General features: G+C 70.8%; 49 protein-coding genes (1 of these 49 cut by a window edge). 28 read left to right on the top strand and 21 right to left on the bottom strand.

Features of this window, described 5'->3' with window-relative positions:
• Positions 1 to 992: the beginning of an RHS repeat domain-containing protein gene (locus tag AB5T46_RS18425; RefSeq protein ID WP_370565543.1), read on the bottom strand. It extends 2,431 nt beyond the left edge of the window; 992 of the gene's 3,423 nt are visible here — the first part of the coding sequence; its start codon is at positions 990 to 992; its stop codon lies off the left edge, out of view.
• Between the two features lie 2,092 nt (positions 993 to 3,084).
• Positions 3,085 to 4,095, bottom strand: coding sequence for a LacI family DNA-binding transcriptional regulator (locus tag AB5T46_RS18420; RefSeq protein WP_370565542.1), 1,011 nt, complete (start codon positions 4,093 to 4,095; stop codon positions 3,085 to 3,087).
• A gap of 277 nt (positions 4,096 to 4,372) precedes the next feature.
• Between AB5T46_RS18420 and AB5T46_RS18415 the strand changes: the two genes are divergently transcribed.
• The 3 genes from AB5T46_RS18415 to AB5T46_RS18405 all read left to right on the top strand — a co-directional run bounded on the left by AB5T46_RS18415 (position 4,373) and on the right by AB5T46_RS18405 (position 10,690).
• Positions 4,373 to 6,949 (top strand): glycoside hydrolase family 3 protein, encoded by a 2,577-nt coding sequence (locus tag AB5T46_RS18415; RefSeq protein WP_370565541.1) that lies wholly within the window; start codon positions 4,373 to 4,375, stop codon positions 6,947 to 6,949.
• A gap of 377 nt (positions 6,950 to 7,326) precedes the next feature.
• Positions 7,327 to 8,028 (top strand): glutathione binding-like protein, encoded by a 702-nt coding sequence (locus AB5T46_RS18410; protein ID WP_370565540.1) that lies wholly within the window; start codon positions 7,327 to 7,329, stop codon positions 8,026 to 8,028.
• 352 nt (positions 8,029 to 8,380) lie between these two features.
• The gene (locus AB5T46_RS18405) at positions 8,381 to 10,690 is read left to right on the top strand and encodes a S9 family peptidase (protein ID WP_370565539.1); all 2,310 of its coding nucleotides are present in this window, start codon (positions 8,381 to 8,383) and stop codon (positions 10,688 to 10,690) included.
• A 346-nt stretch (positions 10,691 to 11,036) separates the two neighbouring features.
• On the opposite strand, the gene AB5T46_RS18400 is transcribed toward AB5T46_RS18405, so the two are convergent.
• Positions 11,037 to 11,723, bottom strand: coding sequence for a YdcF family protein (locus AB5T46_RS18400; RefSeq protein ID WP_370565538.1), 687 nt, complete (start codon positions 11,721 to 11,723; stop codon positions 11,037 to 11,039).
• A gap of 92 nt (positions 11,724 to 11,815) precedes the next feature.
• On the opposite strand from AB5T46_RS18400, the gene AB5T46_RS18395 reads away from it, so the two are divergent.
• From AB5T46_RS18395 to AB5T46_RS18380, 4 genes are read left to right on the top strand one after another with little or no spacing between them, the layout of a single operon-like run.
• Entirely contained in the window at positions 11,816 to 13,024 is a 1,209-nt protein-coding gene (locus AB5T46_RS18395; RefSeq protein WP_370565537.1) for a beta-ketoacyl-[acyl-carrier-protein] synthase family protein, read from the top strand.
• Positions 13,021 to 13,812 carry a beta-ketoacyl synthase chain length factor gene (locus tag AB5T46_RS18390; protein WP_370565536.1) on the top strand — a complete coding sequence of 264 codons (792 nt, stop codon included), beginning with the start codon at positions 13,021 to 13,023 and terminating at the stop codon, positions 13,810 to 13,812. Before AB5T46_RS18395 ends, AB5T46_RS18390 begins: the two co-directional genes overlap by 4 nt.
• On the top strand, positions 13,805 to 14,635 hold the full coding sequence (locus AB5T46_RS18385) for a glycosyltransferase family 2 protein (protein WP_370565535.1): 831 nt from the start codon (positions 13,805 to 13,807) through the stop codon (positions 14,633 to 14,635). Before AB5T46_RS18390 ends, AB5T46_RS18385 begins: the two co-directional genes overlap by 8 nt.
• A gap of 1 nt (position 14,636) precedes the next feature.
• Complete coding sequence (locus AB5T46_RS18380; protein WP_370565534.1) at positions 14,637 to 16,274, top strand: NAD(P)/FAD-dependent oxidoreductase; 1,638 nt, start codon at positions 14,637 to 14,639, stop codon at positions 16,272 to 16,274.
• Between the two features lie 293 nt (positions 16,275 to 16,567).
• On the opposite strand, the gene AB5T46_RS18375 is transcribed toward AB5T46_RS18380, so the two are convergent.
• The 12 genes from AB5T46_RS18375 to AB5T46_RS18320 form a co-directional block, all read right to left on the bottom strand.
• On the bottom strand, positions 16,568 to 17,032 hold the full coding sequence (locus AB5T46_RS18375) for a hypothetical protein (RefSeq protein WP_370565533.1): 465 nt from the start codon (positions 17,030 to 17,032) through the stop codon (positions 16,568 to 16,570).
• Between the two features lie 100 nt (positions 17,033 to 17,132).
• Positions 17,133 to 17,438: a hypothetical protein gene (locus tag AB5T46_RS18370; protein WP_370565532.1), complete on the bottom strand. Its 306-nt coding sequence runs from the start codon at positions 17,436 to 17,438 to the stop codon at positions 17,133 to 17,135.
• Positions 17,439 to 17,478: 40 nt separating this feature from the next.
• Positions 17,479 to 18,213, bottom strand: coding sequence for a 3-oxoacyl-ACP reductase FabG (gene fabG, locus AB5T46_RS18365; RefSeq protein WP_370565531.1), 735 nt, complete (start codon positions 18,211 to 18,213; stop codon positions 17,479 to 17,481).
• Positions 18,214 to 18,278: 65 nt separating this feature from the next.
• Positions 18,279 to 19,028, bottom strand: coding sequence for a hypothetical protein (locus AB5T46_RS18360; protein ID WP_370565530.1), 750 nt, complete (start codon positions 19,026 to 19,028; stop codon positions 18,279 to 18,281).
• A 178-nt stretch (positions 19,029 to 19,206) separates the two neighbouring features.
• Positions 19,207 to 19,662 carry a phosphotransferase gene (locus tag AB5T46_RS18355; protein ID WP_370565529.1) on the bottom strand — a complete coding sequence of 152 codons (456 nt, stop codon included), beginning with the start codon at positions 19,660 to 19,662 and terminating at the stop codon, positions 19,207 to 19,209.
• Entirely contained in the window at positions 19,659 to 22,010 is a 2,352-nt protein-coding gene (locus tag AB5T46_RS18350; protein WP_370565528.1) for an MMPL family transporter, read from the bottom strand. Before AB5T46_RS18350 ends, AB5T46_RS18355 begins: the two co-directional genes overlap by 4 nt.
• 99 nt (positions 22,011 to 22,109) lie before the next feature.
• Positions 22,110 to 22,739, bottom strand: coding sequence for a LolA-related protein (locus tag AB5T46_RS18345; protein ID WP_370565526.1), 630 nt, complete (start codon positions 22,737 to 22,739; stop codon positions 22,110 to 22,112).
• Positions 22,678 to 23,697: an LpxL/LpxP family acyltransferase gene (locus tag AB5T46_RS18340; protein WP_370565525.1), complete on the bottom strand. Its 1,020-nt coding sequence runs from the start codon at positions 23,695 to 23,697 to the stop codon at positions 22,678 to 22,680. Before AB5T46_RS18340 ends, AB5T46_RS18345 begins: the two co-directional genes overlap by 62 nt.
• On the bottom strand, positions 23,694 to 23,984 hold the full coding sequence (locus AB5T46_RS18335; protein ID WP_370565524.1) for a hypothetical protein: 291 nt from the start codon (positions 23,982 to 23,984) through the stop codon (positions 23,694 to 23,696). Before AB5T46_RS18335 ends, AB5T46_RS18340 begins: the two co-directional genes overlap by 4 nt.
• A gap of 214 nt (positions 23,985 to 24,198) precedes the next feature.
• Positions 24,199 to 24,942 (bottom strand): lysophospholipid acyltransferase family protein, encoded by a 744-nt coding sequence (locus tag AB5T46_RS18330; protein WP_370565549.1) that lies wholly within the window; start codon positions 24,940 to 24,942, stop codon positions 24,199 to 24,201.
• A gap of 102 nt (positions 24,943 to 25,044) precedes the next feature.
• Positions 25,045 to 25,725 (bottom strand): COG4648 family protein, encoded by a 681-nt coding sequence (locus tag AB5T46_RS18325; RefSeq protein ID WP_370565548.1) that lies wholly within the window; start codon positions 25,723 to 25,725, stop codon positions 25,045 to 25,047.
• Positions 25,726 to 25,866: 141 nt separating this feature from the next.
• Positions 25,867 to 26,136 carry a phosphopantetheine-binding protein gene (locus AB5T46_RS18320; RefSeq protein ID WP_149195298.1) on the bottom strand — a complete coding sequence of 90 codons (270 nt, stop codon included), beginning with the start codon at positions 26,134 to 26,136 and terminating at the stop codon, positions 25,867 to 25,869.
• Positions 26,137 to 26,258: 122 nt separating this feature from the next.
• Here AB5T46_RS18320 and AB5T46_RS18315 point away from each other — a divergent pair, with 122 nt between their 5' ends.
• The 4 genes from AB5T46_RS18315 to hemB all read left to right on the top strand — a co-directional run bounded on the left by AB5T46_RS18315 (position 26,259) and on the right by hemB (position 30,109).
• Positions 26,259 to 27,602 carry an NAD(P)/FAD-dependent oxidoreductase gene (locus AB5T46_RS18315; RefSeq protein ID WP_370565547.1) on the top strand — a complete coding sequence of 448 codons (1,344 nt, stop codon included), beginning with the start codon at positions 26,259 to 26,261 and terminating at the stop codon, positions 27,600 to 27,602.
• Positions 27,599 to 28,597 (top strand): chorismate transformation enzyme, FkbO/Hyg5 family, encoded by a 999-nt coding sequence (locus AB5T46_RS18310; RefSeq protein WP_370565522.1) that lies wholly within the window; start codon positions 27,599 to 27,601, stop codon positions 28,595 to 28,597. Before AB5T46_RS18315 ends, AB5T46_RS18310 begins: the two co-directional genes overlap by 4 nt.
• A 140-nt stretch (positions 28,598 to 28,737) precedes the next feature.
• Positions 28,738 to 28,986, top strand: coding sequence for a hypothetical protein (locus AB5T46_RS18305; RefSeq protein ID WP_370565521.1), 249 nt, complete (start codon positions 28,738 to 28,740; stop codon positions 28,984 to 28,986).
• A gap of 130 nt (positions 28,987 to 29,116) precedes the next feature.
• Positions 29,117 to 30,109: a porphobilinogen synthase gene (gene hemB / locus AB5T46_RS18300; RefSeq protein ID WP_370565520.1), complete on the top strand. Its 993-nt coding sequence runs from the start codon at positions 29,117 to 29,119 to the stop codon at positions 30,107 to 30,109.
• A 66-nt stretch (positions 30,110 to 30,175) separates the two neighbouring features.
• On the opposite strand, the gene AB5T46_RS18295 is transcribed toward hemB, so the two are convergent.
• On the bottom strand, positions 30,176 to 31,078 hold the full coding sequence (locus tag AB5T46_RS18295; RefSeq protein ID WP_370565519.1) for a TolB family protein: 903 nt from the start codon (positions 31,076 to 31,078) through the stop codon (positions 30,176 to 30,178).
• Between the two features lie 61 nt (positions 31,079 to 31,139).
• On the opposite strand from AB5T46_RS18295, the gene aroE reads away from it, so the two are divergent.
• The 3 genes from aroE (at position 31,140) to AB5T46_RS18280 (ending at position 33,002) form a co-directional block, all read left to right on the top strand.
• Complete coding sequence (gene aroE / locus AB5T46_RS18290) at positions 31,140 to 32,000, top strand: shikimate dehydrogenase (RefSeq protein WP_370565518.1); 861 nt, start codon at positions 31,140 to 31,142, stop codon at positions 31,998 to 32,000.
• 63 nt (positions 32,001 to 32,063) lie between these two features.
• A complete protein-coding gene (locus AB5T46_RS18285; RefSeq protein ID WP_370565517.1) occupies positions 32,064 to 32,699 on the top strand; it encodes a hypothetical protein in 636 nt (211 codons plus the stop codon).
• 36 nt (positions 32,700 to 32,735) lie between these two features.
• Positions 32,736 to 33,002: a YkgJ family cysteine cluster protein gene (locus AB5T46_RS18280; protein ID WP_370565516.1), complete on the top strand. Its 267-nt coding sequence runs from the start codon at positions 32,736 to 32,738 to the stop codon at positions 33,000 to 33,002.
• 169 nt (positions 33,003 to 33,171) lie between these two features.
• On the opposite strand, the gene AB5T46_RS18275 is transcribed toward AB5T46_RS18280, so the two are convergent.
• Positions 33,172 to 33,708, bottom strand: a complete 537-nt coding sequence (locus AB5T46_RS18275) for a gamma carbonic anhydrase family protein (RefSeq protein ID WP_370565515.1) — start codon at positions 33,706 to 33,708, stop codon at positions 33,172 to 33,174.
• Positions 33,709 to 33,837: 129 nt separating this feature from the next.
• Here AB5T46_RS18275 and AB5T46_RS18270 point away from each other — a divergent pair, with 129 nt between their 5' ends.
• The 5 genes from AB5T46_RS18270 (at position 33,838) to AB5T46_RS18250 (ending at position 43,179) form a co-directional block, all read left to right on the top strand.
• Complete coding sequence (locus tag AB5T46_RS18270; protein WP_370565514.1) at positions 33,838 to 35,256, top strand: coniferyl aldehyde dehydrogenase; 1,419 nt, start codon at positions 33,838 to 33,840, stop codon at positions 35,254 to 35,256.
• A gap of 274 nt (positions 35,257 to 35,530) precedes the next feature.
• Positions 35,531 to 36,304, top strand: a complete 774-nt coding sequence (gene xth, locus AB5T46_RS18265) for an exodeoxyribonuclease III (RefSeq protein WP_370565513.1) — start codon at positions 35,531 to 35,533, stop codon at positions 36,302 to 36,304.
• Positions 36,305 to 36,404: 100 nt separating this feature from the next.
• Entirely contained in the window at positions 36,405 to 38,798 is a 2,394-nt protein-coding gene (locus AB5T46_RS18260; protein ID WP_370565512.1) for a winged helix-turn-helix domain-containing protein, read from the top strand.
• A gap of 129 nt (positions 38,799 to 38,927) precedes the next feature.
• Positions 38,928 to 41,195: a YadA-like family protein gene (locus AB5T46_RS18255; protein WP_370565511.1), complete on the top strand. Its 2,268-nt coding sequence runs from the start codon at positions 38,928 to 38,930 to the stop codon at positions 41,193 to 41,195.
• A 100-nt stretch (positions 41,196 to 41,295) separates the two neighbouring features.
• Positions 41,296 to 43,179 (top strand): S8 family peptidase, encoded by a 1,884-nt coding sequence (locus AB5T46_RS18250; protein ID WP_370565510.1) that lies wholly within the window; start codon positions 41,296 to 41,298, stop codon positions 43,177 to 43,179.
• 205 nt (positions 43,180 to 43,384) lie between these two features.
• On the opposite strand, the gene AB5T46_RS18245 is transcribed toward AB5T46_RS18250, so the two are convergent.
• Positions 43,385 to 44,770, bottom strand: coding sequence for an FAD-binding oxidoreductase (locus AB5T46_RS18245; RefSeq protein WP_370565509.1), 1,386 nt, complete (start codon positions 44,768 to 44,770; stop codon positions 43,385 to 43,387).
• Between the two features lie 240 nt (positions 44,771 to 45,010).
• Between AB5T46_RS18245 and serA the strand changes: the two genes are divergently transcribed.
• Positions 45,011 to 46,252, top strand: a complete 1,242-nt coding sequence (gene serA / locus AB5T46_RS18240) for a phosphoglycerate dehydrogenase (RefSeq protein ID WP_370565508.1) — start codon at positions 45,011 to 45,013, stop codon at positions 46,250 to 46,252.
• Positions 46,253 to 46,408: 156 nt separating this feature from the next.
• On the opposite strand, the gene AB5T46_RS18235 is transcribed toward serA, so the two are convergent.
• Both AB5T46_RS18235 and AB5T46_RS18230 read right to left on the bottom strand, forming a co-directional pair.
• Positions 46,409 to 46,675 (bottom strand): GlsB/YeaQ/YmgE family stress response membrane protein, encoded by a 267-nt coding sequence (locus tag AB5T46_RS18235; RefSeq protein WP_370565507.1) that lies wholly within the window; start codon positions 46,673 to 46,675, stop codon positions 46,409 to 46,411.
• Positions 46,676 to 46,838: 163 nt separating this feature from the next.
• Positions 46,839 to 48,233 carry an AMP-binding protein gene (locus tag AB5T46_RS18230; protein WP_370565506.1) on the bottom strand — a complete coding sequence of 465 codons (1,395 nt, stop codon included), beginning with the start codon at positions 48,231 to 48,233 and terminating at the stop codon, positions 46,839 to 46,841.
• Positions 48,234 to 48,348: 115 nt separating this feature from the next.
• On the opposite strand from AB5T46_RS18230, the gene AB5T46_RS18225 reads away from it, so the two are divergent.
• The 6 genes from AB5T46_RS18225 to AB5T46_RS18200 all read left to right on the top strand — a co-directional run bounded on the left by AB5T46_RS18225 (position 48,349) and on the right by AB5T46_RS18200 (position 55,009).
• Positions 48,349 to 48,936, top strand: a complete 588-nt coding sequence (locus AB5T46_RS18225) for a 4'-phosphopantetheinyl transferase family protein (RefSeq protein WP_370565505.1) — start codon at positions 48,349 to 48,351, stop codon at positions 48,934 to 48,936.
• Positions 48,937 to 49,201: 265 nt separating this feature from the next.
• Complete coding sequence (rsmG, locus tag AB5T46_RS18220; protein ID WP_370565504.1) at positions 49,202 to 49,843, top strand: 16S rRNA (guanine(527)-N(7))-methyltransferase RsmG; 642 nt, start codon at positions 49,202 to 49,204, stop codon at positions 49,841 to 49,843.
• Between the two features lie 107 nt (positions 49,844 to 49,950).
• The gene (locus tag AB5T46_RS18215) at positions 49,951 to 50,739 is read left to right on the top strand and encodes a ParA family protein (protein ID WP_370565503.1); all 789 of its coding nucleotides are present in this window, start codon (positions 49,951 to 49,953) and stop codon (positions 50,737 to 50,739) included.
• Positions 50,736 to 51,656: a ParB/RepB/Spo0J family partition protein gene (locus AB5T46_RS18210; RefSeq protein ID WP_370565502.1), complete on the top strand. Its 921-nt coding sequence runs from the start codon at positions 50,736 to 50,738 to the stop codon at positions 51,654 to 51,656. The genes AB5T46_RS18215 and AB5T46_RS18210 overlap by 4 nt, the downstream gene beginning before the upstream one ends.
• A 198-nt stretch (positions 51,657 to 51,854) precedes the next feature.
• A complete protein-coding gene (locus AB5T46_RS18205) occupies positions 51,855 to 52,820 on the top strand; it encodes an NAD-dependent epimerase/dehydratase family protein (protein ID WP_370565501.1) in 966 nt (321 codons plus the stop codon).
• Between the two features lie 389 nt (positions 52,821 to 53,209).
• The gene (locus AB5T46_RS18200) at positions 53,210 to 55,009 is read left to right on the top strand and encodes a DUF885 domain-containing protein (RefSeq protein ID WP_370565500.1); all 1,800 of its coding nucleotides are present in this window, start codon (positions 53,210 to 53,212) and stop codon (positions 55,007 to 55,009) included.
• A gap of 156 nt (positions 55,010 to 55,165) precedes the next feature.
• Here AB5T46_RS18200 and AB5T46_RS18195 read toward each other — a convergent pair whose 3' ends face one another.
• A complete protein-coding gene (locus AB5T46_RS18195) occupies positions 55,166 to 55,567 on the bottom strand; it encodes a GFA family protein (protein WP_370565499.1) in 402 nt (133 codons plus the stop codon).
• A gap of 523 nt (positions 55,568 to 56,090) precedes the next feature.
• Between AB5T46_RS18195 and rpmB the strand changes: the two genes are divergently transcribed.
• Together rpmB and rpmG are read left to right on the top strand one after the other, a co-directional pair.
• Positions 56,091 to 56,327 carry a 50S ribosomal protein L28 gene (rpmB, locus tag AB5T46_RS18190; RefSeq protein WP_370565498.1) on the top strand — a complete coding sequence of 79 codons (237 nt, stop codon included), beginning with the start codon at positions 56,091 to 56,093 and terminating at the stop codon, positions 56,325 to 56,327.
• A gap of 13 nt (positions 56,328 to 56,340) precedes the next feature.
• Positions 56,341 to 56,505 (top strand): 50S ribosomal protein L33, encoded by a 165-nt coding sequence (rpmG, locus tag AB5T46_RS18185; protein WP_149195320.1) that lies wholly within the window; start codon positions 56,341 to 56,343, stop codon positions 56,503 to 56,505.
• Positions 56,506 to 56,782 lie beyond the last annotated feature (277 nt).

Raw genomic sequence — 56,782 nt, 5'->3', positions numbered from 1 at the left:
CCCTCATGGTCGTAGGCATAGCGGATGAATCGTTCCGTCGCGGCAATGCTGGCGCTGTTGGCATTGTCGTATTCGCGCACGACCAGCGGCCGCCATAGCGCATCGAAGTACGTCACCTTGCGGCTGTCGCCGTTTGCGATGATTTGCCGCCAATGACCCGCCGGAATCCCATAGACGCCTGTTGCTGACTTCGCGAAACTGATTGTCGTTGGGTTCCATGCCACCGTATCGCTCGTCGGATAGGTGATCCGGCTTAGCCGGCCCATGGGGTCGTAGGCGTAGTTGGTGGCGAAGCCGTTCTCGTCGGTGACGCGGGTGATCCAGCCGGAGGCATTGACCGCTGCTGATTGCGACCTCCCATCCGCATAGGTGATCGCGCGCGGAATGCCGCGGTACCAGCTGCCAAGCGTAGTGGTGTTGTTGCCGCCGTCGACGACCGTCCTGATCGTTCCGCGCTGGCCGCTGGCCAGCGAGGCGGTCGTGTCGTAGGTCAGCGTTTGCTTGAGCTGGGTGAAGCTATAAAACCTGATCGGCAACGCATAGGTGGCGTCATAGTCGGTCTGCGAGGCGACGATGCCGTTGACGGTCATCTTGGCCGGCTGGCCCAGGATCCACTTGGGCAGGTTGTCGTGATAAGCGGTGATTTCCGTCTTGCTGGGATTTCCTGCGACCGTGCTGGATTTGGTAACGCTCAATGGGCGGGCGAAGGCGTCAAAAGCGTTGACAGTTGAAACGAATGTCACTCCATCCCGGACGATTGTGGTAGATCGTAACGGCCGCAGCTTATTGGCAAAGAAATTTTGCTTCTGGTGTATGTTGGAGCCGAATGAATCAGGAAACGGCTGCCCTTGCGCATTGGGAACATAGCTCGACACAACGCGGTTAACGACAACACCCGCCTTCTCAGTTCTTACCTCCAGAACCTGTCCGGCGTTTACTTCATAATCGTTGCCAATAATATACCGTGTGACTATATCGTCCGGGCCTGTCACCAATGTTTGCGAGGTGCTGCCGCAACTCGTTGACTGGCACTCCTCTTTCCAGCTCCAGCTGGGCTGATAGAAGTAGCTCCACTGCCGCACCGGAACACCAGGGCCAGATATCTCTTTCGAATAAAGTGAGACAGCTTGATAGGCCTTGGGGACCCCGGAGATCCAATATTCTGAGCCTTGACTACCCTGGCAACTATTAGGCGTTCTGTTTGTGCCGTGGATAAGAGGCCTGACTCGGAAGCTTCCTACCGCTCCCGATGGATGAGTGATAGTTAAAGATCCAGTTTGTGCCTGCGGCGGCGCCTGAGAGGAAGTTCTTCCAGCAACATCAATCTGGCAGCCCTGTATAACCGGTCTTCCGGGCCAGGATAAGCCAACCAAGTTGTCATAGGCATACGTCCAACGTGAATTATCAGGCAAGACCACAGACTTAAGCCCGGCGGAGTCATACTCATAGGCCCACGTTCTCGGCCCACTGACCGCGCTTATCAGTCTGCCACTGCCATCTGAATGATAGTTCAGATCGATTCTCGCACCATCACTTGAGGTAACGGAAAGCAGTCGGTGCGGGTTACTGTCGTAGTTGTAAGCAACCCAGTTTCCAAACCTGTCCTCGACTTTGGTTGCGTAAATGAAGAACTTACGCCTATAAAGTAGCGTCCCAGTCCAACAACCAGCACCTACGTTGCATAACGTGCCATGTATATTTCTTGCCGCCCGACTTGTCATCCAGTTGAATGTGTATTTTGTCCCATCCGGAAGAACGACAAGGAATCCTTCGCCAGCCCCATTGCTAAGGGGAGTGCATGCTGCACGCCAATTGGATCGGGTGACTTTACTGTATGAGGCGCTCGGGCGAGGACCATCTCCAGAGCCTGGAAACAATAACTCTTCACCTTGCCCAGGAATATTGATGTGAACTCCGCTCCAGTAATCCTCGGGCGGGAAATTGGTCCTGGCCGATGACGAGCCCCCTTCACTCAGGGCGTTAGGGGGACGGAGGCCTTCGCTACAGCGATTTTCGTTACCGCTAGAACCTAACCAACCATTTCGCGAGTACGTCCCCATCATGTAGGGCGTATCTAGCTCCCAATATCTTCCAAATATCGTTGTATAGAAACCTGGGCCACCCTCTGTCGCACTTCCCGCGTTGTCGGTGTTAACAACCAGCTTTCGCCCGAGGGTCATTGGAAGGCCGCTATTCGTGGCGATAGTGATATCAGTAACATGAAAGGTCGTCGAGCCGTCCGATAGCGTTGTTTTATCCCCAAACAAATCTGCACTAAGCGACTCAACCGAGGTCACGCCCTTGGTTGTGTGCGCATACAGATCCTCGACCGACACACCCACTGCATGCGCTGCAGTTGGCGCAACTGCAGTGCATGAAATAAGGAAGAAAAATGCAAAAATCCCCTTCATGTTCTTCATATCTATCCCCTGCTCCTTATATTTAGCGGTAACGATAACATCCGCCTTATCCTTATTCCCGGCTGCCCCTCACACGAAAAACCCCTTTCGAAGCCAATGCGTTCAACGGAATTCACTCGATACGAGTTATTCTTTGCCGCCTACCTCTCCAACTTAGCAGGCGAGCCGCGCCGAAAGATCGAGAGAGGATCATTAACCTATTCTCGAGAGCTCACGGGATTGTTGCGCAACAGTGAGCGCGCAGCGCAGGAATTGGCCGCACAAGACAAGTCAATCGGGTCATTATTAACGCTCTCCCGCTCCATCTTCAGCCCGCTGCGGGCCGAACCCCCCATGTTTCCGGCATCAGATTGACGGCCGGCATCCTCATAGCGCTGTCGCGTGATATATCAGCTTTATCGCGGGACGGCAATAGGGATGTTGTTGGATCGTAGGAAGCGCTGGCCGACCCCACCCTTGAGTAACTGCTCGAAGGCCTTTGATGCGTTTGCAGGCCGAACTTCCCGCCCCTCTGCAGCAACCTAGATGATGATCATGTGCACACGATACGCATGCGACTGGGTGTACGCGGGCTTCGCGCGCATGGCGCGCTCCTACGTGGGGGAGCGTCGGACGAACGACGCACTCGTCGCCGCACCGGGGCGGACCTGAGCGAACGGTGCAATCAACGCGCAGGTGCAGGCCCTGTCGAACGCCGCAGCTGCAGGGCGTAGGGCACGACCACCATCGCACCCGCGGCGCGGTCGCGGATCGCCTTGAGCAGTTCGACGCCGGCCAGGCGTCCCATTTCGCGGGTCGGCTGGCGCACCGTGGTCAGCGCGGGATAGATGTGCCGCGCGATCGGGGTGTCGTCGAAGCCGCAGACCGACACGTCGCCCGGCACCGACAGGCCGCGTTCGCAGATCGCGCAGATCGCGCCGGCGGCCATGTCGTCGTTGGCGGCGAAGATCGCGGTCGGCGGGCGCTCGAGGTCGAGCAGGCGATTGGTCGCTGCGAAGCCGGAGTCGTAGTAGAACTCGCCGTCGGCCACCAGCGCGGGGTCGAAGCGGATGCCGGCGCGCTTCAGGCCCTCGCGGTAGCCTGCCAGCCGCCAGCCGCTGGCGCCGTGCGCGGGATGGCCCTTGATGTGGGCGATGCGCCGGTGTCCCAACTGCACCAGGTGCGCGATCATTTCCGACACCGCGTTCTGCTCGTCGACGGTCACGCCGATGCGCCGGTGCGCCTCCATCGGCGAGATGCTGGCGTACGGCACGTCCAGTTCGTCGAGCCGCCGCAGCAGCGCCGGGTCGTCGGTGATCGGCGGGGTCAGCACCACGCCGTCCAGCCGCGACTGGTCGATCAGCGCCTCGACCTTGGCGACGATGTCGCGCGCGTCGTAGACCAGCGGCGCCAGCATCAGGTTGTAGAGGTGCGCCTGGCAGGCGTCGAGCACGCCCAGCTCGACCTCCATCAGGTAGTTGCTGGACGGGTTGTCGTACAGCATCGCCACCAGGTACGAGCGCCGCCCGGCCAGCGTGCGCGCCGACGGATGCGGGCGGTAGCGCAGTTTCTCGACGATCGCCTCGACCCGCTGCCGGGTCGCGTCGGCGACGTTCGGCTCGTGGTTGAGCACGCGCGAGACGGTCTTCATCGACACGCCGGCGGCGGCGGCCACGTCCTCGATGCGGATTCGCATGTTGCCTGGTCCCTGGTCGGTCCCGACCACCGGCTGCGAGTTTGCCAGATGCACGCGCACGGGCATCTCAGCGCACGCGCGGCGGCGGCGGGAGTGGATTCATGGGGGCGCATCCTCCATGCGGGCATCGCCAACGCCATGATCGACGCGGGCCACCGGCGCTTTTCCGTGGTGCAACAAGCACCGCCGGCTGCTTGCGCTATTCTGCACAGATCTTGACAACGCTGTCATCCATGCCACCGGAACAGCCAGCGAACGACTGCGGAGAACACAATTGATGACGACGATCTGGACCCAGCCCCTGTGCATCGGCGTACTGGCCCTGGCGCTGGCCGGCTGCACGCAATCCGGCAACGACACCGACACGGCCTCCGCACCGCCGTCTCCGGCAGCCGACGGCCAGCCGCTGAGCTCCGAGGTCACCCCGGCGCAATGGCCGGACGTGGCCTGGCCGTTGCCGGAGGATCCGGAACTGGAGAACCGGATCGATGCGCTGCTGGCGACGATGACGGTGGAGGAGAAGGTCGGCCAGATCGTGCAGGGCGACATCGCCAGCATCACTCCCGATGACGTGCGCAAGTACCGGCTCGGCTCGATCCTGGCCGGCGGCAATTCCGATCCGGACGGCCGCTACAACGCCAGCCCGGCCGAATGGCTGGCGCTGGCCGATGCGATGTACGAGGCCTCGATGGACACCAGCGGCGGCGGCAAGGCAATTCCGGTGATCTTCGGCATCGATGCGGTGCACGGGCAGAGCAACATCGTCGGCGCCACGCTGTTCCCGCACAACATTGGCCTGGGCGCCACGCGCAACGCCGAACTGATGCGCGAGATCGGCCGCATCACCGCGATCGAGACCCGCGCCACCGGCATGGAATGGGCGTTCGCGCCGACCGTGGCGGTGCCGCAGGACGATCGCTGGGGCCGCAGCTACGAGGGGTACTCGGAATCGCCGGAGATCGTGGCCGAGTTCTCGCCGGCGGTGGTGGAAGGCCTGCAGGGCCGCGTCGGCGACGACGACTTCCTCGGCGAATCGCGGGTGATGGTCTCGGTCAAGCACTACCTCGGCGACGGCGGCACCACCGGCGGCGTCGACCAGGGCGATACCCAGGTCAGCGAGGCGATCCTGCGCGACGTGCACGGCGCCGGCTATCCGCCGGCGATCGCCGCCGGCGCGCAGGCGGTGATGGCTTCGTACAACAGCTTCAACGGCGTCAAGATGCACGGCCACAAGGGACTGCTGACCGACGTGCTGAAGGGGCGGATGAACTTCGGCGGCTTCGTGGTCGGCGACTGGAACGGCCACGGCCAGGTCGCCGGCTGCAGCAGCACCGACTGCCCGGCCTCGTTCAACGCCGGCGTCGACATGCTGATGGCGCCGGACAGCTGGCGCGGCTATTACGAGAGCGCGCTCAAACACGTCGAGTCGGGCGAGATCCCGATGGCGCGCCTGGACGAGGCGGTGCGGCGCATCCTGCGGGTCAAGTTCCGGCTTGGCCTGTTCGAGGCCGGCAAGCCGTCGGAGCGCGCGCTCGGCGGCAAGTTCGAACTGCTCGGCGCGCCGGAGCACCGCGCGGTCGCGCGCCAGGCGGTGCGCGAATCGCTGGTGCTGCTGAAGAACCAGGGCGGCGTGCTGCCGCTGCACCCGAAACAACGGCTGCTGGTGGCCGGCGACGGCGCCGATGATCTCGGCAAGCAGTCCGGCGGCTGGACGCTCAACTGGCAGGGTACCGGCACCACGCGTGCCGACTTCCCCAATGCCGATTCGATCTGGGACGGGCTGCAGGCGCAGGTCGAGACGGCCGGCGGCAACGCCGAACTGTCCGTCGACGGCAGCTACACGCAGAAGCCGGACGCGGCGGTAGTGGTGTTCGGCGAGGATCCCTATGCCGAGTTCCAGGGCGACATCCCGCACCTGCTGTACAAGCCCGGCAACGACGCCGACCTCGAGCTGATCCGCAAGCTCAAGGCCGACGGCATCCCGGTGGTGGCGGTGTTCCTGAGCGGGCGGCCGCTGTGGATGAACCGCGAGATCAACGCCGCCGATGCCTTCGTCGCCGCCTGGCTGCCGGGTTCGGCGGGCGGCGGCATCGCCGACGTGCTGCTGCGCGGCGCCGACGGCGAGGTGCAGCACGACTTCAAGGGCAAGCTCAGCTTCTCCTGGCCGCGCACCGCCACGCAGTACGTCAACAACGTCGGCCAGGCGGACTACGACCCGCTGTTCGCATTCGGCTTCGGCCTGGGCTACGGCGACGACGGCGACCTGGCGTCGCTGCCGGAGGAATCCGGCGTCGACGGCGCGCAGACCGCCGCCAACGTGTACTTCCTCCGCGGCGAGGCGGCCGACGGCCTGCAGCTGCGCCTGGTGGGCGCCGACGGCGACGCCGTGGAGGCGACGCGCTCGCGCGTGGCCACCGGCGACGGCAGCCTGTCCATGGCCGGCATCGACCGCAGCGCGCAGGAGGACGCGCGCCTGCTGCAATGGTCCGGCGACGCGCGGGTCGAACTGGCCGCGGCGCAGCCGCTGGACCTCAACCGCCAGACCAACGGCGACGTGCTGCTGACGATGCTGCTGCGCGTGGACGAAGTGCCGCAGGGCGAGGTGACCCTGGTCGCCGGCTGCGGCGAGGGCTGCGCCGGCGAACTGCCGGTGCGCGAGTGGCTGGCCTCACTGCCGCGCGGCGAATGGGTCCGCGCCGGCGTGCCGCTGAAGTGCCTGCGCGTGGCCGGCGCCGACATGTCGAGGATCGACATGCCGTTCGCGATCCGTTCGGGCGCGGGGCTGACCCTGGCGCTGTCCGAGATCGCCGCCGGCACCGACCCCGACCACCGGCTCGACTGCGCCACCAACTGACCGGACCCGTAGAGCGGAGCTTGCTCCGCTGCCCTCCCGGCTCCGGAGCCCGCATAGCCGAGCAAGCTCGGCTATGCGGGGGGCCACGCACATGCGAGCCGGCTTCGGGCTCCGTAGAGCGGAGCTTGCTCCGCTGCTCCCGGCTCCGGAGCCCGCACAGCCGAGCAAGCTCGGCTCTACGGGGGGCCACGCACATGCGAGCCGGCTCCGGGCTCCGTAGAGCGGAGCTTGCTCCGCTGCTCCCGGCTCCGGAGCCCGCACAGCCGAGCAAGCTCGGCTCTACGGCTGCTCCCGCGACGCTCCGTTGCATCCGTCGCCACGGCCGGCTCACTTCCTCTGGCTACACTCGCCCACTCCCCCCCAGCGGAGCTGGCACGATGATCGACCTGTACTACTGGCCCACCCCCAACGGCCACAAGATCACCCTCTTTCTCGAGGAGACCGGGCTCGACTACGCCATCAAGCCGGTCAACATCGGCAAGGGCGACCAGTTCGCGCCGGAGTTCCTCGCCATCTCGCCGAACAACAAGATGCCGGCGATCGTCGACCATGCACCCGCCGACGGCGGCGAACCGGTCAGCGTGTTCGAGTCCGGCGCGATCCTGCTGTACCTGGCGGAGAAGACCGGGCGCTTCCTGCCCGGTGATGCGCGCGGCCGCATCGAGACGCTGGAATGGCTGTTCTGGCAGATGGGCGGGCTCGGCCCGATGACCGGGCAGTACGGACATTTCCACGTCTACGCGCCGGAGCAGATCCCCTATGCGATGGAGCGCTACCGCAACGAGGCCACGCGCCTGCTCGGCGTGCTGGACAAGCGGCTGCAGGGCCGTGCCTTCATCGCAGGCGACGACTACACCATCGCCGACATGGCCAGCTATCCCTGGACCGACCCGTACGACAAGGCACCGCTCGACCTGACGCCGTTTCCCGAGGTGCGGCGCTGGCACGAGGCCATCGCCGCGCGTCCCGCCACGCAGCGCGCGTATGCGCTGACACGGCAGGTCAATCCGGATGCGGGCAAGCCGCTGGGCGACGAGGAGCGCGAAAAGTTGTTCGGCAAGGCGCCGGCGCGGGCCTGAGCCGGCGCGGCGGCGTTCCCGCGGGCGCGGCGCAGACCCCGGAATCCACTGTCGTAGGAGCGCGCCATGCGCGCGATGCCGCGCCAGGCAGTCTTCTCTGTTGCGGTGAGACAAGCCCCGTCGCCACGGGCGGTGCCAATCAATAGCCAAGCCCATCACGATGGACCAACCCTTCATCTTCTTTGGCTTGAGGTGCGGGCGATTCACTGACACCGCCCGTGGCGACGGGGCTTGCTTCGTCGTAGCGGAAAGGACTGCCTGGCGCGGCATCGCGCGCATGGCGCGCTCCTACGAGGGGCGGCTGGCTGGAGCGTGCCGGTAGACTTGGCGCTTCCGCCCGCCGGGAGAGACCATGCGTCCCCTGCTCACCACCGCCGTCCTGATGCTCGCCACCACCGCCCTCGCCGACGATCGCAAGCTCACCCTCGAGGCCATCACCGGCGATGCGGCGCTGTCCGGGCCCACCCTGACCAAGCCGAAAATCGCGCCCGACGGCTCGCGCGTGACCTTCCTGCGCGGCAAGGACGAGGACCGCAACCGGCTCGACCTGTGGGAGTACCACGTCGACAGCGGCCAGACCCGCATGCTGGTCGATTCGCAGATGCTGCTGCCGGGCGAGGAAACGCTCAGCGACGAGGAAAAGGCCCGCCGCGAGCGCCAGCGCATCGCCGGCTTTTCCGGGATCGTCGACTACCAATGGGCACCGGACGCGCGGCGGCTGCTGTTCCCGCTCGGCGGCGAGCTGTACCTGTACGACCTGTCGAAGTCCGGCGCCGATGCGGTGCGCAGGCTCACCGACGGCGGCGGTTTCGCCACCGACCCGAAGCTCTCGCCCGAAGGCGGCTACGTCAGCTTCATCCGTGAGCGCGACCTGTGGGTGATCGACCTGGCCAGCGGCGAAGAACTCCGCCTGACGGAGGATGGATCCGACACCATCGGCAACGGTGTCGCCGAGTTCGTCGCCGACGAGGAAATGGGCCGCCATACCGGCTACTGGTGGGCGCCGGACGACTCGGCGATCGCCTACGCCCGCATCGACGAATCGTCGGTGCCGGTGCAGAAGCGCTACGAGGTCTACGCCGACCGCACCGAAGTGGTCGAACAGCGCTACCCCGCCGCCGGCGATCCCAACGTGCGGATCGAGCTGCGGGTGATGCGGCTGGCCGATGCCGGCCCGCCGCCGACGCGCGAGGGCAGCATCGATACCGCCGACGGCCCGCGTACGGTGCGGGTGCAGACGCGCATGGGCCCGGCGGCGCCGTTGCGCGTCGATCTCGGCGACGATCCGGACATCTACCTGGCGCGCGTGGACTGGCGCGATCCGCAGCGGCTGACCTTCCAGCGGCAATCGCGCGACCAGCGCACGCTGGAACTGGTCGAGACCACGTTCGCGACCGGCGCGCAGCGGATCCTGGTCACCGAAACCTCGACGACCTGGGTGCCGCTGCACGACAGCCTGCGCTTCCTCGAGGACGGCCGTTTCCTGTGGAGCTCGGAACGCAGCGGCTTCGAGCACCTGTACCTGGCGTCGGAGGACGGCAGCGAACTGACCGCCCTGACCGTCGGCGACTGGCCGGTCGACGAGCTGCTGGCGGTGGACCAGGACGCGGGCCGCGTGTACTTCAGCGCCGGGCGCGAATCGCCGACCGAAAAACAGATCTACGCAGTGCCGCTGGCCGGCGGCGAGATCGAGCGGCTGTCGCAGGCGCCCGGCCTGCACGACGCCAGCTTCGCCAAGAACGCCAGCGTCTACGTCGACAGCTGGTCGAACACGCGCACGCCGCCGCAGGTCGAGCTGTTCCGCGCCGACGGCAGCCGCGTCGCCGCGCTCGTCGACAACGACCTGGACGATCCGGAACACCCCTACGCACCGTTCCGCGAGGCGCACCTGCCGACCGAGTTCGGCACCCTGACCGCCGCCGACGGCCGCACCCGGTTGCACTACAACCTGATCCGGCCGGCCGGGTTCGATCCGGCGCGGCGCCACCCCGTGGTGGTGTACGTCTACGGCGGCCCGGCGGGGCAGACCGTGATCGATTCCTGGCCCGGACGCGCCGACGCGTTCTTCAACCAGTACCTGGCGCAACAGGGCTACGTGGGGTTCTCGCTCGACAATCGCGGCACGCCGCGCCGCGGCGCCGCCTTCGGCGGCTCGCTGTACGAGAAGCAGGGCACGGTGGAAGTCGAGGACCAGGTGGCGGGCGTCGAATGGCTGCGCGCGCAGCCGTGGATCGACGGCGAACGCATCGGCGTGCACGGCTGGTCCAACGGCGGCTACATGACCCTGATGCTGCTCGGCAAGGCGCCCGACGCCTACGCCTGTGGCGTGGCCGGCGCGCCGGTCACCGACTGGGCGCTGTACGACACCCATTACACCGAGCGCTACATGCACCTGCCGGATGCCAACGTCGACGGCTACCGCGAGGCCAGCGTGTTCACCCATGCCGGCGACATCCGCCCGGACAGCCTGCTGCTGATCCACGGCATGGCCGACGACAACGTGCTGTTCACCAACTCGACCAGGCTGATGAGTACCCTGCAGCAGGCCGGCGTGCCGTTCGAACTGATGACCTATCCCGGCGCCAAGCACGGCCTGCGCGGCAAGGACGCGCTGCACCGCTATCGGTTGAGCGCATCGTTCTTCGACCGCTGCCTACACTGAACATCGCGCGCCGGCTCCCGCCTGCGTAGAGCGGAGCTTGCTCCGCTGCTCCCGGCTCCGGAGCCCGCATAGCCGAGCAAGCTCGGCTCTACGGATTGCGGCTCCAGGCCCGCACAACCGAACCGAACCCGGACCCGTAGAGCGGAGCTCGCTCCGCTGCTCCCGGCTCCGGAGCCCGCATGGCCGAGCAAGCTCGGCTTCCGGCGCCCGCACCGGCGGGCAAGGGCCGCCTGCGGATTCGCGACGATCGCCAAGGCCTGCCCGCCACCCGACCTGCGGCCGATTGCCGGGCCGGCGCCTACCCCGGTTCATTCCCGCGCAGCGCTGATCGGCTGCGGGCGCGCGCTCAGCCGAGCCGCGCCAGCATCCTGCGGTGCCGGATCAGCCGCGCCCAGCGCATGCCGATGTCGGCCCAGCACACGTAGACGGCCTCGCCCGCGACGCGCCACAACGCGAGCGGGCGCCAGCGCCAGTGCGGCTCGGCTGCGCACAGCTCCGGCTCGAAGCCGAGCTGGCGCGCCAGCAGCGCGCAGCGCGCGAGGTGGTAGCGGCTGCTGAGCAGGGTGACGGTGCCGAGGGCGATGTCGGCGCGCAGCAGCTCGCGCGCGTTGCGCAGGTTCTGCAGGGTGTCGCGCGAACTCGATTCCAGCTGCAGCGGGACGTCGGCGGCGAGGCCGCGCGCGAACAACGCCGCCTGCGCGAGCTCGGCCTCGCTGATCGCGCCGGGCGGTCCACCGCCCAGCAGCACCAGGTGGCGCGGCGGGCGCTGCTGCCACAAGGCGACGGCGCGGGCCAGGCGCGCCTCGAAGTCGGCGTCAATGCGGCCGCGGGGCGCATGCTTGCCGAACAGCAGCACGCACTCGCCGCGCGCCGGCAGGCACGATGCGTTGCGCGCGATCCGCAGCACGTGGACGAAATAGACCACGTACACCAGGCCCAGGCTGAGCGTGCACGCCGCGGCCGCCACCGTCAGCGCATGCAGGGCGTCGCGGTCGATGAACAGGCGGATGCAGTGGGCGAGGCGGCTGGCCATCGGCGGCGGGGCTCGGCGTCGGGCGGTTCACAGTCTAGCCCGCCGCCGCTCGTATACTGCCGGCCAGTCAGGAACGGAGCGCCGCCCAGTCGATGTCGTTGTCCCCGATTCCGGCGCTGGCGATCCGCGCCTACACCGCCACCACGGCGCTCGGCCACGGCCGCGCCGCACAGGCGACGGCGATGGCGGAACGTCGTGGCGGGCTGCGCCGCAACGACTTCGGCCCGGATCCGCTCGACACCTGGATCGGCCGCGTCGACGGGCTCGAGGACGCGCCGCTGCCGCCGGAATTTGCCGACTGGGAATGCCGCAACAACCGGCTCGCCTGGCTCGCATTGCAGCAGGACGGGTTGCCCGACGCCGTCGCCGCCGTGCGCGAGCGCCACGGCCCCGACCGGGTCGCCGTGGTGCTGGGCACGTCCACCTCCAGCATCGGCGCCACCGAGGAAGCCTACGCGCGCCTCGAGGACGACGGAGAGACCGCCGGCAACCGCCGCTTTCCCGCCGACCTCACCCGCCCGGTCGTGCACCAGCCGCACTCGCTGGGCGATTTCGTCCGCCACGCCACCGGCCTGCGCGGGCCCTGCGTCACCGTCGCCACCGCCTGCTCGTCCAGCGCCAAGGTGTTCGCGCAGGCGGCGCGGCTGATCCGTGCCGGCATCGTCGACGCCGCCCTGGTCGGCGGCGTCGACACGCTGTGCGGCAGCGTGCTGTTCGGCTTCAACGCGCTGGGGCTGGTGTCGGCGCAGCCGGCGCGGCCTTTCGACCTGGCCCGCGACGGCCTGTCGCTGGGCGAGGCCGGCGGCTTCGCCGTGCTCGAGCGCGGCGACGATGCCCCGCTGCTGTTGCGCGGCTACGGCGAATCCAGCGACGCGCACCACATGTCGGCGCCACACCCGCAGGGACTCGGCGCGCGGATGGCGATGCAGGATGCGTTGCAGCGCGCCGGGATCGCCGCCGGCGCGGTCGGTTATCTCAACCTGCACGGCACCGCCACCCCGGCCAACGACGCGATCGAGGCGCAGGCGGTGGCCGCGGTGTTCGACGACGCTCTGCACGCCGGCTCGACCAAGGGCTGGACCGGGCACACGCTGGGCGCCGCGGGGATCATCGAGTCGGTATTCGCGTTGCTCGCGCTGGAGGACGGGCTGCTGCCCGGCACGCTCAACAGCCGCGACCGCGATCCGGCCTGCGGTGCGCAGATCCGCTTCGACAACGCGCGCAACCGGATCCGCTACGCGATGAACAACTCCTTCGGCTTCGGCGGCAACAACTGTTCGCTGCTGTTCGGTGCCGCATGAGGGCCTGCAGCGCACGCATCGCCGGCGTCGGCTTCTGGAGCGACGGCCTGCCCGACTGGCCGGCCGCGCGCGATTTCGCCGCCGGCGGCGCGCTGTCGGACGACGCCGCGCGCAAGCCGTCGCCGCGGCTGCTGCCGCCGAACGAACGCCGCCGGGCGCCGGAATCGGTCGCGGTCGCGCTGCAGGTCGCACTCGCCGCCTGCGAGGCGGCCGGGCGCGACCCGAAGGCGCTGCCGTCGGTGTTCGCCTCGGGCCACGGCGATTTCGCCATCACCGACTACATGTGCGAAACCCTGGCCAGCGAGCCGCGCGCGATCTCGCCGACCCGCTTCCACAACTCGGTGCACAACGCCGCCGCCGGCTACTGGACCATCGGCACCGGCTGCATGATGACCACCACCGCGATCAGCGCCGGCCGCGCGACTTTCGCCGAAGGCCTGCTGGAAGCGCTGGTGCAGCTCGACGACGGCGCCGACGCGGTGCTGCTGGTCGCCTACGACACCACCGCGGTCGGGCCGCTGGCGGCGATGAGCGGCAGCCGCGGCCTGCTCGGCGGCGCCCTGGTGCTGGCGTCCAATGATGATCGCGGCGACACCGGCCCGCGGCTGCGCGCGACGCTCGTCGACGCCACGGCCCCGGCGGGCGCCGGCCCGCTGGCATCGCTGCGCCGCGACAACGCAATGGCGCCGATGCTGCCCCTGTTCGACGCACTGGCCGCGCGCGACCACCTGGTCCTGCTCGATGCCGGTCCCGGACGCGCGCTGCGCGTGGAGATCGATCATGCCTGAGAATTCCGTCCGCCTGCATCGCGGCAACGTCGCCGTGGTCATTCCCGCGCTCAACGAATCGCTGCGCATCCGCGAAGTGGTCGAGGGCGCGCTGGCACAGTGCGATCGCGTGATCGTGGTCGACGACGGTTCCGACGACGGCACGTCCGAGTGCATCGCCGGCCTGCCGGTCACCCTGCTGCGGCATCCACGGCGGCTGGGCAAGGGCGCCAGCCTGCGCGACGGTTTCCGCGAGGCGCTGCGCCAGGGCGCGCGCGCGGTGCTGACCATGGACGGCGACGGCCAACATTCGGCCGAGGACATCCCGCGGCTGCTCGACAGCGCGAACCGCCACCCCGGCTGCGTGATCATCGGCGCGCGCCTGCGCAAGCGCCGCTGCCAGCCCTGGCACCGGCGCCTGGGCAACGAGTTCGGCGACTGGGGCATCGCCTGGGGCTGCGGTTTCCGCATCGTCGATTCGCAGAGCGGGCAGCGGCTGTATCCGGACGCCGTGTGCGCGCTCGAGAACGTGCCCGGCGAAGGCTTCGTGTTCGAGGCGCAGATGCTGATCTCGGCCGCGCGCTGCGCCGGTGCCGGCATCGTCTCGCTGCCGGTGGAGTCGCGCTACGCCACGCCCGGCGAACCGGCGCAGTTCCGCAAGAGCCATTTCCGCCTGTGGCGCGACCTGTACAACATCACCTCGCATGTCGTGCTACAAATCTGGCGCCAGGGCGACATGCTCCACGCCTATCGCCGCGCGCGCGCCACGCCGCCGGTGATCGACGATCCCGACGGCGAGTTCGCAGGCGCTTCCCTTCCGCAGGATTCGCACCAGGCAGGTTGATATGGACGGCGCCGCTCCCGGCAACGACATCGACGTTCTGATCATCGGCGGTGGACTTGCGGGGCTGACACTCGCCCTCCAGCTGCGCCAGCGCGACCCGGCGCTGCGGGTCGCGGTACTCGAGCGCAAGGCGCATCCGGTGCCCGAAGCCGCGCACAAGGTCGGCGAGTCGACGGTCGAGATCGGCGCGCACTATCTCGCCGACGTGCTCGGCCTGCGCGGGCACCTGGAAACCAGGCAGATCCGCAAGTTCGGCTTCCGCTTCTTCTTCTCGGACGGGCGCCAGGACATCGACCGCTGCACCGAGGTCGGCGTCAGCCGGCTGCTGCCGACGCCGTCCTGGCAGATCGACCGCGGCCGTTTCGAGAACTTCCTCGGCGTGCAGGCGCGCGCGCTCGGCGTACGCTTCCACGACGGCGCCGTCGTGCGCGAAATCGGCATGGCCGTCAGTGGCAGCGATGCGCCGCACGCGGTGACCTTCACGCAGCCCGGCGGCGAGCGCACGCTGCGCGCGCGCTGGCTGGTCGACGCCAGCGGCCGCGCCGGCCTGCTCAAGCGCAAGCTCGGCCTGGCGCAGGCCAACGACCACGACGTCAACGCCGCCTGGTGGCGGGTCGACGGTTGCGTCGATCCCAACCTCTGGTCGGAAGACCCGGCGTGGATCCAGCGCTGCACGCCGCCGGACCGCTGGCGCTCGACCAACCACATGTGCGGGCCGGGCTACTGGTTCTGGCTGATTCCGCTGGCTTCCGGCGCGCATTCGCTGGGAATCGTCTGCGACGCGAAGATGCATCCGCTGGAGACGATGAATACCCACGCCAAGGCGATGGACTGGCTGCGCGCGCACCAGCCGCGGGTCGCCGCCGCGCTCTCCGGCGGCGAACACGCGCTGCGGGATTTCCTGTTCCTGCGCCATTTCTCCTACGGCTGCAGGCAGGTGTTCTCCGCCGACCGCTGGGCGCTGACCGGCGAGGCCGGGCTGTTCCTGGATCCGTTCTATTCGCCCGGCACCGACTTCATCGCCATCGCCAACACCTACATCTGCGACCTGATCGAGAAGGACCGCGCCGGGCAGTCGTTCGCACCGTACGCCGACCTGTACCAGCAGCTGTACTTCTCGTTCTACGAGAACACGCTCACGCTGTACCAGGGCCAGTACCCGCTGTTCGGCGACTCGCAGGTGATGCCGGTCAAGGTGATCTGGGACTACACGTTCTACTGGGCGCTGCTGGGGCCGCTGTTCTTCGGCCGGCGCATGACCGACGTCGCCATGTTCGGGCGCCTGCGCCCGGACTTCGCCGAAGCCGGCATGCTCAACCGCGCCATGCAGGCGTTGCTGCGCGAGTGGGGCGAGCGCAACGACGGCCGCGCGCCGCCGCCGGGACGGCTGCTCGACCAGTACGGGATCGACTGGTTCCACGAGATGAACCGCGCGCTCAACGACGTGCTCGACGACGACGCCTTCGCCCGCCGCATCGGCGACAACCTGGCGCGGATGCGCTGGCTGGCCACCGAGATCCTGGCGCAGGCGCGGCGCGTGCACGCCGGCATCGACGCCCACGGCCTCGACGGCCTGCTAGGACAGCCGGACCCGCCGCCGCCCTCGCTGGCGCCGCCCTGGTACGCCGACGCGGCATGAGGCTCCACGGATCGACGCGGACCGGCGCATTGACCGTAGGAGCGCGCCATGCGCGCGATGCCGCGCCAGGCAGCCTTCTCCGTTGCGGCGAGACAAGCACCGTCGCCACGGGCGGTGCCAATCAATAGCCGGGCCCTTCACGACGGACCAACACCGCACCCGTTGGCTCCAGGTGCGGGCTATTCACTGACACCGCCCGTGGCGACGGCCCATGCTTCACTGCGGCGGAAAGGATTGCCTGGCGCGGCATCGCGCGCATGGCGCGCTCCTACGAGGCAAGGGGCTGATGCCGCTTATTCCTCCGGCGGCGGCGGCGCGGTTTGCGGCGGCGGGTTCGGCACGTAGATGGCGATGCCGCTGGCGTGCTTCTGCCGCGGACTGATGTTCACGCCGACGCCGGCGCCGCTGAAGCTGCTGCCGCCGACGCGGCCGCCGCCTGCGCCGACGCTCACGCCGCCGCCGCCGTAGCCGTCGGCGCTGCCCTGGAACAGCACGCCGTTGGCGCCGAGGCTGGCGGCCTCCTCGCGCAGCTTGCGCAGGACCGAATCGGTCTTGTTCTGCTCGCCGTAGGTGAACGCGCCGCTGGCGGTCTCGAGGATCGCGATCTCCTCGTAGCCGCCCGGCGGCGGACCGTGGTAGATGCGCACCTGGGCCGGATCGATCGGCGGCCGCGGGGTGCCGGTGAGGACGTGGGACGTGGCGCAGCCGGCCGCCGCCAGCGCGACCAGCAGCAGGAAGAAAACGCGGAAAGCTCGCATGTCTGGGGTCCTCACGACTGGGACCCGGGCATCATCGCCCAGGTCATCTGAATCCTGCGTGCATGTCGGCCGGCCGGCGTTGCGCCCGGTCGATCATGCCCTATTCCCCGTCCACCTCCGGCGCCTGGCTGATGGAGCCGCCCACCGCCTGCGCATGGTTCTGCCGGAGGTATTCGCTGATCATCGTCGATACCCGGATCAGCATGGTCTTGTCGGTGGCGCCGAACGACCAGGCCGCGCCCATCGCGACCGGCAGCGCGTCGAAACGCTGAAAGCTGTTGAGCGGGAGCGACGGCGGCGGATTCTCCGCGTCGGGCTCGTACATGGGCGCATCGCCCGCGAAGACGGCGGTCGGCAGACAAGCCAGGGCGAAGGCGAGCGCCGCCGCGGAGCGGATCGAAAGCATGGTATTCCCCCTAGTGATGACGGCGGCTCGCGGCCCGCGGCTACCCCATGCCGCCGTTGATGCCGATCACCTGGCCGTTAATGTACCCGGCCGCATCCGAACAAAGAAAGCCCACCAGCGCGGCAACCTCGTCCGGCGTGCCGGCACGCGCCGCCGGCACCATCTGCTTCACCTGCTCGGGCGGGAACACCTTCGCGGTCATGGCGCCGGCGATCACCCCGGGCGCGATCACGTTGACGCTGATCCCGCGCGAGGCCATTTCCCGCGCCAGCGACTTCGAGGCGCCGTGCAGCGCCGCCTTGGCCGCGGCGTAGTTGGCCTGGCCGCGGTTGCCGAGCACCGCGGCCACGCTGGAGACGCTGACGATGCGGCCCCAGCGGGTCCGCGCCATCGGCAGCAGCAGCGGCCGGGTGACGTGGAAGAACCCGTGCAGGGACACGTCGATCACCCGCTTCCACTGCGCGTCGGACATGCCGGCCATCGGCGCGTCGTCGTGGACACCGGCGTTGTTGACCAGCACCTGCACCGGGCCACCCTCCAGCAGCGCCTGCAGCGCGGCGGCGGCGGCTTCGCCGTCGGCGACGTCGAAGGCGATCGCCTCGGCGCTGCCGCCGGCCTCGCCGATCGCGGCCACCACCGACTCGGCGCGGTCCCGGTTGGCGTTGGCATGGACGATCACGTGCAGGCCATCGGCGGCAAGGCGGTGGCAGATCGCGCCGCCGATGTCGCCGCTGCCGCCGGTGACCAGCGCGCGCCTGCGAGTCGTCGAAGTCATGCCGCGATGCTAACCCGCCGCGGCGCGGGGCGGGACCGCCGGCCCGGACGTCCACGGCCACGACTTCAGTGCGGCAGTTCCTCGATCATCGTGCTGCCGTCGGCCTCGTAGAACCGCAGCGCCGGATCGCCGTCCGCGCCCTCGACGGCGGCGCCCAGGCGCCGGTTGCCGCGGGCATCGTTGAACTGCAGCAGGCTCTGGTCCTGCGCCTCGTCGGCCGGGAACGACACGTTGCCCACGGTCATGCGCGCCACCCCGGCCGGATGGTCGGCGTTGAACGCGTCGATCCGCCGCTGCCGCTCGTCCTCCGGCAGGCCCTCGATGTCGACCAGCAGGTCCAGGTAGTCCTGGATCGGCCAGTCCGGCGTGTCCCAGGTCTTGATGGTCGCGCCCTTGACGCTGCCGTAGTCGAGCGCGTCGATGGCGAAGAGCTGGTCCTGGTCGTAGCCGTCGAAGCTCAGGTGGCCCCAGCGCGAGATGTTGCCTTCCGCATCCTTGCGGCCGCCGAAGGTCAGGCCGCCGCTCTCGGTGCCCTCGGCGTCGAAGAACAGCGCACCGGCGGTGTCGGACGCCTTGCGGTTGGTGAAGTCGGGGTATTCATGGCCCTTGACGATGATTCCCGGGATGCGCCGGGTGTTGCTGATCACCATGCGCAGGGTGCCGTCGGGTTCCACCACGTTGATGCGCTGGACGGTCACGGTATCGAAGCGCGGGTTGCCGCGGGTACCGGTGAAGCCGGCGAGCAGGGCGGCGATCACGCCGAGCGTCAACACGCCCGAGTAGGCGACGAGGCATTTCTGGCCATCGAGTTTCATGCTGGACTCCTGGATGCGGGAAATTTCCGCACCGGCGACCCGGTGCGTTCGCGGGAGGAGACGGCAATGCAGCGGGACCGGCACGGAACCTCCCGCGCACGACCTTAGGCGGGATGGGCCGGCCGTTCTGTGCAGCAGTCCTCGTGCGGATCGCCGGATGCGCGGATCGCGCCGGCGGTCACGGTCGATCGGAGAACGCGTTCCGCGGCTCCAGCAGCGGGAGCACCACCGCGGCACGTCCCTCGGCGAGCGGCGTTCCACGGTGGAGCAGCCGGAAGGCGTACTGCTGGCTGGCGGCCGTTTCGGCCAGCGCCTCGGCCTCGCATTCGAGCAGGCCGGGCAGGTCGTCGATACGCGCCAGGTGCAGGCGCACGTCGCGCAGGGCCACCAGCAGGCCGGGCGGCGCGGCCCCGCCGCGCGCGCGCAGTCCGCCGTGTACCGCCATGGCCTGCGCGCCGTACTCGCACAGGTGCACGGCATGCAGCCGGCCATCGCTGCGCAGCGGGTGCTCCGGCGCGCGGTGGCTGCCGGTGCGCAGCCGGATGCGCGCCGCATCCCAGTCCAGCACCTCGTCCCAGAGGCACATCGTGCCCTGGTGCGGGACCAGCGCGAGGATTTCGTCGCGGCCGATCATGCCGCGTCTTCTCCCGCGATCCCGGGACGATCTGCCGGGGAGCGCGCCAGCAGCAGCGCCAGCACGAAGTTCGCGACCACGCCGATGCCCACCGTGGTGCCGATGGCGCGCAGCACCGGGATCGACGAGAGCGCCAGCAGGCCGAACACCAGCGCGGTCATCGCCGCGCACACCAGGATCCCGTGCAGGGTGCGCAGGCGCGCTTCGGCAACGCCCCCGGCGCGCTCGAAGAACAGCGCGTAGTCGAGGCCGAGGCCGGCGGCCAGCACCAGCGAGACCAGGTGGAACAGATTGAGTTCGATCCCGAAGCCGCGCAGCAGCGCTACGGTCAGCAGCAGGGTCAGCGCCATCGGCAGCAGCACCCGGCCCACCCGGCGCGGCGAGCGCAACGCCGCCCAGACCGTCAGCGCCAGCAGCACTGCGGCCAGCGCCAGCGCTCCCAGGACCCGGCCGCGCCAGGCCGCCACCAGCGCCTCGGACGTCTCCTTGAAGTCGAGCAGCCGGGCGCCGCTGCCGGCGGCCATGGCCGCCACTGCGTCCGGGTCGCGCAGCCCGCCCAGGGTGACCAGCGCGGTGGCGCCTTCCGCCATGTCCAGCAGCAGGCCCGACACCGGCGCCTCCAGCGGGGTGCCGGCGAGATCACCGAGCCGCAGCGGGGGCGCATGGCGCGCGATCGCGACGTCGGCCACGAACGGCTCGAACGCATCTGGCCGGAACGGGGTGCCGGCCAGCGCCTCGTCGAGTGCGGCGCGCAGGGCATCGGGCGCGGGCAGGCGCGCCTGGCGCGCGCGCTGCGTGGCGGCACTGGGCAGGTAGCGCGCGGCGGAGTCCCAGCCGGCGATGGCGCCGTCGGCCACCAGCGCATCGAGCGCCGGCTGCAGCCGCTCGAGTGCCTGCAGCGCGCCCTCGGCATCCCCCGCCCCCAGCGCCAGCAGGTAGCGCACGTCCGGTGCGCCGAGTTCGCGGCGCAGGCGTCCGTCCTCGGCCAGCGCCGCCTCCGGCACCGGCGTCAGCCGCGAGAGGTCGTTCTGCCAGAAATCCCCGGGGGCCAGCGCGGCGACCGCCGCGCCAGCGAGCGCCAGCGCGGCCAGCAGCGCCGGCGCCGCGCGTGGCCGCGGCAGCGCGTCGATGCGCGTGCCCAGGCGGCGCAGCCACGGCGACGTCGCGACGTCGCGGCGGTCCGGCTCCAGCAGCCGCGGCAGCAGGAAGCGCGTGGACAGCGCAGCTGCCAGCAGGCCGGCGACCGTGAACACCGCCAGCTGGCGCAACCCGTCGACGCCGGAGACGAAGAAGGTCAGGTAGGCGATGCAGGTCGACACCACGCCGGTCAGCAGGGTCGGCCAGATGCCGCGCGCCACCGCCACTGGCGATCGTCCCCCGCGGAGATGGCTGAACAGGTGCACCGGGTAGTCCTGGGCCACGCCGATCAGGGTGAAGCCGAACGCCAGGGTGATGCCGTGCATCCCACCGAACAGCAACGCCACCGCGGCCACCCCGGCCAGCGCCGCGGTCGCCAGCGGCAGCACCCCGAGCAGCAGCAGGCGCCCGCTGCGGTAGGCGAACCAGAACAGCAGCACCAGCCCCAGCGATCCGATCGCGCCGATCCGCACCGCCTCGCCGGCGGTGCGGCTGCCGATCTCGACCGAGAATGCGCCCGGCCCGGTCATCGTCAGGGCGCTGCCGGAATCGCCTGCGGCAACGGCGAACGCCTCGCGGATCGAAGTCACCACCGTCGCCTGCGCGCCCGGGTCGAAGCCGGCCGCGCCGGTGCGCACCAGCAGCAGGGCCTCGCTCCCGGCGCGGTCGAACCAGACCCCGTGCCGGCGCTGCGGCGCCGCCGCGGGTTCCCAGGCCTCGGCCAGCACCAGGGTTTCGAGGGTCGGATCCGCAGGCAGCAGCGGCTCGACCAGCGAGGCCGCGGGCGAGCCGAGGTCCTGCAGCCGCGCCTGCAGCTGCTCGCGCAGGAAGTCCGCATCCAGCACCTGGTCGTCGAGGGTTGGCGAAAGCAGGTAGCGATACGGGCGCAGCCGCTCCGGGATCGCCTCCAGTCCCGCGTCGTCCGCGCCGTTGGCGACCAGGTCGACGTGCCGGTCCTGCCGCAGCGCCGTCGCCAGCGCGCGCGACTGCCGCGCGAGCGCCTCGGGCGCGGCGCCCGACAACGACAGCAGCAGCAGGCGCGAACCGGGGCCGTCGCCGAGCTCGTCGATCAGCAGGCGCTGCTCCGGCGTGCGCGGCTCGGGCATGAAGGCGCGCAGGTCCCCGGACAGCTGCAGCCGCTGTCCCGCCCAGGCGCCGGCCAGCGCCAGCAGCGCCAGCCACGCCAGCGCGAGCGCCAGCCTAGGCCGCATCGCGATTCCGTAGAGCCGAGCTTGCTCGGCTGCTCCCGGCTCCGGAGCCTGCGTAGCCGAGCAAGCTCGGCTCTACGGGGTGGACCCGTACCACCGACATCAGCCGCCGTCGCCGCGACAGCGCGCTTCCAGCGAGGCGGCATCGGTCTGCGCATCGGCGCTGCGTGCGGCTCCGGCCATCAGGGTCCGCTGCAGCTCGCCCTCGCGCGGACGGGTCTCGATGCAGCGCAGTTCGGCGCCACGGCCGTACAGGGTGATGTCGCGGATGGCATCGGCCAGTGCCGGATCGCGCGGCGTCAGGGTCATGCGCCAGCGCTCGCGTACACCCTGCACGTCGATCTCGTACTGCCGTGCCAGCGCCGCATGGTCGCCGGCCAGCAGCGCGCCGAAGCTGGCCTGCAGGCCGGCCAGTTCGGGTGCGCGCGACAGCGCGAAACTCCGCGGTGAGCGCCCGGCACGCTCGATGGTGGCGCGGCCGTCGCGGATGGTGGTGGTCTCGACGTAGGGCGAACGCACCGCGCGTACCAGCGTGCGCTCGTCGGGGCGCAGGTACTCGCCCGCCACCCGCAGCGGCGCCTTCAGCATCGGCGAGGTGCGCACCTCTAGGAACGAGGTGCGCACCGGCGCAGGCCGCGCCAGCTTCTCCAGGATCCAGGCGCTGCCGAACTCATCGCCCGCCGCCTGCGCCATCGCCCAGCACGGGACCAGCGCGCACAGCAGTGCGGCCATGCCTGCGGCCTTGCGTGCCCGGCCCGTCCGTCGCACCGTCCTCGGCATCGCCGATTTCATCGTCGTGCTCCCAGAAGTCGTAGAAGTTGAACCAGTTGTAGGGCGCATCGCGCACATGATGTTCCAGACGCGCGGCGTAACCGCGGATGAGCGCCGGGATCGCCGCCGCGCGTTCGCGGCGCGGCAGGTCGATGCCGTCGCTGAAAGGTTCGAACACCAGGTCGTAGCGATTGCCGCCACGGTACAGGCCGAACGCCAGCACCACCGGGACCTTCAGCACCGCCGCGATCTGCCACGGCGCGGTGGGGAACGCCGCCGGCGCACCCAGGAACGGCACCCGCGCCGACGGCTCGTCGGGCTGGGTGCGATCGACCAGCAGCGCGATCATCGCGCCCTCGTCGGCGGCCTGCTGGATCGCCAGCATGATCGCCGGGCCGGGCTGGCCGGCGTCGATCACGGTGGCGGCGATCTCGGGATTGAGCGCGTCGAGCACCTGCATCAACGCCGCGCTGTGGCCCTTGTCCAGCAGCACGCGGATCTTGTAGTCGGGCCGCCGCCGCGACAGCACCCGCAGCACCTCGAAGCTGCCCAGGTGAGAACCGAACAGCAGCACGCCGCGGTCGCGGTCGAGCTGCGCATGCAGCGCATCGAGGCCGTCGACGCGCACCTCGAAGCGGCGCAGGTCCTCGCTGAGCAGGAACAGGCGGTCGAGGATGGTCTGGGCGAAGGTGCGGATGTGGCGCAGCACCTCGCGCCAGCCGGCGCGGCGCCCGAACACGCGGCTCAGGTAGGCGCGCGAGTCGCGGCGCTCCTCGCGCCGGCGCAGCAGGAAATACAGCGCGATCGGGTGCAGCAGCAGCCGTGCCAGGCCGCGGCCGCCGTAGCAGCCGATCAGCCGGATCAGCGCCAGCGCGACCCGGCCCCCGCCCTCGTGCCGCCGTTTCCACTGCGCACTCATGCCGCCGCGATCTCGCCGCTGGCGATCAGCACGGTGTCGCGCAGCACCCGGAACTTCCAGCGCGGATCGGCGGCCTCGCCGGCACGATCGAGTTCGATCCGCGCCGTCTGCCCCGGCAGCAGCGGCTGCAGGAACTTCACCTGCGGCAGCCGCACCGCGCCGAGTTCGCCGTGCTGCGCCTCGAGCGCCGCCAGCACCCGCTCCAGCACCACCACGCCGGGCACCAGCGGGCGTCCCGGGAAATGGCCGGGCAGGCTGGGATGATCGTGCGGAATGCTGAACTGCATGACGGAGCCGGCGCGCGCGTGAGGCGCAAGAGAATACCGCGCCAGGCAGCCCCTACCGCCACGGTGAGAAAAGGGCCGTCGCCACGGCTGCCGCTAATGAATAGCCGCGCCAGGCAGCCCTTTCCGCCACGGGCCGTCGCCACGGGTGACGTCACGGGATCATCTCCGGACTGCCTGAAGCGCAAGGGAGGCCAGCAGTCAACCGCTCCCGGTCCTACCGCAGCAGCCCCAACACCGCCGAACGCGCCTGCGCCGCCAGCGCCGAGCGGTCGAGCGGCCCGACGTCGGTGGCCAGCGGCAGCGGCGCGCCGAAGCGCACCCGGATACGGCCCGGCCGCACCCGGAAGAACCCGTCTGGCGGCAGCACCGCGCCGGTGCCCTCCAGCGCCACCGGCAGCACCTGCGCTCCTGCATCGATCGCGACCTGGAACGCCCCCGGCTTGAACGCCGCCACGCTGCCGTCGCGACTGCGCGTGCCTTCCGGGAAGATGCACAGGATCGCACCGCCGCGCACCAGCGTCGCCGCGCGGCGCAGGCTGGCGGTGGCGGCGCGGCGGTTGTCGCGGCGAATGAACACCATCCCCATCGCCTTCGCGTACCAGCCGACGAAGGGCACCCGGTCCATCTCCTGCTTGAGCAGGAAATGCAGCGGCACCGGCACCGCGCGAAACAGCGCGCAGATGTCGATCACCGACTGATGGTTGGCGACCAGCACGTGGGGCCGCGACCAGTCGACGCGCTCCAGGCCCTCGACCTCCAGCCGCGCGCCGGCGCCGCCCAGCAGTCCAGGCGCCCAGCAGCGCGCCGCCATCCGCAGCGGCAGGCGGCGGTCGCCGCCCGACAGCGCATGCAACAGCAGCGCCACGCTGATCAAGCCTGCGGTCCACAGCAGGGTGAAGCCGAACTGGAGCAGGTTGAAGGCGGTCCACAGCCACCGCCACAAGGACGCGGGCTGCAGCCGCAGGGATTCGATGCGCTGGTTCACCGCGCAAGCATACCGTGCGTCCCCTCGCCGAAGCCGTTCCGCAGGCGCCCGCGCCGCGCTGCGCGCGGCCCGCATTCAGCGCAACAGATCGCGCCAGAAGGGCGCGCCGAGGCCGGCGAGCCGGCGCAGGAAGTCGGCGAAGCTGCGGTAACGGCCGGGAAAACGACGCTTGCGCAGCAGGTACTCGCCGAAAAAGAAGCCGCCGACGATGCCGTAGTTGCACAGGTTGGCGAACCACGACCACTGCGTGCGGGTGATGCTCACCGGCGCCTGCACGCCCAGCGCCGGGAGCAGGCCGTCCGGGGCGGCGATCAACGCCAGCGTCAGGTTGACCAGCGCCAGCGCGGCCAGCAGCAGCGCCCAGGCGGCGGTGAGGCCGCGGGTGTAGGCGCGCAGGTCCGGCGGCAACCGGGCCGGTTCCACCCGGTCGAGCGCCGCCACGATCCGCGCGATCAGCGGCGCGCGCCCGGGCCGCAGCGTGCGCCCGAACATCCAGGCGATCAGGCCGACGAAGGCCACCGGCACCAGCAGCAGCGGCAGTCCGGCGTGGCCGGCGCGGAACAGGCTCCAGGCTCCGGTAAGCAGCAGCGGCAGCGCCAGCCATGCCCAGCGCCGGCGCGCGGCCAGCGGCGACACCAGCACCAGCAGCACCAGCGTCAGCAGCGCCGCCAATGCCAGCACGTCGCTGTCGCGGGCGCTGGCCAGGTGCGCGAACACGGCGTAGCCGATCGCCAGCAGGACTTCGACGATCAGCAGCATCGGCCGCCCCCGGCAGGCGTCTCCGGCAGGACTAGCGCGCGGCCTCCCTCGAGCGGATCGCTGCGCCCGTGGTAGCGGTGCGGTCCACGCCGGCGCGCTCCGGTCACCCGGCCGGGTACCGCATGTGGTGCCTCGCCATCATGTCGTCCGGTGCTGCTCGACGTGCGCCGACAGCGCACGCAGCGAGGCGAAGATGCGCAGGTTCTCCTCGCTGTCCGAGCGCAGCTGGAAGCCGTAGCGCTTGCTGATCGCCAGCGCCAGTTCCAGCGCATCGATCGAGTCCAGCCCCAGCCCGGTGTTGAACAGCGCCGCCTCCGGATCGATCTCGCCGGGCTGCACCTCCTCCAGGTTCAGGCTTTCGACCAGGAGTTCGGCGAGCTCGCGTTCGGCGGGAGATTGGGTGGGCATGCGGGTTTTCCGTGTGTGATGAATGAGCGCGCCCGCTGCGGCGGGCGGGCGCGAGCACCGCGCTATCATGCGCGCCCGGAATGATGGCATGGGCTGGCGGTCACGGCGAGATGTTGAACCCGATCGAAAACGGCGAGGCCGCGAGCGACGCCATCGAAGAGGTGGACGTGCTGGTGATCGGCGGCGGACCCGCCGGCAGCACCGCCGCCGCGCTGCTGGCGCGCCGCGGCTGGCGCGTGGCCCTGCTGGAGAAGGGCGCGCACCCGCGCTTCCACATCGGCGAATCGCTGCTGCCGATGAACCTGCCGATCCTCGAGCGCCTGGGGGTGCTGGAACAGGTCCGCGCGATCGGCGTCCACAAGGCCGGCGCCGATTTCCCCTTGTGCGAGCGGCGCACCAGCGTGTTCCGCTTCGCCCGCGCCCTGGATCCGAAGTACGACCACGCCTTCCAGGTGCGCCGCGCCGACTTCGACCGGCTGCTGTTCGAACACGCGCGCAGCTGCGGCGCCGACGCCCGCGAGCAGGTGCGCGTGGAGCGGGTCGAGTTCGACGCGGCCGGGCGGCCGCGCCAGGTGCACGCCTGCGCCGCCGACGGACGCGCGCTCGCCTTCCGCACCCGCTACCTGGTCGACGCCAGCGGCCGCGACACCTTCCTCGGCGGCAAGCTGAAGCTCAAGCGCAAGAGCCGCGCGCACCAGTCGGCGGCGATCTTCAGCCACTTCCGCGGCGTCGAGCGGCGCGAGGGCGCCGACGCCGGCAACATCACCGTCGACCGCTTCGAGCACGGCTGGTACTGGCTGATCCCGCTGCCCGACGACGTCATGAGCGTGGGCGCGGTGTGCACGCCCGAATACCTCAAGCAGCGCCGCGGCGACAACGCCGAGTTCCTGATGCGGACGCTGGCGGCGCGGCCGTCGGTGTGGACGCGCATGCAACGCGCCGAGCGCGTGGCGCCGGTGCACGCGACCGGCAACTATTCCTACCGCTGCATGCGCATGGCCGGCCCCGGCTGGGTGATGGCGGGCGATGCCCACGCCTTCATCGATCCGGTGTTCTCCTCCGGCGTGTACCTGGCGATGGACGGCGCCGAGCACGCGGTCGAGGTGATCGACGGCGCGCTGCGCGAACCGGCGCGCGAGGCGGCGCTGCAGCGCGCGATGGGCAGGCGCCTGAGCCGCGGGCTGCGGCATTTCTCCTGGTTCATCCACCGCTTCACCACGCCGGTGATGCAGCGCCTGTTCGCCAGCCCGCGCAACGACTGCAAGCTGGAGCAGGCGGTGATCTCGATGCTCGCCGGCGACGTGTTCGACAATCGCGCGGTGCTGTGGCGGCTGCGGGCCTTCCGCCTGCTGTACGCGCTGAACGCGCTGGCGATCGCGCCGCATGCGCTGCGCGGCTGGTGGCGGCGCCGGCGCCAGATCGGCGTGGTCTTCGCCGGCGACACCCTGCAGGAGGGCAATCCGTGAGCCGCCCGCTGATCGCGGTGCATGACGAGCCGGCGCGCCTGCAGGTGGACTACGCCGATGCCGATGCGCCCGACGCGCTGTTCGGCGACGACGTGCTGGCCGTGCTCGGCTTCGGCCACGACGCGCCGCACTGCGATGATCCGCGCTACCTGCGGGTGCCGCTGCAGCCCTACGGCGCCGCGCCGTTCGAGGTCTGGCGCGCCAACGCACCGGTGCGCCGCGGGCGCGACGGCGCCATCGCCTGGGCCAGCGACGGCCACCTCGGTTTCGGCGCGATCGAGGTCGAGGAGGGCGCGGGCGGCATCACCGAGGCCGCGCGCCTGGCCTATGCGGCGTTGACCCGGTTCGTGTCCGGCGGCGACACGCCGCACCTGCTGCGGGTCTGGAACTACCTCGACGCGATCACCCTGGGCGAAGGCGACGCCGAGCGCTATCGCCAGTTCTGCCTCGGCCGCGCCGCCGGATTCGGCGGTTTCGACACCGGCCGGCTGCCGGCGGCGACCGCGATCGGCCGCTGCGACGATGCCCGCGTGGTCCAGGTCTACTGGCTGTCGGCGCGCGCCCCCGGCACGCCGCTGGAGAACCCGCGCCAGATCAGCGCCTACCGCTATCCGCGCCAGTACGGCCCGCAGTCGCCCAGCTTCGCCCGCGCCATGCTGCCGGCCGACGGCATCGCCATGCCGCTGCTGCTGTCCGGCACCGCAAGCATCGTCGGGCACGTGTCGCAGCACGCCGGCGAACTGCAGGCGCAGCTGCAGGAGACGCTGGCCAACTTCGACGTCCTGCTCGGCGCCGCGCGCGCGGCGCGCCCCGACCTGCCGGCGCAGTTCGGCGCCGGCAGCCGGCTGAAGGTCTACGTCCGCGACCGCGACGACCTGCCGCTGGTGGCGCGGGCGCTGGACGCGCGCTTCGGCGACCGCGTGCCGCGGCTGCTGCTGCACGCGGCGATCTGCCGCCGCGAACTGGCGGTGGAGATCGATGGCGTGCATCGGTGAAGCGAGGAACGAGAAACGAGGAGTGAGAAACGAGTAAACGCAACGGCGAAGGCGCTCTTCTCTCGTTTCTCGTTCCTCTCCACTCGTTCCTCGCTCCCCATGCACTATCCTCACCCGCTCCGTCACCTAGGAGAGACGCCATGGGCCTGATCAGCCTGCTGTGGGGCATCGTCGCGATGCTGTGGATGATCGTCGCGCTGATCCCGATGCTGGGATGGGGCAACTGGTTCCTGATCCCGTTCGCCGCGGTCGGCGCGATCATCGCCGCGATCGGCATCGCCGTGACCTCGCGCGAGAACCGCGGCCGAGCCAAGACCGGGCTGCTGCTCAACGGCATCGTGATCGTGGTCGGCGGGTTCCGGCTGACGCTGGGCGGCGGCATCATTTGAAGGCCTCGCCGACATTCCCGTAGAGCGGAGCTTGCTCCGCTGCACGGGCTCCGGAGGCGGGAGCAGCGGAGCAAGCTCCGCTCTACGGGGGGGGGCGACCAGTCCGTCGGCGCGGACGTAGAATGCCTCCATGAGCCTCCTCCCGATCCGCCCGCGGCGCATGCGCCGTGACGAGTTCTCGCGCCGGCTGATGCGCGAGCACGTGCTGACCGCCGACGACCTGATCTGGCCGCTGTTCGTGCACGAGCACGACGGCCGCGCCGCGGTGTCGTCGATGCCGGGCGTGGAGCGCGTGTCGATCGACGAGCTGCTGCGCAGCGCCGAGCAGGCCTGCGCACTGCGGATCCCGGCGCTGGCGCTGTTCCCGGTGACCGCGCCGGAGGCCAAGTCGCTCGACGCCGCCGCGGCCTGGGCCGACGACGGCCTGGTGCAGCGCGCGGTGCGCGCGCTCAAGCAGCGCTTCCCGCAGCTGGGCGTGATCACCGACGTCGCCCTCGATCCCTACACCGCGCACGGCCAGGACGGCCTGGTCGACGACGGCGGCTACGTGGTCAACGACGATACCGTCGCCGCGCTGGTGAGGCAGGCGCTGTCGCACGCCGCCGCCGGCGCCGACGTGGTCGCCCCGAGCGACATGATGGACGGGCGCATCGGCGCGATCCGCGACGCGCTGGAACGCGACGGCTTCGTCCACACCCGCATCCTCGCCTACGCCGCCAAGTACGCCTCTGCGTTCTACGGCCCGTTCCGCGACGCGGTCGGCTCCGCCGCGGCGCTCGGCAAGGCCGACAAGACCACCTACCAGATGGACCCGGCCAATTCGGACGAGGCGCTGCGCGAGGTCGAGCTGGATCTCGAGGAAGGCGCCGACATGGTGATGATCAAGCCCGGCCTGCCGTACCTGGACATCGTGCGCCGGGTGAAGGATGCCTTCGGCGTGCCGACCTTCGCCTACCAGGTCAGCGGCGAGTACGCGATGCTCAAGGCCGCCGCGCAGCAGGGATGGCTGGACGAACGCGCCTGCGTGCTGGAATCGCTGACCGCGTTCAAGCGCGCCGGTGCCGACGGCGTGCTGACCTATTTCGCGCCCGACGCCGCGCGCTGGCTGCGCGAGCAGGACTAGGATCGTGACTTCCCGGCGGCGGCATGCCGCCGCCACTCGCACGGGAGCAGGACGCCGGATGCTGCTTCACGGCAGGCAACCGTCGCTGCCCTCGACCGCCGGCGCGCGGGCGCGGTAGATGTCCAGCTTGCCGGCCTTCGGCGCCGGCGCCGCGCCGCTGACCAGGATCTCGGCCGGCTTCGACAGGTCCACCACCGGCCCCAGCGTGGTGCCGTCCGCGGTGTTGAACGCGATCGCCCACGGCGCCGGATCGACGTAGGCGCCGCCATCGCACTGCGCGACCAGCAGCCGCACCGGCGCGGTGGCCGGATCGCGCGAGCGCGCGAACACGATCGCGCGGCCGCCCGCCAGCCAGGCGGCGTCGAAATCGTCCTCCGGACCGTTCACGCCCGGCACCGGCAGCGGGTCGACGAAGGCGGCGCCGTCCCAGCGCGCGACGAACAGGTCGTGGCCGCCGGCGCCGCCGTGGCCGTCGCTGGCGAACAGCAGGCGCCGCCCGTCCAGGTCGGGCGTCGGCGCCCACTCGTCGCCGGCGCCGTTGACCCCGGCGCCGAGATTCTCCGCCTCGCCGAACCCGCCAGCGGCCAGCACCGGCGCGCGATACAGGTCGTCGCCACCGAAGCCGCCACCGGCGCGGTTGGAGAAGAAATACAGCCAACGGCCGTCGGCGCTGAACACCGGGTCGAAATCGTTCTCCGGCGAGTTGACCGGCAACGGCCGCGCCTCGACCCAGCGACCGTCGCGCAGCCGCGCCTGCCACAGGTCCCAGCCGCCGGGCCCGCCCGCGCGATCGGTGCTGCCCCAGACGATCCACTGCCCGTCGGGGCTCACGCTCGCGCGCACCTCCGAGGCCGCCGTCGACACGACCCCGACGCCCTCGAGCCCGTATGGCTGCAGGACGGCCGCTCCGGCCGCGGTCACGGCCGCGCAGAGTAGACTGAGGCACAGGACGGCTGGTTTGCGTGGCATCCGTGGATTTCCGATGCATGGACCGGCCGAGTGTAACCACGACCGAGCAACGAGTTCCTCGATGACCCCGATCGATTCCGCTCCCGCCCGCTTCGCCCTGTTCGGCCATCCGGTCGCACAATCGCTGTCGCCGCAGATCCACGCCGCGTTCGCCCGCCAGTTGTCGATCCCGCTGCAGTACACGGCGATCGACGCCACGGCGGAGGCCTTCGCCGATCTGCTGGCGCGTTTCGCGGCGCAGGGCGGCGGCGGCGCCAACGTCACCCTGCCGCTCAAGCAGCAGGCGACGGCGCTGTGCGGCAGCCTCGGCGACGGCGCCCGCCGCAGCGGCGCGGTCAACACCCTGGTCCGCAACGACGGCGGCTGGCATGGCGAGAACACCGACGGCCGCGGCCTGGTGCGCGACCTCACCGAGCGCCACCGTCTCGACCTGCGCCAGCGCCGCACCCTGCTGATCGGCGCTGGCGGCGCCGCGCGCGGCGTGGCGCCGGCGCTGCTCGATGCCGGCATCGGCGACCTGTTCGTGGTCAACCGCACGCCCGAGCGCACCGACGCCCTGGCCGACGCCCTGGGCGAGCCCGGACGCGTGCACCCGCGCTACATGGACGATCTGAAGGCGATGGGCGAGTTCGACCTGATCGTCCACGCCACCTCGGCCACGCGCAGCGGCTCGCTGCCGTCGCTGCCGATGTCGCTGATCGGCACCCGCGCCACCGCGGTCGACCTCAACTACGGCGACAGCGCGATCCCGTTCCTGGCGTGGGCACGCGCGGCCGGCGCGCACGACGCCATCGACGGCCTGGGCATGCTGGTGGAGCAGGCGGCCGAAAGCTTCCGCCTGTGGCACGGCAGGCGCCCTGCGACCGACGAGGTCTACGCCGAGCTGCGCCAGCGCCACGCCCTCCTGATCACCGCCGACTGAGCCTCGAAGCCGCCATGCCGGCGTGCTAGCATTCCCGCCGCCGTCACGCATGGAGCATCGGGGATGTTGATCTGGGGATCCGGTAGCAAGGTCGTGGAGTTGGGCCCGTCTGGGCAGGCCCACTGTTCCACCTGCGAAAAAGAGCGCGCCTTCAAGAACGTACTGACGTTCCGCTACGCGCACATCTGGTACCTGTTTCGCTGGGTCACCAAGCGCAGCTATGCCACCATCTGCGATGTCTGCAGCCGCGGCACGCCGCACGACACGAAGACCTACGAGGCCGAGCACGGAAAATCCGCGATCCCGGCCTATTACCGCTACGGCCTCTGGACGCTGCTGGGACTGGCTGCCGTATTCATCGCCTTCGTGGTCGCCGCCGGCATGCAATCGGACCGGCGCGAAGCGCAGCTGCTGCAGCAGCCGCAAGTCGGCGACATGTACCTGGTCAGGCTCGACAAGATGGTGCCCGATGACTTCGACGGCATCGGCTACGGCCTGATGCGCGTGGCCGCGGTCGACGATGGCGGCGTCGCGCTGCAGATCCCGAACTACGGCTACAACAAGCGCGGCGGCGTCCGCAAGGACCTGCGTTCCGGGGCCGCAGCCGACACCGACTACTTTTCCGAAGACACGCTGCAGCTGTCGCTGGACGAACTCCGGAAGCAGCACGGCCCGGGCATCTACGACATCCAGCGCTGATGCCTGCGTCGAGCGGAGCCGGATCCGTCGCCGCGGATGAGCGGACCGATGCACTGCCGTGAAGGCTGCGGCGCCTGCTGCATCGCGCCGTCGATCACCTCGCCGATTCCGGGCATGCCGCACGGCAAGCCCGCGGGCATTCCGTGCGTGCAGCTCGACGACGCCTACCGCTGCCGCCTGTTCGGCCGCCCGGAGCGGCCGGCATTCTGCCGCTCGTTGCGGCCATCGCCGGAGATGTGCGGGCGCGACCGGCGGCAGGCCTCGGACGCACTCGCGGCCCTGGAGCGCGCCACCAAGCCGTGACGGCGCGCGGCGATGCGTCCTGCACTCCTCCGTAGGAGCGCGCCACGCGCGCGATGTCGCGGGTGCCGGCCGGATCCGGTGGATGCCGCGATCCTGGACCGGCAAGCGCGCCGGTCACTTGAATTTGCGGGCGGCGAACTGCCCGCGGCATCGCGCGTATGAAGCGCTCCTACGAAAAAGCGAGGTACTCGTCCTTGAGCCGCACGTAGTGCGCGGCGCTGTAGTGCAGGCCTTCGATCTCGGCGTCGGAGAGCATGCGCACCTTGCGCGCCGGATTGCCCAGCCACAGCTCGCCCTCGCCCACGGTCTTGCCCGGCGGCACCAGCGCGCCGGCACCGACGAAAGCGTGGCGTTCGATCACCGCACCGTCGAGCACGATCGCGCCCATGCCGACCAGCGCGGCATCGCCGATGCGGCAGGCGTGGATCACCGCCTTGTGGCCGATGGTGACGTCCTCGCCGATCACCGTGGCGAACCCGCCCAGCTTCGCGTGCGGGCCGTCGTGGCTGACGTGGATCACGCAGCCGTCCTGCACGTTGCTGCGCGCACCGATGCGGACGAAGTTCACGTCGCCGCGGACTACCGTGTACGGCCAGACCGAGACGTCGTCGCCGAGGACGACATCGCCGATCACGGTGGCGGCGGGATCGACGTAGACGCGCTCGCCGAGGACGGGGCGCTTGTCGCGGTAGGGGCGCAGGTGCATGGCGGCATGGGGTTCGCGTGTCGCGCCAGCTTAACCGGCGCGCACCGCGGGGGCACACACCGTGCCCACCGCGGTACCGTCGGTTCCCACTACAGCCGGCCACTGTATTTCTGCCGGAGCCGCACCCGCATGCAGGGCTACACTGCGGCGATGGACCCGGCCCCCGATACGCCCGTCGCCGACCTGCCACCCACCCTGTCGCGCCTGCGCGCGGCCTGGCAGGCGCGGCAACCCGACCTTGCCCAACGCAGCGATGATCTCGCGCGCCTGCGGGCGGCGTTCAAGCTCCGCCTGGACGAGATGGCGCGGGTGATCGCCGCCGACTTCGGCCACCGCTCCCACCACGAGTCGCTGCTCGCCGACGGCATGACCGTGCTGGCCGAACTCGACCATCTGCGCCGGCACTTGCGCCGCTGGATGAAGCCGCGCCGGGTCGGCGCCGGCTGGCGGCTGTGGCCGGCGCACGCCGAAGTGCGGATGGCACCGGTGGGCGTGGTCGGGGTGATCTCGCCCTGGAACTACCCGGTCAACCTGGCGCTGGTCCCGCTGGCGACCGCGATCGCCGCCGGCAACCACGTGTACCTGAAGCCGTCGGAACAGACGCCGCGCACCACCCGCTTCCTGTGTGAACTGCTGGCCGAGGTGTTCCCCGCCGACCGCGTGGCCGTGGCCTGCGGCGACGCCGAGGTCGGCGCGGCCTTCGCCGCGCTGCCGTTCGACCACCTGGTGTTCACCGGCTCGACCGCGGTCGGGCGCAAGGTGATGGCCGCGGCGGCGCCCAACCTCACGCCGCTGACGCTGGAGCTCGGCGGCAAGTCGCCGGCGATCGTCTGCGACGACTTCCCGCTGCAGCAGGCTGCCGCGCGGCTGGCGACCGGCAAATGGTTCAACGCCGGCCAGACCTGCATCGCGCCCGACTACGTGCTGATCGACGCGGCCCGCCGCGACGCGCTGGTCGACGCGCTGCGGGCCGAGGTGCAGGCGCGCTACGCCGGCGCCGACGCCGACTACACCCGCATCGTCAACGACGGCCAGGCCGCACGCCTGCAGGGCTATCTCGACGACGCGGCGCGGCGCGGCCTGCAGACGGTCAGGCTCGTCGAGATCGCCGGCGAACGCGCAGTCGCGCCGACGCTTGTGCTCGATCCGCCCGACGACGCGGCGGTGATGCGGGAGGAGATCTTCGGCCCGATCCTGCCGATAAAAAGCTACCGCACGCTGGACGAGGCGATCGACTTCGTCGCCGCCCGCGACCGGCCGCTGGCGCTGTATCCCTTCAGCCGCGACCGCGCCCGGATCGAGCGCATCCTGAAGCGCACGCTGGCCGGCGGCGTCACCGTCAACGACACCCTGCTGCACTTCGCCACCAGCGCGCTGCCGTTCGGCGGCATCGGCGCCAGCGGCATGGGCGCCTACCATGGCCGCGCCGGCTTCGAGGCCATGAGCAAGGCCTTGCCGATCCTGTGGCAGTCGCGGCGCGCCGCCAGCGACCTGCTGAAGCCGCCGTACGCGAAGGTCGACCGCTTCATCCGCATGCTGCTGCGCTGACGCGGCCCACGGCGGCACGCACCGTGGGAGTGGCGGCGGCATGCCACCGCCGGGCTGTCGCCGCGATCTGCCGGCTGTCGCGACTGCCGTCGCTCCCACAAAAGCCAGGCTCGGCTTCGCTCTCTCTCCACTTGCGGGGCGAGACCACACGGCTTGCGCGCCTTCGGTGCGCGTGTGAAGCGGAGCGGGCCGGGGCGAGGAGGCGGACATCGGCGGGACATCGCTCGCGGCGGCTTCTACAATCACGTGCACCGTGGCGTGGGAACACCGACCGATGAAAATCGCCAGCTGGAACGTCAATTCGCTCAACGTGCGCCTGCCGCACCTGGAGCAGTGGTTGCGCGACGCCGCCCCCGACGTGGTCGGGGTGCAGGAAACCAAGCTCGAGGACGCGCGCTTTCCGGATGCGGTGCTCGCCGCGCTCGGCTACCGCACCGTGTTCCACGGGCAGAAGACCTACAACGGCGTGGCGATCCTGGCGCACGACCGCATGATCGCCGACGTGCAGATGGGTATTCCCGATTTCCACGACGACCAGAAGCGGGTGGTCGCGGCCACCGTTGACGACGTCCGCATCATCAACCTGTACGTCGTCAACGGCCAGGACGTGGGCACCGAGAAGTACGCCTACAAGCTGCGCTGGCTGGAGGCGGTGCACGACTGGATCGCGCGGGAACTGCAGGCGCACCCGAAGCTGGTGGTGCTGGGCGACTTCAACATCGCCCCGGACGCGCGCGACGTGCACGATCCGGCGGTCTGGAACGACGACCACATCCTGACCTCGACCGCCGAGCGCGCGGCGCTGCAGCGGCTGCTGGCGCTCGGGCTGCACGACGCCTTCCGCCTGCACAACGACGAGGCCGGCGTGTTCAGCTGGTGGGACTATCGCCAGGCCGCGTTCCGTCGCGGCATGGGCCTGCGCATCGACCTGACCCTGGTATCGGACGCGCTGAAGCCGCTGGCGGTCGCTTCGGGCATCGACCGCGAGCCGCGCACCTGGGAGCGGCCCAGCGATCATGCGCCGGCCTGGGTGCAGCTCGCCCGCTGACGCCGCACATCGCGGCGATGCCGGCGGCGCGCATTCCCGCGTGCGGCGCTAGGATGATCCGGCCTTCGACGGCGCGACCGCGACGTCGCGCCCTGCCGCCATGACCGCGTACCGATTCGACGATTTCGTTCTCGATGCCGCCAAGCGCGAGCTCGTCCGCGCCGGCGCGCCGGTGCGGCTGTCGCGGCGCGCCTTCGACTGCCTGGCCTGCCTACTCGCGCATCGCGACCGCGACGTCGGCCGCGACGAGCTGGTGGCCGCGGTGTTCGGACGTCCGGACGTCTCCGACGCGCAGCTGGGCCAGATCGTGCTGCGCGCGCGGCGTGCCGTGGGCGACGACGGCCACGACCAGCGGCGCATCCGCACCGTGCCGCGGTACGGGTTCCGCTGGATCGGCGGGACCGAGACGCTCGCCGACGCACCCGGCAACGCCGGATCCGCTCCGGAGATCCCTGATACGCCGGCGGCTACCCGATCGGCCGCTCTCCGGCCGCATCCGCCGCCAGGCGCGACGCGCGGCCGTCGCGCCCGGCTGGCGGCACTGTTGCTGGTGCCCGCCGTGGCCGTCCTGGCCACCCTGGCCATGCGTCCGTTGCTGCGCGCGCCCGCGGCACCCGTCGCGACCCCGGCATCGACGACCGCGGACCTTCCGCAGCGCGCGACGGTCCTGGTGCTGCCCAGCCGGATCGACGGCCCCGACGGCATGCAGTGGGCGCGGATGGGCCTGATGGACTACCTGGCCGACCGCCTGCGCCGCACCGGCCTGCCGGTCCCGCCCAGCGAGACCACGCTGCGCATGGCCGGGAACACCGGGCCCGGCGCCGCGGCGGACCTGCGCCGGCGCGCCGGCGCCGGGTTGCTGGTCGACAGCCATGCCATCTACCGCGACGGGCGCTGGCGGGTGGAGCTGGCGGCGACCGCCGGCGACGGCATCACCCAGCGCGGCCGCGCCGGGCACGCGGACCTCATCCGCGCCGCCCGGACCGCCTGCGACCGGCTGCTGGCGGCGCTGGGGAGGACGCCGCCCGACGACGGCGAGGAGGATCCGCCACCCGGCCTGCACGAGCGCCTGCTGCGGGCGCAGGCCGCCACCCTCGCCAACGAGCTGGACGCCGCGCGCGCGATCCTGCGCACGGCGCCGGAACTGCAACGGCAGGCGCCGCAACTCCGCTACCGGCTGGCGCAGGTGGATTTTCATGCCGGCCTCTACGAGCGCTCGCTGGCCGAACTGGACGCACTGCTGGCGCAGGCCGGCAGCGACGACCCGCTGTTCCGCGGCAACCTGCTCAACGCACGCGGCGCCAACCGCATCCGCCTGGACCGCCACGACCAGGCGCGGCGCGACTTCGAGGCCGCCGTGGCCCTGCTCGATCCGCAGCGGCATCCGGCCGAGGCCGGCAAGGCGCTCAACGGGCGCGGCATCACCCGCCTGATCCTGGGCGACTTCGACGGCGCCCTGGCCGACCTCGGCCGCGCGCGGATCCTGCTCATGCGCATCGGCGATGCGGTCGGCGCGGCCCGCATCGACGCCAACCTCGGCCACCTGGAACGCCGCCGCGACCATCCGCACCAGGCGCTGGCGCACTTCGTCGCGGCCGCGCGCGCGTTCGAGTCGCTGGGCGCGATCAACGAGCTGGCGAGCACGCGCTCGATGGTGGTCGACACCCACCTGCAGCTGCTGCAGAACGCCCAGGCCGCGCAGGCCAGCGAGCGGGCTTTGGCGATGCGCCCGCGGATCGGCGATGTCGCGCAGCGGGCCATGGTCGACCTCACCCGCGCCCAGGCGCTGCTGCGCCTGGGCCGCCTGCGCGAGGCCGGCCGCCTGCTGGCGGCGCCAGCGGCCGACAGCCGCCCCACCGATTTCCTGCGCGACCAGGCCGCGCTGCTGCGGGTCGAGCTGGCGCTGCAGGCCGGACGCGCCGCCGCCGCGGTACGGCTGGCGGACGCGGCGCTCGCGGAATGGACGCCCGCGGCCGAACCGATCCGCGGCTGGATGCTGCTGCGGCGCGAACAGGCGGCCCTGGCCGCCGAGCTGCCCGGGCTGGCGCCCGGGCAGGCCGTAGCCGGCGCGGAACCGTCCCTGCCCGACTACCTGATTCGGGCGATCGCGCTGCAGCGCGGCGGCGAGGAAGCCATGGCGCACCAGGCCTACCGACAGGCCCTGGCCGAGGCCGATCGCGCCGGCGCGCCGCGCGACCTGGTCGAAGTCGCGGACGACTACGTCCCCTGGCTGATCGAGCAAGGCCGCCTGTCCGAGGCCGCCGAACTGGCCGGCCGCGTGGCGCCCTGGGCGGCGCACGACTTCGACGCGGCCCTGCTGCAGCTGCGCGTGCATCACGCGACGGGCCAGCGCGAGGCGTGGCAGGACGCGCTGCGCGCCGTCCGGCGGCTGGCCGGGGAACGTACGGTGGCGCCGTTCCTGCTGTTGCCGCCCGCCGCGGAGCCCGCGCAAGCGATTGATCCGGATGCGCTTTCCGCGGACGCAATGAAATAGTCATGGGAATGGAATGCCGCCCCCCGGGCGGCATGCGATGGATGCCGGCACGCCGGCATCCGTCGGCGCGTTTGCGGACGAACCGGCACCGGCTCGCCGCGACCCCTCGAACGCGGAGACACAAGCACGATGAAGTCGATCTTCTCGGCCCTGCCGGCGGGCGCCGGTATCGCCGCCACGCCCGCCCGACCGCCGCGGCATCCCGGTTCCGCTGCCTTCCCGGCAGTGCGCCGCAATCCCCTGGTCCTGGCCCTATGCGCCGCCCTGCCGCTGGCCTTCGCGGCATCCGCCTGGGCGCAGACGACCGCCGTGCCCGATTCCGACCCCACCGCCGTGACGGCCGCCACCGAGGACACCGTCGCAACGCCCGACGGCGGCGACGAGACCGGCGAAGGCGATGCCGCCGCCGCCACGGCCACCCTCGCGGACGACGAGGGGCCCGGCATCGAAAGCGTCGAGGCCGCCGAGCGCTACTTCCAGGTCAACGGCGATCCCGACGGCGGCGACGACGCGCTGGCGCTGGGCGATTACGCCACCGCCATCGGCGCCGGCAGCCTGGCCCTGGGCGCCGAATCGCTTGCGCTGGGGCACCTGTCCACCGCCATCGGCGACTTCAGCACCGCGATCGGCTACGGCACCAGCAGCGGCGGCACCTCGGCGCTGGCCATCGGCGGCTACGCGGTGCTACCCGAATACAACGCCGGCTCGGCACCGATGATCGAGATGGTGACCTCGGCCAACGGCGAGAACGCGACCGCGGTCGGCCCCGGCGCCAGCGCCGACGGCCTGGCCGCGCTCGCGCTCGGCGCCGGCGCCGAGGCCTCCGGCCCCATTTCGATCGCGATGGGCCTGCGGGCGCAGGCGGTCGGCGGATTCTCGATGGCCCTCGGCGCCTGGAGCTACGCGGACGGGCTGGGCGCGACCGCGATGGGCGTGGCGTCGCGTGCCGAAGGCGAGAGCAGCACGGCGGTCGGCGCCGGCGCCACAGCGGATGGCTATGGCGCCACCGCGTTCGGCCAGGGCAGCTACGCCAGCCAGGACAGCACCGCCGTCGGCAGCGTGGCCAGGGCCGAGGGACTGCTGTCGACCGCGATCGGCCCGGGTAGCGAGGCCACGGGCTATATAGCGACCGCCCTGGGCGGCGGCTCGCGCGCCTACGGCGATTTTTCCATCGCCACCGGCTTCCAGGCCTTCTCGCGCGGCAGCGGCAGCGTCGCCATCGGCGAGTACGCCGAGACCGGCGGCTATCTGCCCAAGGAGCCGCCGGACGAGGAACCCGGCCCCTGCTGGATCTGCCCGCCGGAGGAGGACGGCCCGCTGGCCGTCGGGCCGCTCGGCGACGGCATCACCCAGCCGGCCGACGCGGTCAATGCCGTGGCCATGGGCCACCACGCCCAGGCCTGGGCCGACCGCAGCCTGGCGATCGGCGAGTACGCCGCCGCCTTCACCGAGAACAGCGTGGCGCTCGGCGCCGGTTCGCATGCCGATCGCGACAATGTGGTCTCGGTGGGCGCCGCTGCCGAATGGCGCGCCTCCGACGGCACCATGCACGCCGCGGTGCAGCGCCAGATCGTCAACGTCGCCGCCGGCACCCAGGGCCACGACGCGGTCAACGTGGCCCAGCTCGGCCAGTTCGCGCCGGTGCTGGGCGGCGGTGCCACGCTCGTCGACGGCGTGCTGAGCCTGCCCACCTACGGCATCCAGGGGCAGAACTACACCGACATCGGCTCCGCCTTCACCGCGATCGACAGCCGCCTGAGCAGCCTGCAGACCGCCATCGACGGCATCGAGCCCGTGCCCGGGCCGTCCGGACCGCCGGGACCTCCCGGACCGCAGGGACCGGAAGGCCCGCCGGGACCCGGCGGCAGCGGCGGCATCGCCTACGACGACGACGGCAAGTCCGCGCTGACGCTGGAAGGCGAAGGCGGCACGCGCGTGCGCAACGTCGCCGACGGCACGGCCGCGTCCGACGCCGTCAACAAGCGGCAGATGGACGCCGGCGACGCCGCCGCCCTGGACTCGGCGCGCGACTACGCGGACACCGCGTCCACGCGCACCCTGTCATCGGCCAAGGCCTACACCGACCAGCGCTTCACGGCGCTCAACGACGACTTCCTGCGCCTGGAGCAGAACGTCGGCAGGCGCCTGGACCAGCAGGACCGGCGGATCGACAAGATCGGGGCGATGAGCACGGCGATGATGAGCATGTCGATCAACGCCGCCAACAGCCGCAGTCCGCGCGGACGCATCGCGGTGGGCGCCGGCTGGCAGGGCGGCGAGAGCGCGCTGTCGGTGGGCTATTCCAAGGCCATCGGCGACCGCGCCTCGTTCAGCCTGGGCGGCGCCTTCACCAGCGACGAGAGTTCGGCCGGCATCGGCATCGGCTTCGACCTGTAGCGCCATCCGTCCCGCGTCCGCGGCGAATGCCGCGGACGTCGTCTTCCGAACCATGCGGTTCCGACACCGCCGGAACCGCCGACCCACGATGAGGATTGCCATGCACATGCTTCTCCGCACGTTTGCCGGGTTGGCGCTCGGCGCTGCCGCCGCCGCGTCCGCCTTCGGCGGCGACCGCCCGGCCGTCGACCGCGCACAGGCTTCGCCGCGCGCCCTGGGCGCGACCGTCAAGATCGCGCCGCCGCCGCGGCAGCGGCCGCCGCAGCGGGCCCGTTTCAGCCGCTTCATCGTCCAGTATCGCGATGCCGGGCGCGGTGCGCCCGCGCCGACCGCGGCCCTGGGCAGGATCAACACCGCCGCCGCGGACGTGGGACTTGCCGCCGCGGGCACGGCCGCCCTGCGGTTGCGGCACGTCCGCCGCAACGCGTTGGGCGGCGACGTGGTGGCCAGCTCCCGGTCGCTGGACGCCGTCGAGGCCGAACGCTTCCTGGCGCGCCTGCGCCTCGATCCCGAGGTGGCCTACGCGCAACCGGACTATCTCAAGACCGCGCTGGACACGGTGCCCGACGATCCCCGCTACGCCGATCTGCAGTGGGACCTGCACCATCCGGTCGGCGGCGTGAACGCACCGCAGGCCTGGGACGTGTCCAGCGGCGAGGGCGTGGTGGTGGCGGTGATCGACACCGGCTACGTCGAGCACGTCGACCTGTCCGCCAACCTGGTGCCGGGCTACGACTTCATCAGCTGGTACGGCCAGCAGATCGGCGGCGAAACCTATCCCGACATCGCCGGCGACGGCGACGGCCGCGACGCCGACGCCCGCGATCCCGGCGACTGGACCGACCAGAGCATGATCGCCTGGTGCGGCGCGATCAGCCCCAGCTCCTGGCACGGCAGCCACGTCGCCGGCACGGTGTCGGCGGTGACGAACAACGGACGCGGTATCGCCGGCCTGGCGCACGGTGCGCGGGTGCAGCCGGTGCGGGTGATGGGGCACTGCGGCGGGCTGACCTCGGACATCGTCGACGCCATCGTCTGGGCCTCGGGCGGCCAGGTCGACGGCGTGCCCGCCAATGCCACGCCGGCCGAGGTGCTCAACCTCAGCCTGGGTTCCAACAACGCCTGTTCGGCCGATCCGGCCACGCAGGCGGCGATCGACGATGCCCTGGGCCGCGGCGTGAGCGTGGTGGTGGCCGCCGGCAACTCGGGGCAGGACGCCGCCAACCACAGTCCGGCCAGCTGCGCCGGCGTGATCACCGTGGCCGCCACCGACGTCAACGGCGCGATCGCCTACTACAGCAACTTCGGCCACAACGTCAGCCTGGCGGCGCCCGGCGGCGGCGCGCAGCCCGACGACACCGGCTGGATCTGGTCGACCGGCAACAGTGGCCAGACCATGCCCGTGGCCAGTCCCGAAGGCGATGTGCTGATCGGCCAGGCGGGCACCTCGATGTCCGCGCCGCACGTGGCCGCCACGGTGGCGCTGATGCAGAGCGCCGCGGTCGCGGCCGGGCATCCGCCGCTGACTCCGGCCCAGGTCAAAGCCGTGCTCAAGGGCACCACCAGGCCGTTCGGCTTCGCGCCGCCGGCCAACCGCCCCATCGGCACCGGCATCGTCGACGCCGCGAGCGCCACCGCCGCCGCCGCCGAGGGCTTCGACGAGAGCGATCTGGCGCTGCCGCTGACCGATCGCGTCCCGGTCACCGGCGGCAGCGGCGAGGCGGCCGAGGACCTGCTGTTCAAGGTGACGGTGCCGGCCGGCGCGCGCAGCCTGACCCTGCGCAGCTACGGTGGCGTCGGCGACGTCGACCTGTTCGTCGCCCGCGAGCGCGTCCCGACCGACAAGGACTACGACCGCGCCTCCCGGCACGCGGGCAACAGCGAGTCGGCGACCATCGCCGCACCGGCCGCCGGCACCTGGTTCCTGCGCCTGCGCAGCGGCGTGCCGTACCGCGGCGTCTCGGTGCTGGCGGTAGTGCAGTAACGTCGCGCCAGGCACTCATTTCCGCTGCGGTGAGAAGCGGGCCGTCGCCACGGGTGCCGCCAATGAATAGCCGGCACCTCCAAGGGCAAGATATCGATCCATCGCAATAGGCCCGGCCGGCTGTTTGCACCGCCCTTAGCGACGGGCCCTACCTCCCCGCAGCGGAGAACCGCTCGCGCGTCGCGCTCTACTGAGAAGGAATCGTTCAATCGAACAGCTTGCCCGGATTCATCACGCCGTTCGGATCGAGCACGCCGCGGATGCCGCGCATGACCGCGATCTCCGCCGTGCTGCGGGTGCTGTCGAGATAGGGCTTCTTCACCAGGCCGATCCCGTGCTCGGCGGAAATGCTGCCGCCGTGGCGCCGCAGCAGGTCGGCCAGCAGTTCGGTGACGCGGCCGCACTGCGCCATGAACGCCTCGTCGGCGACATCGTCGGGCTGCAGCACGTTGATGTGCAGGTTGCCGTCGCCGATGTGGCCGAACCAGACCACCTCGAACCGCGGATACGCCTCGCCCAGCAACGCCTGCGCCTCGGCGAGGAAGGCGGGCATGGCGGAAATCCGCACCGCGACGTCGTTCTTGTACGGCCGGTAGCGCGCCACCGCCTCGGTGATGCCCTCGCGCAGGCGCCACAGCTGCTGCGCCTGCGCCTGGCTCTGGGCGATGGCGCCGTCGAGGATCCAGCCCTGCTCCATGCACGCCTCGAACGCGGCCAGGCCCGCGGCCTGCTGCGCCTCGTCGGCGGCATCGAACTCGGCGACGACGTAGTACGGATGCACGTCGTCGAAGGGATTGCCGGCGCCGTGCGCGAGCACGTGCCGCAGGCCGCGGTCGGTGAGGAACTCGAACGCCTGCAGCCGCAGCCGCGCGCGGAACTCGGCGAACACCCGCATCAGCACCTCGAACGAGGGCAGCGCCAGCAGCATGGTCTGCGCCGGCGGCGGCGGATCGGTCAATTTCAGCGTCGCCTCGACGACGATGCCGAGCGTGCCCTCGGCGCCGATCGCCAGGTGCCGCAGGTCGTAGCCACTGGAGTTCTTGACCAGGCCGCGGTTGAGGTCGAGCAGCTCGCCGCCGCCGGTGACCAGCTTCAGGCCGGCGATCCATTCGCGGGTGTTGCCGTAGCGGATCACGCGGATGCCGCCGGCGTTGGTGGCGACGTTGCCGCCGATCGAGCAGGAACCGCGGGCGCCGAAGTCGACCGGGTAGAGCAGGCCCTGCGCGGCCGCGGCCTCGTGCACCGCCTGCAGCGCGATCCCCGGCTGCACGGTCAGGGTGCGGTCGACCGCATCGAAGGCCAGCACCCGGTTCATCCGCTCCAGGCCGACCACCAGCTCGCCGTGCGCCGCGACCGCGCCGCCGGACAGGCCGGTGCGGCCGCCGGACGGCACCAGTGCGACGCGCTGCGCGTTGGCCCAGCGCACGATCGCCTGCACCTCGTCGCTGCTGCCGGGCAGCGCGATCGCCAGCGGCGCCGGCGTCCAGCGCCGGGTCCAGTCGCGGCCGTAGTGCTCGAGGTCGGCGGGATCGGTCTTCAGGTGCAGGCCGGGGACGGCCTGGCGCAGGGCATCGAGACGCGGATCGTTCATCGGGGGCGGTCGTGTTGAGGAGGAAATGGCGGGGACGCTTGCCGACTGCGTGGACTCCCGATCCGTTCCGTCGTACTCGCGGAGGCGACATCGGCGCCGTTGCGCGGAACGTCCATGGATGCCCGCCTGCGCGGGCATGACGGCCGGAGGAACGCCGAGGCCGCGCGCGGCACGTTGTTGCGGTGCAGCGACACGCCAAGCATAGTGCACGATCCCCGTTCCCGCCGCCCGACCACCGCAATGACGCCCCCCAGGACCTCCTACCCCAAGCAGGACATCCGCGTGCTGCTGCTGGAAGGGATCAGCCAGACCGCCGTCGACGCCTTCCAGGCCGCCGGCTATTCGCAGATCGAACTGCACGACAAGTCGCTGCCCGAAGCGGCGCTCAAGCGCGCCGTCGCCGGGGCGCACCTGGTCGGCATCCGCTCGCGCACCCAGTTGAGCGCCGAGGTGCTGGCCGAGGCGCGGCGGCTGATCGCGGTCGGCTGCTTCTGCATCGGCACCAACCAGGTCGACCTGGAGGCCGCGGAACTGGCCGGCATCCCGGTGTTCAACGCGCCGTACTCCAACACCCGCAGCGTCGCCGAGCTGGTGATCGCCGAGGCGATCCTGCTGATGCGCGGGATCCCGCGCAGGAACGCCGAATGCCATCGCGGCGGCTGGTCGAAATCCGCCGCCGGCAGCCACGAGGTGCGCGGCAAGACCCTGGGCATCGTCGGCTACGGCCACATCGGCACCCAGGTCGGCGTGCTCGCCGAGTCGCTGGGCATGCAGGTGCTGTTCCACGACATCGAGGCCAAGCTGTCGCTGGGCAACGCCCACGCCGCCGCCGGCCTGCACGACCTGCTCGCGCACAGCGACGTGGTCTCGCTGCACGTGCCGGAAACCACCGCCACGCAAGGCATGTTCGGCGCCGCCGAGATCGCGGCGATGAAGCCCGGCGCGCACCTGCTCAACGCCTCGCGCGGCAGCGTGGTCGACATCGACGCGCTGGCCGCGGCGCTGCGCGAGGGCCGCCTCGGCGGCGCCGCGGTCGACGTGTTCCCGGTCGAGCCCAAGGGCAAGGACGAGGCGTTCGAATCGCCGCTGCGCGGTCTCGACAACGTGATCCTCACCCCGCACGTCGGCGGCAGCACCCTGGAAGCGCAGGACAACATCGGCCTCGAGGTCGCGGCCAAGCTGATCCGCTACAGCGACAACGGCTCGACCCTGTCGGCGGTGAACTTCCCCGAGGTCGCGCTGCCCGGGCACGAAGGCAGCCGCCGCATCCTGCACATCCACCGCAACGTGCCGGGCGTGCTGTCGCAGGCCAACGACCTGTTCCGCGAACACGGCATCAACATCGACGGCCAGTACCTGCGCACCGACAGCAACGTCGGCTACGTGGTGATCGACGTCACCGCATCCGAAAGGCAGGCGGAGGACCTGAAGAGCGCCCTGGCCGCGATCCCGGGCACGCTGCGCACGCGGGTACTGTATTGAGAGCCGGGATTGGGGATTCGGGATTTCGGGATTCGTAACGGGCATGGCATCGTCGCTTTTTGCGAATCCCCAATCCTGAATCCCCAATCCCGGCCCCCAAAACAAAGGCCCGGCGATGCCGGGCCTTTGGTCACCACGGAACCTTGGGTGCGACTTTCAGCGCACGCGGCCGCGGCGGAACAGGTTGACGATCGCCAGCAGGATGACCGCGCCGATCAGCGAGACGACGACGCTCATGATCGAGATGCCTTCGTTGATCGAGGGCGCGCCGAGCAACGGACCGATCAGCCAACCGCCGATGAAGGCGCCCACGATGCCGACCACCACGTTGAGGATGATGCCCTGCTGCGCATCGGTCTTCATGATCAAACTGGCGAGCCAGCCGACGATACCGCCCACGATCAACCAGATGATAATGCCCATGCTCCGGACTCCTTAGCGTAACGAAAGGGATGTAAGACGCCTCCCCTGTGTGTGGGGGCGGGAGTCAGTCTGAACAGCCGTACGTGATGGCTACGTCAGCGGAAACCCGGCGCGGGCATGGGGCGCTGCCCGCCTGTAAGCCATTGATACCTCAGGTGCGTCGCTATTGCATGCCGCCCTGCAACAGACGCAGCAACGCCGCGCGCGGCAGCTTGCCGGTCTCGTTGCGCGGTAGTACGGCGACGCGGCGCAGCCGCCGCGGCAGGAATACCGGATCGACGCTGCGGCGCAGCGCCGCCTGGATCGCCGCCTCGTCCAGGTCCGGCGCCACCACCAGCGCGGCGATGCGCCGCACGCCGGCGGCATCGCACTCGTCCAGCTGCAGCATCACGCCGTCCTCGACGCCGGGAATCGCCAGCAGCCGGCGGGTCAGGTCGCCGAGCGAGGCGCGCTTGCCGGCGATCTCGAGCAGGTCGGAGCGCCGGCCGCACAGCAGGAAGCGCCCGTCCGCCTGCAGCTCGACCAGGTCCGACAGCACCACCGGCGCATCGAGATGTTCGCCCTCGACCTGGGTCCCGTCCGGCTGCGGATGCAGGCGCACGCCCGGCAGCGGCGTCCAGGCCTGCTCGTGGGCGGTGCGGCGGCGGGCGATGATGCAGGTCTCGGTGGAACCGAACACCTCCCGCACCTCGCAACCGAAGCGTGCCTCGGCGGCGACGGCCAGCGCCTGCGGCAGCGGCGCGGTGGCGCTGACGATGCCCGCCAGCGGCGGCAGCGCGACGGTCGATTCCAGCAGCGCGCGCAGATGGACAGGCGTGGTCACCAGCAGGCGCGGCGCCTGCGTCTGGCGTAACGCGGCGGCGATATCGCCGGGAAAGAACGGACGCGCCGCATGCACCGCGGCGGCGGCCAGCAGCGGGAACAGCACCGACATCTCCATGCCGTACATGTGCTGCGGCGGCACGGTGGCGACGATCTCCGCGCCCGCATCCTGCGGCCACAGGCCGGCGAGCGCGGCGAGGTTCTGCGCGGTGCCGGCGCGGAATCCGTTCCAGCGCTTGCGGTTGGGCAGCGGCCCGCCGGTGCTGCCGGAGGTGAAGCCGATCGCCGCCAGCACCGCGTCGTCGACCGTCGGCGGCGGCCCGTCGGCGAGCGGCAACGGATCGGGCATGTGCACGAAGTGCGGCAGCGGCGACAGCGACGGCGCTTCGCAGCCGCAGGGCGCGCAGTCGCCGAGGCAATAGCTGTCGGGATGCTGCACGCGCACCTCGTCGATCGCGGCGCGGGTGCGCGAAGGCGGCAGCAGTGTCGTCTGTCCGCGCACGGCGACTGCGCAGAACGCCACCAGGAACTGGTAGCGGTCCTCGCACAGGTTCACCGCGCAGGCGGCGTCGGGCAGGCATGCGGCCAGGCCGCGCACCTGGGCGAAGAACGTGCCGAGCGTGATCCGCTGGTCGCCGGCGATCGCCAGGATCCGGGCGGGATCGCCCACGGCGAGCGGACGGCGAGGGCCGGGATGGGCGGACGGCGATGGCTGGCTGACGATGACTGCGGACATCCGATGAGCTGCATGGCGCGCTGCGCCACATCCTCCTGCTGTGCCTTCGCGACGTTCGCCGCTTCCCCTTCCGATAGCTTACGCTGCGGCCCCACGATCCGGTCAAACGGCTTTCATGTCCCTGTCTCCCGGCCAACTGCGGCTCGAACGCGTGCGCTGCGCCTGGCGGCCCTACCGGCGCGGCGACGCGGCCGAACCGCAGGTCCGTGCCTGGCTCGAGGACACGCTGGGCCTGGCGCCCGAGGCGCTGGTCCTGCAGCGCAGCGCCCACGGGCGCCCACAGTTCGGCGCGCCGCCGCAGTCCCGCGACGTGAGCTGGAGCCACAGCGGCGAGGGCCTGCTGATGGCGCTGGGCGAGGACGTGCGCCTGGGCTGCGACCTGGAATGGCTGCGGCCGCGGCCGCGCGCGCTGGAGCTGGCGCGGCGTTATTTCACCGCCGCCGAGGCGGATCGGCTGGCCGCGCTGGCGCCGGCACGGCTGGAGGCCGCCTTCGTGCGCCTGTGGTGCGCGAAGGAAGCGGTGCTCAAGGCCTACGGTCGCGGCATCGCCTTCGGCCTGCACCGTCTGGAATTCGGCGAGCGCGACGGCGCCCTCGCGCTGCTGGCCTGCGACCCGGCGCTCGGCGCGCCCGCCGACTGGACGCTGCACGGGTTCGTGCCCGCGCCCGGCTACCTCGCCACCCTGGCCTGGCGCACCCCGTAGAGCGGAGCTTGCTCCGCTGCGCGGGCTCCGGAGCCGGGGACCCGTAGAGCCGAGCTTGCTCGGCTACGCAGGCTCCGGAGCCGAGACCCGTAGAGCCGAGCTTGCTCGGCTACGCGGGCTCCGGAGCCGAGACCTGTAGAGCCGAGCTTGCTCGGCTACGCGGGCTCCGGAGCCGGCAGCAGCGGAGCAAGCTCCGCTCTACGGGGCCTGACTTCTGAATTCGCCGGCCGCGACCGCCGGCATTGCGCGCTCCTACAATGGCGGGATGCCGGACACCTTTTCCCCACAACTGCACGACACCCTGTCCTTCGGCCTCGACACGCTCGGCCTCGACCGGGCGCTTTCGACCCCGCTGCTGGCCTATCTCGACCTGCTGCTGCGCTGGAACCGCGCCTACAATCTCACCGCGATCCGCGATCCCGGGCAGATGGTGGTGCGGCACCTGCTCGATTCGTTGGCGATGCATCCGTACGTCGCCGCCACCGGCACCCTCGCCGACCTCGGCACCGGGCCGGGGCTGCCCGGCATCCCGCTGGCGATCGCGCATCCGGCGCTGCAGGTGACGCTGGTCGAATCCAACGGCAAGAAGGCGCGCTTCCTGCGCGAGGCGGTGCGTACGCTGCACCTGGACAACGCACGCGCGCTGGAGTCGCGCGCGGAGGCGGTCGACGCGCCCGGCGCCTTCGATGCGATCACCGCCCGCGCCTTGGCGACGCTGCCCGAGATCCTTGCCGTCGGCGGCCACCTGCTGGCGCCGGACGGTCGCCTGCTGGCGATGAAGGGCGCGCGGCCGGACGCCGAGATCGCCGCCCTGCCGCCCGGCTGGCGCCTGGAGGCGCTGCATCGGCTGGCGGTGCCGGGGCTGGAGGCCGAACGCCATCTCGCGGTGGTGCGGCGGTCGCCGTGACCGGCCGCCGGCGACCGTCGGCCTGTCCTGGTGCCGGCTCTCCTGCATAATCCCCGGTCCGGCCCCGGTTCGCGGCCGGCATCCCGCATCTCGAGGTCCCGGAGCCCATGGCCCGCATCATCGCCATCGCCAACCAGAAAGGCGGCGTCGGAAAGACGACCACCGCGGTCAACCTGGCCGCCGCGCTGGCCGGCACGCCGCGGCGGGTGCTGCTGGTCGATCTCGACGCGCAGGGCAACGCCACCATGGGCAGCGGCGTCGACAAGCGCGAGCTGTCGGCCTCGACCTGCGACGTGCTGCTCGAGGAACAGCATGCCGATGCCGCGATCGTGCGCACCGAGGAAGGCTTCGACCTGCTGCCGGCCAATGCCGACCTCACCGCCGCCGAGATCGAGCTGATGGACGAGGAGGGGCGCGAGCAGCGGCTCAAGCGCGCGCTCGACCCGCTGCGCGCGAACTACGACTTCATCATCATCGACTGCCCGCCGGCGCTGTCGCTGCTCACGCTCAATGCGCTGACCGCCGCCGATTCGGTGCTGGTGCCGATGCAGTGCGAGTACTACGCGCTGGAGGGCATCACCGCGCTGCTGCAGACCATCGACGCGCTCAAGGGCCGGCTCAACCCGGCACTGGAGATCGAAGGCGTGCTGCGTACCATGTACGACGTGCGCAACAACCTCACCAACGCGGTGTCCAACGAACTGGTCGGGCATTTCGGCGACAAGGTGTTCCGCACCATCGTGCCGCGCAACGTGCGCCTGGCCGAGGCGCCCAGCCACGGCCAGAGCATCGTCGGCTACGACCGCGGCTCGCGTGGGGCGATCGCCTATCTCGGCCTTGCCGGCGAGGTGGTGCGGCGCCAGCGCGAACGCGATCTCAAGGAGAAGGCGGCATGACCGCTGCGAAACAGAAGACCGCCCCGGCCAAGAAGCGCGGCCTCGGGCGCGGGCTGGAGGCCCTGCTCGGCCCCAAGGCGGCGGAAACCGCGCCGGCGCTGGAGGCCACCTCGGCCGACACGCTGCATTCGCTGCCGGTCGACGCGCTGACGCCGGGCAAGTTCCAGCCGCGCCGTACCATGGACGAGGGCAAGCTCGATGAGTTGGCCGAGTCGATCCGGGCGCAGGGGGTGATCCAGCCGATCGTGGTGCGCGACCTCGGCGGCCGCCGCTTCGAGATCATCGCCGGCGAGCGTCGCTGGCGCGCCTCGCAGCGCGCCGGACTGGCCGAAGTGCCGGTGGTGGTGCGCGAGGTCGACGACCGCACCGTGGTGGCGATGGCGCTGATCGAAAACATCCAGCGCGAGGATCTCAATCCGCTGGAGGAAGCGCAGGCGCTACAACGGCTGATCGAGGAATTCATGCTGACCCACGCGCAGGCGGCCGAAGCGGTCGGACGCTCGCGCGCGGCGGTCTCCAACCTGCTGCGGCTGCTGGAGTTGCCGCCGGCGATCCGCGCATTGCTGGAGGCGCGGCGGCTGGAGATGGGCCACGCGCGCGCGCTGCTGACGCTGTCGCCGGAACTGGCCGGCAAGCTGGCGGCCGAGGCCGCGGAACACGGCTGGTCGGTGCGTGAGGTCGAGCATCGCGCGCAGCAGTTCGCCGAGGGTCGCATCCCGGCGCGCAAGAAGGCCGGCAGCAAGCCGAAACCGCAGCAGGCCGACATCGCCGCGCTGGAGAACGAACTGGCCGAGACCCTCGGCGCCAAGGTCAGCATCGCCCATGGCCGCGGCAACAAGGGCCGGCTGGTGATCCACTACAGCGATCTCGACACGCTGGACGGCCTGCTGGAGCGCCTGCGCGGCAAGCGCGGCTGACTCCGGACCAGGGATTCGAAGCCGGACTCGGGAAACCCGCAGCACCGTCATCCCAGCGCAAGCTGGGATCCAGTTTTTGCATCGGCCGGAAGCGCCGGTCGCGACTGCCGGTGAAGAACCAGTCACGGTCGTCGTCGCTTCCACGGTTACCATCCCCGCTGCCGCCGCCATCCGTCCGCCACCGACCGCCCACTTCCCATGCCCACTCTCGTCACCGGCGCGGCCGGTTTCATCGGCGCCTACGTACTGCGCGCGCTCGCCGCACGCGGCGAAGCCGTCGTCGGGCTCGACAGCTACAACGACTACTACGACCCGCAGCTCAAGCGCGACCGCGTCGCCGCGCTGTGCGCCGACGCCGACATCCGCCGGCTCGACCTGTGCGACCGCGACGGCCTGGCCGCGCTGTTCGACGAGATCGCACCGGCCCGGGTGATCCATTTGGCGGCGCAGGCCGGCGTGCGTTATTCGCTGCAGAATCCGCACGCCTACGTCGACAGCAACCTGGTCGGCTTCGTCAACCTGCTGGAGCTGTGCCGGCACCGCGGCGTCGAGCACCTGGTGTACGCGAGCTCGTCCTCGGTCTATGGCGACTCGGCCGCGCCGCCGTTCTCCGAGGACCAGCGCGTCGATCAACCGCGCTCGCTGTACGCCGCGACCAAGGTCGCCAACGAACTGATGGCCCATACCTATGCGCAGCTGTACGGCCTGCGCGCGACCGGTCTGCGCTTCTTCACCGTGTACGGCCCGTGGGGCCGGCCGGACATGGCGCCGCTGATCTTCAGCCGTGCGGTGCTGGCCGGGCGCGCGATCGAGGTCTTCAACCACGGCCGCATGCGCCGCGACTTCACCCACATCGACGACATCGTCGCCGGCGTGCTCGGCGGCTTCGATCATCCGCCGGAGGAAACGCCGCCGCACCGGGTGTTCAACCTCGGCAACCACACGCCGGTGGAGCTGGAGGATTTCATCGCGGTGATCGAACGCGCCGTCGGCCGCGATGCGCAGAAGGTCTATCGCGAGATGCAGCCCGGCGACATGGTCGAGACCATGGCCGACACCCGCCGCGCGCACGCCGCCTTCGGTTTCGAGCCGTCGACGCCGATCGCCACCGGACTGCCGCCGGTGGTGGACTGGTGCCGCGAGTATTTCGGCGATCGCGCCTGATCGGGAATCGGGAATCGGGAATCGGGAATCGGGAATCGGGAATCGGGAATCGGGAATCGGGAATCGGGAATCGGGAAAAGCTATCGTCCGCTCGTCATCCCAGCGCAAGCTGGGATCCACTTTGATCTTTGCTTTTCGAAAGGCGAGAGCAGGAGCAAATGGATGACTCGCTGCGTTCGCCCCCGTATCGAGTACGGGGGAGGCTCTTCGGGCCATTCGCTGACGCGAATGTTCGCTCCGGCCTCCGGCCTGCGCAGTCCAGCTTGCGCTGGGATGACGGCGGACACTGTCCGGCTATCGGCGGCCATCGACGGCTATCGGCTACCAACCATCTTGCTCTCCGCGCCTGCGACTTCCGGCCCACGCACCGGGTTCGCCCGGATGCGATGATGCCGGCTTGTACCGCCGACGGATCCGAACACGTGAAACGCACCCTGTCCGCCTTGCTGCTCGCATTCCTTTTCCTCGCGCCCGCCGCCTGGGCGCAGCCCACGGACGCCGACGCCGCGTTCCAGGCGATCCACGAGAAGGAGTGGGGCTGGCGCGAGGCCGAGTTCAGCCACGACGACGAGGACACCGTCGCAGCCGCCGACCGGCGCCTGACCGACGTCGGCGCCGAGGCCCAGGCGCGCCGACTGCAGGTCTGGGAGGACGTGCTGCGCCAGCTCGACGCGATCGATCCGGCCCAGCTCTCGCCCGAGAACCGCGTCAACCTGGCGGTGTACCGCCCGCAGATCGAGAACCTCGCCGCCAGCATCCGCGTGCGCGCCTACGAGATGCCGTTCAACTCCGACAGCTCGTTCTGGGCCAACCTCGGCTTCATGACCCGCCGGCCGTTCGGGAACGCCGACGACTACCGCGCCTATGCCGCGCGCCTGCGCGACGTCCCGCGCTACTTCGACCAGCACATCGCCAACATGCGCGCCGGCCTTGCCCGCGGCTTCAGCGTGCCGCACGCAGTGCTCGACGGCCGCGACGTGTCGATCGCCGCGGTCGCGGAACTCGAGGATCCGGAACAGGCGAACTTCTGGACGCCCTACAAGCGCATGCCGGCGTCGATCCCCGCCGCGGAACAGGAAACGCTGCGCGCCGAAGGCCGCGCCGCAATCCGCGAGGCGGTGATCCCGGCGTTCGCGACCCTGCTGACCTTCTTCCGCGAGGAATACGTGCCGCAGGCGCGCACCACCCTGGCCGCCGAGGAGATGCCCGGCGGCGAAGAGTTCTACCGCCAGCAGATCCGCGAATACACCACGCTGGACCTGTCGCCGGAGGAGATCCACGCGATCGGCCTGGAAGAAGTCGCCCGCATTCGCGCGGAGATGGACACGGTGATCGAGCGCACCGGCTTCGACAGCGACTTCGGAGCCTTCCTCCGGTTCCTGCGCACCGATCCGCAGTTCTATGCGAAGACGCCGGAAGAGCTGCTGCACCGCGCCGCCTGGATCGCCAAGCGCGTCGACGGCGAGGTCGGCAAGTTCATCGGTACCCTGCCGCGCGGGCGCTTCACGATCGTCCCGGTGCCGGACGACATCGCCCCGTACTGGACCGCCGGCCGCGGCGGCGTCGGCACCTATTGGCTGAACACCTACGACCTGCCGTCGCGGCCGCTGTACAACCTGCCGGCGCTGACCCTGCACGAGTCCTCGCCCGGCCATTCGATGCAGGGCGCCCTGGTGGCCGAGCGCGAGGACGACTGGCCCGGATTCCGCGGCGAGTACATCTCCGCCTATGGCGAAGGCTGGGCGCTGTACACCGAGAAGCTCGGCCAGGAGATGGGGATCTACGAGACGCCCTACGAGGAGTTCGGCCGCCTGACCTACGAGATGTGGCGCGCCGCGCGCCTGGTGATCGACACCGGCGTGCACCACAAGGGCTGGACCCGCGAGCAGGCGCTGGCCTACCTGCGCGACAACACCGCCCTGTCCGAGCACGAGGTGACCACCGAGGTCGACCGCTACATCTCCTGGCCGGCGCAGGCGCTGTCCTACAAGCTCGGCGAGATCGCGATCGTGCGCCTGCGCGAGGAGGCGGAGCGCGAACTGGGGCCGAAGTTCGACATCAAGGCCTTCCACGACGCGGTGCTGGCGCAGGGCGCGGTGCCGATCCCGCTGCTGGAATCGCAGATCCGCGCCTTCATCGCCGAGAGCAAGGCGGCGCCGGCCGTGGACGACGAGACGCAGGCGCCCTGAGCGCGCAGTCACGGTACCGGAACGCGGCCGGTCGAAGACGACGGAACGGACTTCGGCTCCTTGCGGAAGCCTCGGTCCGGCTTCGGCCTGGAGTCGGGCCGAAATCCCTCCCGCTGACCGGATGGGAGCGGCACCCGCAAAGCCGCCGATTCGCTCTCAATCGATGTGTTCGACGCCGGCTTCCTCGGCGAACGCCAGCCATGGATGGCGCCGCGTCTCGTAGACCGAGACCCATGGCGCCGGGAACCCGGGATCGGCGAAGGCGCCGACCGGCACCGCGATCAGGTCCGGCGCGTCCTCCAGCGTGTACCAGAGCGTGCTGCCGCAATCGGGGCAGATGCGGTAGGTGACGCGATTGCCGCTGTCGGCGGTGCGGGCGTATTCCGAAACCGGCCCCTCGCCGAACGCGACCCGCTCGCGCGGGAAGCGCGCCTGCACCCCGAAGGCGCTGCCGGTGCGGCGCTGGCACGCCAGGCAGTGGCAGACCGACACGCGCACGGGCTCGCCCTGGCAGATGAGCTGCAGCCGGCCGCAGCGGCAGGTCGCGGTTCGGGCCATCGGGACGTCTCCTGGGTGGGGCCGCCAGCGTATCGCCGATTCCCCCGTGCCGGGCAGGTGCAACGGGCACCGCCGTAGGAGCGCGCCATGCGCGCGATGCCGCGGGCATTGCGCCGCCATGCGATTCCGTCCACCGGCGCGCCTTCCGGCCCGCGGCAGGATCGCCGATGACGGAGACGGAGACGCCCGCGGCATCGCGCGCATGGCGCGCTCCTACGGCGGCGGACGGCCCCAGCCGCATGCCCGACGACACCTTCCCGATCGCGCGCCCAAGTGCTTGCGGCACAAGGGAAATCCCGACATAATGCTCGGCTCGCCGTGTCCGGCCCGCCTGTCGCGGGGCCCGGAAACCGCCCGGAAGCGCGATCTCCGGCCGGTCCGCGCCGCGAATCCAGACCCGTATCGCGCCGCGGTGGCGACACCCGGGGGCCGACGCTTCCCTGGCCAAGGGGGGCACCATGTGCGGATCCCTCCGCAGAAGCCTGGCCATCCATGGCCAGACTTTCCAAGTTACGAGGTGCGTATGTCCCGAGTATGCCAAGTGACCGGCAAGCGAACGACGACCGGCAACAACGTCTCGCATGCCATGAACCGAACCCGCCGCCGTTTCCTCCCGAACCTGCACGAGCGCCGGTTCTGGGTTGCCAGCGAGAACCGCTGGGTGAAGCTGCGCGTTTCCACCAAGGCCCTGCGCATCATCGACAAGAACGGGATCGATTCCGTCCTCGCCGACCTCCGCGCACGCGGCGAAAAGATCTGAGGAGGACTGACCCATGGCTTCCAAGCGCGACAAGATCCGCCTGATCTCCTCGGCCGGTACCGGCCACTTCTACACCACCGACAAGAACAAGAAGAACACCCCGGGCAAGATGGAGATCAAGAAGTACGATCCCGTCGTCCGCAAGCACGTGTCGTACAAGGAAGGCAAGATCAAGTGACGTAGCGGCGCGTTCGCAACGCGAACGCCTTTGCCGCTACGTCATCCCGGCGCAAGCCGGGATCCAGTGCCTTACCGCTTTGCCGGAACGTTATCCCGGCGAAGGACGGGACCCAGAAAAGCCCGCCGCAAGGCGGGCTTTTTTTGTCCCTGCTGGAGCACAGCCGGACCACGGCGCCATGCCGGCGACGGACGGGACACGGAGTCGGGGGGGGGGGGGGGGGGGGGGGGGGGGGGGGGGGGGGGGGGGGGGGGGGGGGGGGGGGGGGGGGAGGGGG

It is taken from the genome of Luteimonas salinilitoris, from assembly GCF_041300785.1.
Taxonomy (GTDB): domain Bacteria; phylum Pseudomonadota; class Gammaproteobacteria; order Xanthomonadales; family Xanthomonadaceae; genus Luteimonas; species Luteimonas salinilitoris.
This window is presented reverse-complemented; position numbering and strand designations above follow the sequence as displayed.

Coding starts and splice junctions, on each gene's coding strand:
- AB5T46_RS18415 (WP_370565541.1), top strand. CDS start 4,373: ATGACGACGATCTGGACCCAGCCCCTGTGCATCGGCGTACTGGCCCTG.
- AB5T46_RS18345 (WP_370565526.1), bottom strand. CDS start 22,739: ATGGCCGCACTGCTGTGCGCGCTGGTCCCGTGCTGGGCGATGGCGCAG.
- AB5T46_RS18235 (WP_370565507.1), bottom strand. CDS start 46,675: ATGGGCATTATCATCTGGTTGATCGTGGGCGGTATCGTCGGCTGGCTC.
- xth (WP_370565513.1), top strand. CDS start 35,531: ATGAAAATCGCCAGCTGGAACGTCAATTCGCTCAACGTGCGCCTGCCG.
- AB5T46_RS18405 (WP_370565539.1), top strand. CDS start 8,381: ATGCGTCCCCTGCTCACCACCGCCGTCCTGATGCTCGCCACCACCGCC.
- AB5T46_RS18295 (WP_370565519.1), bottom strand. CDS start 31,078: ATGCCACGCAAACCAGCCGTCCTGTGCCTCAGTCTACTCTGCGCGGCC.
- AB5T46_RS18320 (WP_149195298.1), bottom strand. CDS start 26,136: ATGCCCACCCAATCTCCCGCCGAACGCGAGCTCGCCGAACTCCTGGTC.
- AB5T46_RS18400 (WP_370565538.1), bottom strand. CDS start 11,723: ATGGCCAGCCGCCTCGCCCACTGCATCCGCCTGTTCATCGACCGCGAC.
- AB5T46_RS18380 (WP_370565534.1), top strand. CDS start 14,637: ATGGACGGCGCCGCTCCCGGCAACGACATCGACGTTCTGATCATCGGC.
- AB5T46_RS18410 (WP_370565540.1), top strand. CDS start 7,327: ATGATCGACCTGTACTACTGGCCCACCCCCAACGGCCACAAGATCACC.
- AB5T46_RS18210 (WP_370565502.1), top strand. CDS start 50,736: ATGACCGCTGCGAAACAGAAGACCGCCCCGGCCAAGAAGCGCGGCCTC.
- AB5T46_RS18255 (WP_370565511.1), top strand. CDS start 38,928: ATGAAGTCGATCTTCTCGGCCCTGCCGGCGGGCGCCGGTATCGCCGCC.
- AB5T46_RS18275 (WP_370565515.1), bottom strand. CDS start 33,708: ATGCACCTGCGCCCCTACCGCGACAAGCGCCCCGTCCTCGGCGAGCGC.
- rpmB (WP_370565498.1), top strand. CDS start 56,091: ATGTCCCGAGTATGCCAAGTGACCGGCAAGCGAACGACGACCGGCAAC.
- AB5T46_RS18305 (WP_370565521.1), top strand. CDS start 28,738: ATGGGCCTGATCAGCCTGCTGTGGGGCATCGTCGCGATGCTGTGGATG.
- rpmG (WP_149195320.1), top strand. CDS start 56,341: ATGGCTTCCAAGCGCGACAAGATCCGCCTGATCTCCTCGGCCGGTACC.
- AB5T46_RS18360 (WP_370565530.1), bottom strand. CDS start 19,028: ATGAAACTCGATGGCCAGAAATGCCTCGTCGCCTACTCGGGCGTGTTG.
- AB5T46_RS18270 (WP_370565514.1), top strand. CDS start 33,838: ATGCAGGGCTACACTGCGGCGATGGACCCGGCCCCCGATACGCCCGTC.
- AB5T46_RS18200 (WP_370565500.1), top strand. CDS start 53,210: ATGCCGGCTTGTACCGCCGACGGATCCGAACACGTGAAACGCACCCTG.
- AB5T46_RS18260 (WP_370565512.1), top strand. CDS start 36,405: ATGACCGCGTACCGATTCGACGATTTCGTTCTCGATGCCGCCAAGCGC.
- AB5T46_RS18280 (WP_370565516.1), top strand. CDS start 32,736: ATGAGCGGACCGATGCACTGCCGTGAAGGCTGCGGCGCCTGCTGCATC.
- AB5T46_RS18355 (WP_370565529.1), bottom strand. CDS start 19,662: ATGATCGGCCGCGACGAAATCCTCGCGCTGGTCCCGCACCAGGGCACG.
- AB5T46_RS18225 (WP_370565505.1), top strand. CDS start 48,349: ATGTCCCTGTCTCCCGGCCAACTGCGGCTCGAACGCGTGCGCTGCGCC.
- hemB (WP_370565520.1), top strand. CDS start 29,117: ATGAGCCTCCTCCCGATCCGCCCGCGGCGCATGCGCCGTGACGAGTTC.
- rsmG (WP_370565504.1), top strand. CDS start 49,202: ATGCCGGACACCTTTTCCCCACAACTGCACGACACCCTGTCCTTCGGC.
- AB5T46_RS18250 (WP_370565510.1), top strand. CDS start 41,296: ATGCACATGCTTCTCCGCACGTTTGCCGGGTTGGCGCTCGGCGCTGCC.
- AB5T46_RS18350 (WP_370565528.1), bottom strand. CDS start 22,010: ATGCGGCCTAGGCTGGCGCTCGCGCTGGCGTGGCTGGCGCTGCTGGCG.
- AB5T46_RS18335 (WP_370565524.1), bottom strand. CDS start 23,984: ATGCAGTTCAGCATTCCGCACGATCATCCCAGCCTGCCCGGCCATTTC.
- AB5T46_RS18375 (WP_370565533.1), bottom strand. CDS start 17,032: ATGCGAGCTTTCCGCGTTTTCTTCCTGCTGCTGGTCGCGCTGGCGGCG.
- AB5T46_RS18340 (WP_370565525.1), bottom strand. CDS start 23,697: ATGAGTGCGCAGTGGAAACGGCGGCACGAGGGCGGGGGCCGGGTCGCG.
- AB5T46_RS18420 (WP_370565542.1), bottom strand. CDS start 4,095: ATGCGAATCCGCATCGAGGACGTGGCCGCCGCCGCCGGCGTGTCGATG.
- AB5T46_RS18285 (WP_370565517.1), top strand. CDS start 32,064: ATGTTGATCTGGGGATCCGGTAGCAAGGTCGTGGAGTTGGGCCCGTCT.
- aroE (WP_370565518.1), top strand. CDS start 31,140: ATGACCCCGATCGATTCCGCTCCCGCCCGCTTCGCCCTGTTCGGCCAT.
- serA (WP_370565508.1), top strand. CDS start 45,011: ATGACGCCCCCCAGGACCTCCTACCCCAAGCAGGACATCCGCGTGCTG.
- AB5T46_RS18205 (WP_370565501.1), top strand. CDS start 51,855: ATGCCCACTCTCGTCACCGGCGCGGCCGGTTTCATCGGCGCCTACGTA.
- AB5T46_RS18385 (WP_370565535.1), top strand. CDS start 13,805: ATGCCTGAGAATTCCGTCCGCCTGCATCGCGGCAACGTCGCCGTGGTC.
- AB5T46_RS18195 (WP_370565499.1), bottom strand. CDS start 55,567: ATGGCCCGAACCGCGACCTGCCGCTGCGGCCGGCTGCAGCTCATCTGC.
- AB5T46_RS18215 (WP_370565503.1), top strand. CDS start 49,951: ATGGCCCGCATCATCGCCATCGCCAACCAGAAAGGCGGCGTCGGAAAG.
- AB5T46_RS18370 (WP_370565532.1), bottom strand. CDS start 17,438: ATGCTTTCGATCCGCTCCGCGGCGGCGCTCGCCTTCGCCCTGGCTTGT.
- AB5T46_RS18245 (WP_370565509.1), bottom strand. CDS start 44,770: ATGAACGATCCGCGTCTCGATGCCCTGCGCCAGGCCGTCCCCGGCCTG.
- AB5T46_RS18230 (WP_370565506.1), bottom strand. CDS start 48,233: ATGTCCGCAGTCATCGTCAGCCAGCCATCGCCGTCCGCCCATCCCGGC.
- fabG (WP_370565531.1), bottom strand. CDS start 18,213: ATGACTTCGACGACTCGCAGGCGCGCGCTGGTCACCGGCGGCAGCGGC.
- AB5T46_RS18390 (WP_370565536.1), top strand. CDS start 13,021: ATGAGGGCCTGCAGCGCACGCATCGCCGGCGTCGGCTTCTGGAGCGAC.
- AB5T46_RS18395 (WP_370565537.1), top strand. CDS start 11,816: ATGTCGTTGTCCCCGATTCCGGCGCTGGCGATCCGCGCCTACACCGCC.